The sequence below is a fragment of the Nostoc sp. DedQUE04 genome (assembly GCF_034530995.1).
Classification (GTDB): domain Bacteria; phylum Cyanobacteriota; class Cyanobacteriia; order Cyanobacteriales; family Nostocaceae; genus Nostoc.
In genome coordinates, this window is sequence record NZ_JAVRCA010000054.1 from 1 (window position 1) to 57,671 (window position 57,671).

The window sequence follows — 57,671 nt, forward strand, 5'->3', positions numbered from 1 at the left end:
TTATCAATTCAGCGCGGCTGGGTCGTTTTGTGTTGCTTAGTCTAAATTCCAGTAAAAATTGTTCAAGAAGTTTCTCTGATCAGTATTGGGAATTTTGAAGAATCAAACGATTGGTATATCATTCGAGCTGAAATTCGTGATGCTATCTCTTTAATCGTTCATCCTCCTGGTGCATCCAGTTTTACAATTAATCCAACAAAGCACGGCAATGGTGTCAAGCCAATCAAAGATGCTTGCATGATTGCATTGAGAGATAAATTTGGATGGAGTCTCGAAACTTCAATTAATTATGCAACTCGATCGCCAGGAAAGGTAGATGCAACAAAGATCATTGACAACTATCTTTTTGCGCTTGAGTGGGAAACGGGCAATATCTCTTCAAGCCATCGAGCAATGAATAAACTGAGTCTTGGATTACTACGGGGTGTTTTTTTAGGCGCTGTCTTGGTACTCCCCAGTAGAAAACTCTACCCTTATCTAACCGATCGGATTGGCAATTATGAAGAGCTAGAGCCGTACTTTGATGTTTGGCGGGCAATTCGCATTGAAGAAGGTTTTCTTGCAATCTTCGTGATTGAACACGATCTCTTAGATAACAATGTACCAAAGATTACCAAAGGAACAGATGGTCGTGCATTAGTCTAAATTTTCCTGCATGAATAGCTATGTAGAGTAAGGAATGGGCAGTTGTAATGCAGTTGTTTTGCCTTGTTTCAATTTCTTGCTTCCCCTTGCCGATTCCCATTGCTCTACAATTCCATTAGCTAAGTCAGTCAAGCGTTCTACTGCTGGCTCTGTATCTCCAATTTCTGAACCAATCCAATAACGGTGTAGTTTTTCTGCTGCATAAAATGTAGTACCAGAACCCCCAAAAGGATCAACCACAATCTGCCCTGGATCAGATGCCATTGCGATAATCCGCTCTAGCATAATGGGAGCCAGTTCATTAGGAACTCGTTTTTTGTGCCGACGATGGCGAACGGGTGGAATATCAGTCCACATCTCCTCAGTTAACGTCCATAAAATTTCAGTAGTGGAAGCTTCAGGGGCATCCTCCCAAACATCTTCTGGCATATCCCAGACATCCATTAAGTTGATGCCTTTTTCATTGAGGCTTTTTCTATGCCCACCATAATCACGAATCTCTTTGCCACAGTGCCGACAGAGTTGAATCGGTGTGTAGATTTTGTTGAAAACGGCTGGCTCGCCTTTTGTATAATAGATCAGTCCGTAGTGAGCCGGAGACATTTTTTTACCTCTAGGAAAAGCCTTTGGCATTCTGCAAGCAATCCAATGCCGAAACCACATTCCTTTACGATTGAGGTATGCGCCGTACTCCATACACCATTTGGGCAAGTTGAAAATAAATAAGCTGCTACCTGGTTTAAGTATGCGAATGCTTTCATCAAGCCACTGGTACGACCAGCTTAAATACTGATCTGCCTCCATCCGATCGCTTATACCTTCGCCATATTCTTTACCAAGATTAAAAGGTGGGTCGGCAAATACCAGATCCACTGACTCATTAGGCAAAGCTGATAGAAGTTTAAGGCAGTCTCCTTGGTAGAGTATGCCATGCTCACTGATGTAAACCTGTTGCAGCCCTTGTTGAGTTGCAACATCAGGTGCGATCGCTTGAAACGGGAGCATTGACTTAACCTTTAGTACATTAGTATAGCTTGAGTATAGAAACTCTATTGACTATTGACAATAGAGTTTTCTTGAGAGTTTGTACTGCGTGGCTGATAGGGTTTTCCAGGAGGTTGATTCTTATACCTCTGTACCTCAGCAACTTCTATGTAATAGTAACGCCCAAGTTTGCAAGCTATAATCTGACCATTCTTAATTAGGTCATGAATTCGCTGACGAGTTACATCAAGTAGCTTGGCAGTTTGAGCTACAGAAAGTAATTCCGGGCTATCATCATTTGATCCGGAGTCTGTCATAGGATGAAAATGCTTTAATCACCGGAGCCAATCTTTTTTAGATTGCATATTCAAGGATAACTAAAATTTTCTGAAAGAGATACCAGAAAGCGCCAGCCAGCAGTAAGTCGGAGGGCTTGAGCGCAAGCGTAACCTGCCGCAGACATCGCCCCTACCCTATTTCCCACCCCTTGGGTATTTTCGGCGGACACCAAAAGAGGTTTTTGCTAGACACACCAAGGGATTCTAGAATTCCTCGCATTACCTCTGTGCAGTACATCCAGTGTCCCAAATCGTCATACATGCGATCGGGATTAAACTCGACATTGTAATGCAGCACATTGGGAAGGTCTAAAAACTCATCATCGCTTTGGGGAGAAAGAAGCAAGAGATGAAATGGCTTCCCCTGACATTGTTTTTCCAGCTTGTTGACTAAATCTAACACACCACCGCGATCGCTAATTCCTGTGCGAACAAAAAGCACTTTGTCGCAGTGCCGCAGTGCGTACCAAAACCTTTCAGCGCGTGCCGTGTAACGAACCCGCATCCGTTCATAGACGGGAGACATATCTTGAACAGCGTTGTCTGTCTCCTCAACTTCATGGGCAAAGGATAAACCCGACCATTTACCGTGGTAAATCCTGCCTGCATCAGGGCTGTAGTGCAGAAAAGCAGGGTTCCACATCTCATCAAAACCAGTTTCAATCGCATCTGCAACATCTGCAATATTAGTGGTGCGCGTTAAATCAAACGGAAAGGCGGGGCCATCGTACTCCATTTTATACAACATCATACGGACGGCACAGCGATCGCCAAGGGGAAGAATTGCCACACGGTTGATATCTGATAAGTCACATTTGTATTGGAAAAATACCGCAGACTTAGGTGGTGCTTTTACCCGGCTTTCTAGCCCATCTTTACCAATCATCATTGTGCGAAAAGGGACATCAGGATAAAGCGGATCTTCATAAACACCCGATGGCATGGCTTTAAGGGCATTGCAAACTTCCGTCCACATCGGCTGAATGTTGTACTCGTTATCTGATTCGTTGATTATCCAGAGGTGGCGTTCATCCGTTTGCAAAATCTCCAGATGTCCGTCATAGAATAAAACGTTGTTCGGCGAAAAAAGATTGAAGGCGGGACTATATTCTAAATCGGTATTTGGGGGGATGTTTATTGTAGTTGCGATCGCCCCATTCTCTACAACGAAGAAGGGGAGCGTTCCTGGTTGGGTATCCTTGGCAATATAAATACCTGGTATCAATCCCGTCTGACTTTGCAGTGCAGTTTGTAGTTCTTGCCAATACGGAGCGATCGTGTAGCTGTATTGCGATGTATTAATAATCCGTAAACGCTTCTCTTCCATACAGACAGAGACATTAAAACCCACATTATCAAAGTAAATGGGAAATTCATTCGGTTCGCGGAAGCGTTGTTTTTCTGCTAATTCGTCTTTGTCGATATCGAATAATTGCTGGTCGATCTGCTGATACATGAGGCTATGACCAACTGTATTCGGGTGAGCCGGATCGAAGGATATCCCCGCTTTCCATCTTCCTTGTCCATCATCTACAGCAGCCAACCAATCCAATACAGGTACGCCCCAATTTAGCATCCGGTTGTGTGTATCTCGGATCAGCCAGTAATGTTCCTGGGAATAATCGCCATTGGGATAGACACCGCCCAGAATTGGAATTGCCCCGATGTCTCGTGTCATTTTCACAAGTTGCTGCAAGCCACTTTCAAACCGCCGTTGTATTGCTCGTCGTTCGTGAGGGGGACAGAAAGCTAACCCTTCGTTACCCAGAGACAAGGCAATGATGACGATATCCGGGTGTTCTGGGGTGACAAACCAAGGGAATCGAGCGATCGTTCTGCTGACATTCGCTCCCACCTCTGACACATTCACGAGTTTATGCCCATATTTTTGCTGTAAAGCTTGTGCCAACTGCCAAACCCAACCTTTCAAAAACCAGGCTTTATGACCTAATGCAACCGAACTACCAATGACTACGATTTTTAAACCTTCAGGCTCTCGATCCAGGGGGACTTTAACAGCAGGTTTCTCAATATATCCAAACGGATAAGGTTGTAAATAACCGAATGCGCCATCATCCACAATAATTGTGCTGGCACAATTTTTAGAATCGATTGGAATCCAGCGGTTTGTATCTAGTAAGCTCTCCCATTGGGCGTTGCCGTTGACATCGAATAGCACATACTTGTATTCAACTTTCTGTTGACCGCCTGACTCTTGAATGTCAATTTCATCTGTCCACCATAAAGGATAGCGATCGCCACTTGTACGCAGATGAACACATTTACTAATATCCCACAATCCCAACTCTGGAGTAGAACCCACCAGACCAATGGATTCGCCCGTTTGAGTGTATGCATTGATCTCGAATCGATACATAGAGTTTATCCTGATTTAATGAGGACAATACCAAACGGCCAGCTGAATCCTTAAACCTGCTTTGAGAATATCACATAGAACTCTTAAGATTCCGGTATTAATCTTTTTAAGTATACTGAAGCTCTGATTTACATCACTCAAAGCTATAGCAGGCAAGCTTTTCAAAAATAAAATCGGCTCTTTATAGAAGAATCTTATACTGATTAAATATAATTTATTGTATTAAAAGTCATAACACAATTAAGAACAAATCAAAAAAAGGATAAGATTAAGTTAAATTGGTTCTATCGCTCTCTTTTATATAGTTAGAGCCAGAAAAGCATTTTTACGTAAGTGTTACAAATAGTTTCAATTAAAATTAATACTTGCCGAATAATTTTTAGCAATAATAAGTTAAGCAAGTTGAGATTTAGCTCAGTATGGATAACTTACCTCAAAACGATTCTAGCTCCCCTGCTGGGGGTGGTTTACCTGTGATTCAGTATTGGGTAGAAAAAACTCTCTCATCACAAGGGTTAAAATTATGGCAAACTCTCAATCATAAAAGTGCATGTTTATCCTGCGCTTGGGGCACGGGTGGACAAAAAGGAGGGTTTGTTAATGAAGCGGGAGAATATTTACAACGCTGTGCTAAAAGTGTAGAGGCGATCGCTGCGGAATTGCAACCAGGAATTAAGCGAGATTTTTTCCGAGAAAAAAGCATTAGTGAATTACAAAAACTGACTTCTCAAGAATGCGATTCCTTGGGTAGATTAAGTTATCCTCTGATTCTCAGATCGGGTTCATCCCATTATCAACGTATAAGCTGGGAAGAAGTTTACCAGATCGCTACACAAGCCTTTAATTTCCCACCAGCCCGAATTGCTAGTTATAGTTCTGGACGCTCATCTAATGAAGCTGCCTATTTACTACAATTATTAATGCGATCGCTAGGTAGTAATAATCTAGCAGACTGTTCAGATTTGTGTCATGCACCCTCAACAGTAGGGTTAAAAAAAGTTTTCGGCTCAGGTACATCGATGGTGAGTTTAGAAAACCTAAAACATAGTGATTGTATCGTTTTAATTGGTTCTAACGCCCCTGCAAATCATCCACGACTGATGAACGAATTGATCGAATTGCGGGAAAGAGGCGGGAAAGTAATTATTATTAATCCCCAAATTGAAATCGGTTTAGTTAAATTTGCGTCTCCTGCATTTCCGATCAAATCTTTACTTACAGGAGGTTCAGATATATCTTCTTTATATTTACAACCAATTCCTGGTAGTGATGCTGCATTATTTGTCGGATTGCAAAAATCTCTGATTGAACAGAATTTGATTAAAATAGAATATCTAAAATCTTATACACAAAATTGGCAAGAAGTTGTAGATTACGCTAATAATATCTCGTGGGATAACATCACTAGCACCTGTGGCTTATCCCAAGAAGAAATCACAGCAACAGCTTATATAATTGGTAAATCAACGCGTGTAGTTTTTGCCTGGGCAATGGGTATAACTCAACACTCTAACGGCGTGGATAATATTTTTAGTATTGCTAATACAGCCTTAATTACAGGTAACGCTGGTAAAATTGGTGCTGGGACAATGCCCATTCGAGGACATTCCAATGTGCAAGGCTTTGGTTCAATGGGTGTTACTGTAAACTTGCGAGAAGAAATCAAACAAGCACTGTCTCAATTATTAGGAAAAACTCTAAATGAAACTCCTGGCTATCATACCCGTGACTTAATCGCAGCAGCAGAATTAGGAAAGATAGATACACTGTTTTGTTTAGGGGGTAATTTGTATGCAGCTAATCCAGACTTACAGCAAGTAAAACAGGCATTATCGCAAATAGAAACCATATTTTATGTAGCTACCAAACCAAACTTAGGACATTTCCACGGATTAGGGAAACAGCAAACTTTAATATTACCTGTATTCAATCGGTTTGAAAATCCTCATAAAACAACAACTGAATCTGGTAATAATTTTGTACGGTTAAATGATGAAGGTAAAAGTCATTTAAAAGCGCCTAATGCCGATCTAATTTCGGAAATAGAATTAATCACAGAAATTGCTCATCGTTTACATAGTGAAACACCGATAAATTGGCGTAAGCTGCAAGATACAGCTTATGTGAGAGAATTAATTGCTAAAACTATTCCTGGCTATAAGAAGATTGGCACAATTGACCAAACTAAGCAGGAGTTTATCATTGAAGGGCGGATTTTGGATGAACCGAAATTTCCCACACCTGATGGTAAAGCACAGATGTTTGTCACACCTTTACCGCAATTATCAGTACCAACTAAAGCAGCGTTTGGTGTAGCAGAAAATCAGCCAGGAATTGTAGTAATTTTAGGAACAGGGCGCAGCTATGGCCAACATAATACTGTAGTTTATCGCAGTGAAGATAAATATCGAGGTATGCCTCATCGTCACTGTATTTTAATGAATTCTCTAGATGTCAAAAAAGCGGGATTTCAGGAGCATCAGCGAGTAATAGTGAAAGGCGATCGAGAAGAATTAGACAATATTGAAATTATTTGTGGGGCGATTCTTGAAGGTGTAGCTTTTATGTTTTATCCTGAAGCTAATATTCTATTTAAAGCAAAAATTGATCCGCAAAGTGGCACACCTGCTTATAAAAGAGTTCCAGTTTGTATTATAGGTTCTCGACTTCTTTAAGAACAGGCGAATCCAGGCTTTGAGTTTTTGTTGTTTGTAGACATCAGTTAAATTATTGAGAGTAAATTGTAATAAATAAACTTATTACCCGTTGTTTCAGAAGACTTGAAATGCTTATTCCACAATCAGTTTTGTTACTACTCAGCTAGGATGTGCCTGAATACAAGCATCAGAAAAACATAAATAAATATTAATATCTTAATAGTTATATATAAGTTAAGAGTTAAATAATCTTAGGAGAAATAAAAATACCTGGGATTTGCATCGGCAGTTGTATTTGCTGCTAGATAGTAGTGATGCAGATCCTTTCTCAACCTAGAATAACAATTTTTTAGCTGGTACTGGTAGGCATCCTGAGTCGGTGACTGCCGATAAACCTTGCGTTTGAACATGAAGGGAGCAACAATGAGTAGTAATCTAGCCATCAAACTGCGCTCTGGAACTCAACAAGCCCACACATCAGCGGAAAATGTGGCATTCATGAAATGTTTTTTGCAAGGAGTTGTGGATAGAGACTGCTTCGCTAAATTCTTAAGCAACTTGTATTACGTCTACAGCGAACTAGAAGCGGCATTAGAGAGCCATAGAGAACATCCTGTGATTAGTGCGGTTTACTTTCCTGAACTTAATCGCCAATCCTCACTCGAAAAAGACATGGTGTTCTATTATGGGGATAACTGGAGAGAGCAAGTTACAGCCTCACCTGCTGCCCAGAGCTACATTGAGCGCATTCGGGAAATTTCTGTTAGTGAACCAGCCTTGTTGCTAGGTCATGCCTACACTCGCTACATGGGCGATCTTTCTGGGGGTCAAATGCTACAAAAAGTTGCTCAGTCAGCCCTAAAGCTTTCTGGGTATGAAGGCACATCCTTTTACAACTTTGAGCAAATTCCTGACAAAAAGGCATTTAAGGATAAGTATCGTCAGACATTAAATGCATTGCCCGTTGATGATATAACAGCAGAACGGATTGTTGCAGAAGCTAATAATGCCTTTGGGTTCAATTTAAAGATGGCTCAAGAGTTAGAGGGAAGTTTAATTAAAGCACTCGGTCAAGTTCTCTTTAATAGCCTCACTCGTTCTCAAAATTCAGGTAGCACTGAAATAGCTGCGGCTAATTAATTTTGTCGTTTGTCATTTGTCATTTGTCATTTGTCATTGGGCACAAGAGGCAAAGGGAAAAAACTTACTGTATACTGCTCCCCTGCCCCCTGCTCCCTGCTCCCCTGCCCCCTGCCCCCTGCCCCCTGCTCCCTGCCCCCTGCTCCCCATTAATCGCGTCTCTACCTACTCCCTTCATTTATTGGAAAGCAACTCAATGGTTTTTCTATTACCTGGTGTTAAGTTCGATCTGGATCTGATTCAAAAGTACGACACTCGCGCACCTAGATATACCAGTTACCCGCCCGCTACAGAGTTAAGCGAAACATTCACTGAAACTGATTTTAAGGCCGCGATCGCCGCCTCGAATCAACGCAAAACCCCTATGAGTTTGTATTTCCATATCCCTTTTTGCCAAAGTGCTTGCTACTTCTGCGGCTGTAATACAGTAATTTCCAACAACAAGAATATTGCTAAACCTTACGTGGAGTCTTTGGTTGAAGACATTAAAAACACCGCAGCTTTAATCGATTCTGATAGAAAAGTGCTGCAAATCCACTGGGGAGGTGGTACTCCTAATTATTTGGAGCGTCACCAAGTAGAATTTTTATGGAAAAATATCAATCGCTATTTCAACATCGATCCCCAAGCAGAAATCTCAATTGAGATTAATCCCCGCTATATCGATAAAAACTACATTTTCTTTCTGAGAAAGATTGGATTTAACCGCATTAGTTTTGGCATTCAGGATTTTAATCGCCAAGTTCAAGTAGCTGTTAATCGCGTACAGCCAGAAGAAATGCTCTTTGATGTCATGAGTTGGATTAAAGAAGCTAAGTTTGAAAGTGTGAATGTAGACCTAATTTATGGTTTACCTTATCAAACACGTGAGACATTTCAAGAGACGCTGAAAAAAACAATTGAATTAGATCCTGACCGAATTGTTGTGTTTAACTTTGCTTATGTGCCGTGGCTCAAACCGACACAAAAAAATATTCCTCAAGAGGCACTACCCCCAGCACAGGAAAAGTTAGAGATTCTGAAAATGACCATTGAAGAATTGACGAATAACCAATATCTATTTATTGGAATGGATCATTTTGCTAAAACTAATGATGAACTAGCGATCGCTCAACGCAATGGTACTCTTAAACGCAATTTTCAGGGCTATACTACCCATGCCGAGACAGAATTATTTGGTTTTGGTGCCACATCCATCAGTATGTTAGAAGATGCTTATGCTCAAAATCACAAGGAGTTAAAGGATTATTATCAAACACTGGCAGCAAGTAGTTTACCTATTAGTAAAGGTATCAAGCTCACTCAGAATGACATTATTCGACGGGATGTGATTATGAGTATTATGTCTCATTTTCAGCTTCATAAGCAAGATATTGAAAACAAATATCATATCAGTTTTGATGAATATTTTTCTGAGGAACTAGAGGCGTTAAAACCACTAGAAGCTGATGGTCTAGTCAGTTTATCAAAAAATCAGATTCAGATTACCGACATCGGTAGATTACTAGTAAGAAATATTGCCGTCATATTTGATACTCATACAAGAACGCGAGAGACAAAGTTTTCTCGTGCTATTTGATATCGCTTCTGCAAATCTTTACCACATATTATCCCCTCAATCTATCTGAAAAATAAAATTTGAGGGGATATTATTAAGACTATAGTAATCCAATTTTATGTTTGAACTTATTTGTGTGGTGCATGAAGCGCAGTGCAAGCGGATAGGCAGTCAAAAGGTAATTGGAATAAAGTTGTTAAATAAAAATCTACAAAAATCTTGGTTAATTAATTATTTATATAGATAATTAACGATCGGTTATAACGAAAATTATCAAAAGTTGAATGAATAAATACTTTTAATACATCCCCAAGAAGTTAGATACGAACTTTATACCTGAAGACAGAGATAAAAAATAATATATTGATTAGCTAATTAACATTTAGTTTTGCTGACAATAATTATGTCTATGATTAGATGTTTTTAATAACTTCTAGCTTAAAATATGCAAAAATTTTCGTTTAACGTTAAAAAGATGTAAAAAACGTAAATTCTCATCCAATTCTGAATATGAAAGTATTGTGTATAACTTTTGGATTTAACATTTACCCCATCTGGTAGAAAGAATTTGGAATTAGAGTTGATAACTTAGATATTAAGTGAGTGAGATTGTTGAGGCGGTTATGAGTATTATTGCTTGGATAGTTTTAGGACTTTTGGCAGGTGCAATCGCTAAAGCTATTTATCCTGGTTCTCAAGGCGGCGGAATTCTCTCCACAATGATTTTGGGTATCATTGGTGCTTTCGTCGGTGGAACTTTATTTACCTTGTTAAGAACAGGAACTCTGCAAATTACTGCGGCTGGCGCTGGTTTAACTCTTCCTGGTATTTTAGTGGCTGTGCTTGGTGCAATTGTTGCTATTTATCTGTGGGGATTAATCAGAAGAAGCAGCAATGCATAATCGCTGATTGGCAGTTATCAACCCTGAGATAACTACTGGACTTTTTCAATCTTTTAGTTCACCAGTTTAAAAAGCTAAAAAACATCAAATTAGCTCTATCTGGAAAAATACTAAAAGATAAATCAATTAATTCTGAAACATCATAACCTTGGGAAGTGTAGATCTATGTTTTTCCACAAAAAAGAGCCTATTCATGCAGTTAACGTAAGTGAACCAAACCCACGTTTTGCTCAATTGCTACTAGAGCAGTTTGGCGGAGCTACTGGAGAACTTAGTGCAGCGCTTCAATATTGGGTGCAATCATTCCATGTCGAAAATGCTGGCATTAAAGATATGCTCCAAGACATTGCAATTGAGGAATTCAGCCATTTAGAAATGGTTGGTAAACTCATTGAGGCTCATACTAAAAATGTAGATCAAACAGAGGCTTACAAGAGTACTCTTTTTGCAGTCCGAGGAATTGGGCCTCATTTTCTAGATAGCCAAGGTAATGCTTGGACTGCAAGTTACTTGAATGAGGGTGGAGATGTAGTACGTGATTTAAGAGCTAACGTTGCAGCTGAAGCTGGCGCTCGTCAGACTTACGAAGAGTTGATTAAGTTGGCAACCGATAAAGGAACCCAAGAGACTTTAGTTCATCTGTTAACACGAGAAATTTCTCATACTCAGATGTTTATGAAAGCTCTAGATTCGCTAGGTAAGTTGACAGATCCATTCTTTGGTAATATTAAGCCCGATGAAACTGTTGCTCTTTACTACAACCTGTCTACAAACGGAAATGGTCAAGATGAGCGTGGGCCCTGGAATTCTGAGCCAACATTCAAATACATTGCTAATCCGCTAGAAAGCCACTCTTAATTGCATAGCTTGATTTTGAGTAAAGAGATGATTGGGAGATTCTCAAAAAATTCCACTCAGAAAGTAAAGTCGGTTATTTGCTCACCTGATTTAGCAAATTTTAGGCTGTTTCACTACATCTAGCAGGCAAAAAAATTCCCGACTTTTCTAATAAGTCGGGAATTTTCGCTGAGTATTTGGCTATTACACCAATTAAAAATAGCTATAGCTATAAATATTCAGAAACACTGAAAAATTCCTAGCGATCGCTTCTTCAATTTCTACCTCGATATTTCTAATTTTAGAAATTAATTCAACTAAAAATCTGGAGATTAACTTGTGATTGTCAACGCTACATCAAATGGTTGGGAAGTCATTTATCATCGTGCCCATGCTTTATTAGCAGCTCAACTGGCTGGACAATGGCAACGTAAAAATGCTCCCGTAAGGTTATATGAAACAATAGCTGCAATTTCTCATCACGACGATCTAGAAAAAGAGTGGGAAGAAGATATTCTAACTGAAGCGGGTGCGCCAAAGGACTTCATGCTCTCCACAAATGCCGATTTAGATGCAGGTGTCGATAAATTGGCTAATTTGGCAAAGAATGCCCTTTACCGTGGACGATGGGTAGCTCTATTAATTTCCATGCACATCAGCCGTTTAAATGAGTCCAGCCGGGGTAAGTCCTCAAAATTAGACAAACTTTTAGACGAGCAACTTCAAAATCAGCAACGTTGGCGTAAAGAATTGGGCATCAAAAAGGAGGAAGTTGATGCAGCCTATGCATTTATGCAATGGTGCGATCGCCTTTCTCTCATTTTATGCCAGCAGGAACTACCTGACGATGAGCGGTTTTTAGAAATTAGCAAGGGCCCTGAAGGTGAGCGCTATGACATCATGCAGCGCAGTGATAACTTGGTTGTTGTCAAACCCTGGCCCTTCCAAAACGATAAATTCACGGTCAATGTCGAAGCCTGTGATCTCTCTGAGGTGAAATTTCAGAGTAGCACCGAATTAACTCAAGCACTACAAGAAGCCCCGATCAAGGTACTAGAGTGGAAATTTGTTAAGAGTTAGATGCATAAAGCTTACAGCTATTTTGCTGAAAATAGCTGTAAAAAAACTAGGTTATGCGATCGCACCCTTCTATCAAATCCCTACTTATTCTGACAATGACGATCTGAGTAACGACTGCTGATGAGATACCAGAAGTAGCGATCGCATTTAGTGCTAAGGGCGTGATAGCAGTTTTAATTGTTTTAATTTTTATCTAAAGATGTAGTTTTAAAATACATTGATTATTACTTATGATAGTTCCTCTACATCATTCCAATCAGTGAAAGTAAATATACTTAATAACTGAGGTTCAAAGCATGGACTCAACAGGTAAGGTTCAAACTGTGAACTCGTCCTGGTCTCTTCCACTGCCGTTGAAAGAGTATGCAATGAGCCGAGTAACTGTCTACTATTATAGCGACAGATGGGTTCCAATCAAATATTGTTCTTTGGAAAAGGCAATTTTGCTTCACCAAAAGGCAAGAAGAGAAGGCAAGGAAATTTTTTTATTTCCTGCTAATATAGACCCTAATCAATTCTCAAACTCTTTTAACTGAAATGCATTGAGGTAGACTATCTTTCCAACATCTTGGCAACAAATTATTCAGCTATAGAGGCGTACATATATATGTACGCCTCTAATTGTAAATGTGGTTAGAAATGTGTGCCAACTTGAAAGCCAAAGGTGTGGCGATCGCTATAATATACAACTGCATTAGGTGGCCTAAAGGCTGTATTTACATATATTTCATCAAAGATATTACTGCTTAGTACTACGATTGCTAAGTCCAAATATATACGTAATAAAAGTTGTTTGAGCTACTAAGATTCCGAGCGCTGTACCACCAAGTGCTACCCTAGCTTGAAAACTTCCAAGCTCATCAAGCTTTTGGGTTTCAATAAATGTTGTGCGTTCGAAATTGAATTGCCATCTTGCTGCTTCTGAGTTGCCAAGATAACTCAGAGGTAGACTTAGAATATAACCAAGAACCGTAAATGCTAAAGCTGTAGGAATAGTCAGCTTCAAATTTTGAAATATTAATGAGCGCATGGAAAAAAATTAGCTAAATTTAAAGTTTTTGCAACAATTTTAATAGTTAAAAATACTAGCCAAAGGTTGAACTTTAGTATTTTGAAAGTTGCAGATAAATTTATTCTAGTATCAAACCAAACCAGAACGCAGTGCGACAACTGCTGCTTGCACGCGATCGTCTACTGCTAATTTATTCATAATCCCTCGGACATGAGTTTTGATGGTATTGGGACTAAGATAGAGCTTTTCGGCAATTTCTGGGTTGCTCAATCCATCTACCATCAGCTTTAACACTTCTAACTCGCGCCCTGATAAGTTGGCGGTGTTGGTGGTGGGTGAAGGCGGTTTGAGATTGTCAATTACTCGCCGCGCAATTTGGGGATCGAGATAGGCTGCACCATCAACTGCGGCTGCGATCGCACTTAACAATCTTTCCACACTTGCACCTTTGATACAATATGCATCTGCACCGCTAGATAGTGCCGCAATAATTTCTGTCTCCGTTTGATGAGATGTCAGCATCACTACATGAGTTGCTGGTAGCGCCGCCTTAATTTGCTGTGTCGCGGCAATACCATCCAATCGCGGCAACCCAATATCCATAACCACCAAATCAGGCTTCAGTTGCAGTGCGGCTTGAACTCCTAAATAACCATCTTCAGCTTGTCCAACAATCTCTAACTGAGGATGAGCCATTAACGATTGCTCTAATCCCAATTGCATCATCGGATCGTCTTCGACAATTAACACGCGCAAGGGCGGAGCATTGACGGGTAAATTTAAGGGATAGCGAGTATCTAAAGACATTTTTATTAATTATTTGTCATTTGTCATTTGTCATTTGTCATTTGTCATTTGTCATTTGTCATTTGTCATTAGTTATTAGTCTTTTGGCTTTTGTTTTTTGCTTTTTTCACCTGCCAATAACCAATGACAATACAACTCTTAGAGAGGCTGCGTCAACGGCTTACCTCGACTTTGCTCGGTACAAGTCGCTCAGTACAAGTTACCAATGACCAATGACCAATGACCAATGACAAATGACCAATTATTATTCTTCCACGCGATAGCCTAACTCTGCTAAACTAATCCGCGACTGTCGCCATTTTGGCTGGACTTTCACAAATAATTCTAGATAAACTTTGCCAGCGATTAATTTTTGGATTTGTTCGCGGGCTTCACTACCAATAGCTTTAAGCATTGCTCCACCTTTGCCAATGAGTATGCCTTTTTGGGAATCACGCTCGACGTTGATGGTAGCAAGTACACGGGTAATGCTGGGAGTTTCTTCTACTAGGTCAATGGCGATCGCTACTGAATGGGGTACTTCTTCACGAGTCAATAATAAAATTTGTTCTCGGATCAATTCACCCATAATAAAGCGTTCTGGCTGGTCAGTTACCAAGTCTGGAGGATAATATAATGGCCCAATTTCTAAATGTTTAATTAATAATTCTTGAAGTTGCGGTAATCCGGTACTAGTCTTGGCAGAAAATTTCACGATTTCCCATTCATGAGACTGGGCCATCTGAGCGTAGCTATCATCTAGAAACTGCGAATCAGCCGGTTGTTGGTCGGTTTTGTTCATACTCAGAATTACTGGTGTTTTACTGCGACTGAGCAATTCAGCAATGTAGCGATCGCCCGATCCACAAGCTACAGATCCATCTACCACAAATAACACTACATCTACCGATTCAATGGCAATTTTGGCATTTTGCACCAATACTTCGCCCAATTGATGATGGGGCTTATGAATTCCTGGCGTATCTACAAATATTAACTGCGCCTCTGGCGTAGTTAGTACACCGCGCAAACGGTTACGTGTAGTTTGTGCTACTGGTGATGTAATGGCAATTTTTTGTCCTACTAACTGATTCATCAAAGTAGATTTACCGACATTTGGACGACCAACAATGCCGATAAAACCTGATTTGAATTCAGGAGGAGCCTGGGGAATTGTTACTTCTTCTGAAAAAGAGAAAGTGTAATTTTCAATACTAGTCACCTTTGGCTCCACCCTCATATTTTCTAGCTGGGATAACTTGGTTTTTTCTTAGACACAAAACAAGCATAAAATTACCCTGGCATTTTTAGGGTTTGCTTTTGCCGAGGTTTAATCTACTACTTGCTCTACACTTATATTTTACAGCTGAGATAACCTTAGTTGTAGTATTCAGGAGTCAGAATTCAGTAGTCAGAATATTAAAAAAATTAAACTCAAAGTTTACCTCATTTCATCGCCGATCGTACTAAACCCACATAAATTTTGACTTTTAGCTCAAGAGTTGCTGAATTTTTAGACTTTGTTTTGTTTTTAGATCCAAAAGAAACATAAAATTACTTTGGCATTAACAGAGAGGACTTTTGCTTGAGTTTAATCTACTGCTAACTTTGGCTTAAGTTTCATCGACTACTTAACGTATACATTTGGATCAAAATGTCAATAAAAAATGTGGGAGAACCCAAACGCATAGGAATTCTTACGAGTGGAGGTGATTGTTCTGGTTTAAATGCTGTGATTAGGGCTGTAGTAAATTGTGCTGTAAATACTTACGGCTGGGAGGTTTTAGGAATTCGTCAAGCGACTCTAGGATTAATGGCGCGTCCGCCGCAATTTACCAACCTGGAAGTTGACCGAGTTGACTCATTGTTAACTGCGGGTGGCACAATGTTGGGGACGACCAATAAAGGCGACCCTTTTGCTTTTCCGATGGCGGATGGAAGTTTATGCGATCGCTCCGAAGAAATTATTGCAGGTTATCATGAACTAGGTTTAGACGCTTTGATTGGTATCGGCGGCGATGGTAGCTTGGCAATTTTGCGTCGCCTAGCTCAACAAGGTGGTATTAATTTAGTAGGTATTCCCAAAACCATTGATAACGATATTGGCGTTACCGAACACGCCATCGGTTTTGATACAGCAGTCAATATTGCCACGGAAGCACTAGACAGGTTACATTTTACTGCTGCAAGTCATAGCCGAGTCATGATTTTGGAAGTAATGGGTCGTGATGCTGGACACATAGCAATAGCTGCGGGAATTGCGGGGGGAGCGAATGTAATTTTAATTCCCGAAATTCCTTACACAGTTGAGCATATTTGCCACAAAATCAAAGAACGCCAAGAGAAAGGCAAAAACTATTGTTTGATAATTGTTTCTGAAGCGGTTCGTACCCACGATGGGGAAAATGTGACGATTACAAACCGCTTAGGTCAATCTCGATATGGCGGAATTGGTGAATATTTGGCAGATAAAATTATTGAACACATCGGTGTAGAAACACGAGTTACAGTTTTAGGACACATTCAACGCGGTGGAACTGCTTCACCACTAGATAGATTAGTTGCAACAGCTTTTGGTGTTGCAGCCGTTAATCTAATTGCAGAGGGTAAATACGATCGCATGGTAACATGGCAAAATCGCCAAGTATTAAGTGTACCAATTATAGAAGCGATCGCTCAATATAGCGCTGTCGATCCCAATGGTACTTTAGTTAAAACCGCTCGTGGTATGGGTATTTATTTGGGAGACTGAATATACATGGTACAGGCACAGCATAGCTGTGCCTATCAAAGTACAAAGTTTAGTAGAAGATGTAAATGACGCGGGAATTTTACCACTGGGGAAATAAAATACAGATGCAATAACTTCTTCATCTGCGCGATCGCACAATAATTACTGAGACCATTTCAGATTAATATAATCATAATATTATGTCTGTTAATCTTGTGAGTTTTGATAATGTTTGTTAGCTGTGGTTGGAACAGCAACAAAGTAGTTGAAGTTAAATTGATTTTCAAAAAGCGATCGTACTTCTTTACAAAATAAAAATGCGTAGACGCAACGCGGCTGGACTTACTGACAGTCAAGCTGGTAAAGTAATTTCCGCACAGGAAGTTAGGGCAAAATTAAGAAATTACACCAGTATAAAATGAATAGCGATCGCCATGTCAAAACACCAAAACGCGATTGCATTTATAATTGAATTTATAACCTAAGTTTAGAGTAAGAAAGACAAATTATGAAAAGTGAACAGGAACGCGAACAATTAATTAAAGAGATTAACGTACTGTTAAATCAAGCTTATGATAGTACTTTAGATGAGATTTACGCACTACTTCAAACAATCGAAGAAGAAGAAGAAGAAGAAGATTTAAAAGCCTACGACAAAGCAAAAAAAGAAGCTAATCTTGATAATTCAGTGTCATGGGAAGAAGCTAAAAAAGAACTAAAGACAGGAATAAACAAGGAAGTGGCGTGAGTTATAAAGTTGAAATATCGAGGGGTGCATTGAAGCAACTTAAAAAAATCCCGTCAGAACTTCAAGAACGTATACAAATTAAAATTGATGATTTAGCTACAGAACCACGTCCGAATAAAGTTAAAAAGCTAAAAGGGAAAGAAAATGCTTATAGAATTAGAGTAGGTGACTATCGCGTTATCTATGATATTTTCGACGATATTCTAATGGTAAATGTTGTGGAAGTCGGACATCGTAAAAATATTTATAAAGATGAAAGTTGAGAAGCAAGAAAAACTTAGAGCGATCGCACTCCACAAACCCAAACGCGATCGCATTAACTTATTGCTCCTATCTTAATTACGAACTGCTATTCCCTAACTAACAATTCCCAAGACAAACTCACCTTCATTAACAGCTTGATTGGTTGCGACATCATAAACTAATCCATCATGTTGAGCGCAGACATCAATTACACTAGGTAGTTGACCTTCTTTATTAAAACTGAGAATTTGATACAGCTTGTCTCCAGCTTTGACTGTACTACCTAATGCTATTCTCGATTGAATCATCCCACCTGCGATCGCATAATATTTTTTTCGGTTGCTACTAGATGCAAAAGTCATCTCATGGGTTTTTGTGTCACCTGATAAATCAGACATTTGTAGGACACCTTTTTGTGCTAAATAATTTTTTACACCCCGTACACCTTTAGCAACTGAATCAGGATTCATTTGCATTCCTGAGCCTAATTCTAGTGTCCAAGCTTCCACATCAAACTTGATTTCTCTACCCAACTCTTTAAAACAAGCTTCCAGCGCTAACCAAGGTTTGATAAAAGCTTCATCAAAAGCATCACCATCGTATTTATTAAGCAAGATTCCAAAATCGAGTAGAAAGTGTTTTGCACTGTCTTCTCGATTTCGGAAGTAATAAAGGTAGTCTAACGCTTGATTTGTAGAACTATGTAAATCAATTAAGTAGTCTGCATCTAAACTCAGGTTTTGTAACTTGTAGCCAAAAAGCTCAGTGTATGGCACTGCACTAGGAGAATTAATTTTTTCTAAAATTTTTATAAATTGTTGCTTAATTATAGTTAGATAATTTTGTCGAATGACCTCTAGATCGATATGAAGTTGAGATTTAGTAAAAGCTACTAAATCATCAGCTTCTTTTTCGTAGTCCCAAAATATGCGATTCCAGTCTTTAGCTTCGTAAATGCAGTAACGTCCAGGCGAAAAATGATGAGCGCGTTCATTCGTCCCCATTGGATTACAAACGGGAACTAGCCAAATTTCTCCAGTTAAATCTGTATCATTTATTGTTAAGAAAAACTCAATTAGCTGGTGAATAACGGCATTACCAGCAATTTCTGCACCGTGCAGATTAGATTGAATGTAAACCTTTTTACCAGGTTGAGCGCCGATGAATTTGTATAGTTGTAAAGATAGGCGATCGCCCGAAGCCATTTGACGTAATACAATAGTCTCAATAACTGGCTGCATAAAATAATTCGCTGATAATTTGAGTACATTATCGCTGTATCTGTACTGAATTAAAACTCAATCTTCCTCTCTGTGCCTCTGCGTGAATTACCCAAATTAAGCTAGCATCAATTTACCCAGTAACCAGCACAGCAGCAATGGCAACAAATTGGTTGCGAATCACCCATCAAGGCGAAACAATCCAACTTTCTTGGCAACGCGGATATGAAAATCCTCGCCTGGCCCCAGCAGTCTCCTTTCAACAACCCTTCGATGAAGAAAACGCGGCTGAATTGCGCTGGTATTTAGAAGATTATTTACAGTTTCCTTACGGTATTTTTCCTGATAACGCTGTAAAAATCGAACAAAAGTTACAGCACTGGGGACAACAGCTATTTGAGCTAGTATTTCGCAGCACAGAAAAAGGAAGAGAGTTTTTTCAAGAAGCCACACGGCAAGGACTCGATAAATGCGAACTGGGCATCATTTCCGATAACGCCAACGTGCTGAATTTACCTTGGGAATTGCTGTATTCCCTCGACTATCAATTTCTTGCACCTTCACTGGCGGGGATGTATCGCAGTCTCAGCACTCAGGGCGTAAAAGCACCATTGCCACCAATGCCCGATGACCAACTGAATATTTTATTAGTTATTGCCCGCCCTTATGACGAGCAAGACGTAAATTTTAAAACCATTGCCCGTCCTTTGCTGGCGGCGTTGCAACCGATACGTCAGCGAGTCAACTTGAAAGTATTGCGTCCCCCTAGCTTGAAAGCGTTTGAAGCAGAACTCCAGGCAAATAAAGGTTTTTACCATATCGTCCATTTTGATGGACATGGGAATTTTGACAGCGATATTCAAGGAGTTTTAGTCTTTGAAGATGAGCAGGGAAACGAGCAACTTGTTAGTGCCAGAGACATTGCCCAATATTTAACAGATTGTCGCGTGCCGATTTTTGTGCTGAATGCTTGTAAGTCTGGGCAAGTAGGCGAAGAAGCCTTTTCCTCTGTGGCGGGACAGTTGGTGAAATTGGGAGCAAAGGGTGTAGTAGCGATGGCGTATTCAGTTTACGCCAAAGGTGCAGAACACTTTATTGGGCGGTTGTATGGGGAATTAGTCAAGGGAGAGTGTATCGCCACAGCCGTTGCATCTGGGCGCAAGTCCATGTCTATTGAAAAAATGCGCCCCAGTCCGAAAGGAAATTTACCTTTACAAGATTGGCTTGTGCCAGTGTTGTATCAGCAGGAACCCTATACGCCTTTTGTTCCTCAAAAGACAGCACCCAGTTTTGCTGATTTGATGGCGCAAGCAGACAATACGCCAGCAAGCAGCAAAGCTGTGGGTTTACCTGATGAAAGCGCTTATGGTTTTATTGGGCGAGATTATGAGATTTTGCGTTTAGAGAGAGCATTTCGGCAAAATCATCTGGTGCTGGTGCAAGGAATGGGCGGTGTTGGTAAAACTGAGTTAGTCGCAGGTTTCGCCCGGTGGTTGGATGATACTCAAGGACGCGAACATATTTTTTTCACTTCCTTTGAACAGGGTGCGGGGTTGAGTCAGGTAATTAACCAAATTGGTAGGGCGTTGGGCGGTGAGAGATTTTCCCAAATGATGCCAGAACAGCAAGAGGCTGTGGTGCAGCAATATTTGCAAACTCATCCTTGCTTGTTGATTTGGGATAACTTTGAACCTGTCAACGGTTTCCCTACGGGGAATGAACCATTATTGAGTGGGGAAGAGAGAAACAAGCTGAAGCGGTTTCTGAAGGAATTGCGGGGTGGGAAATCTTGGGTATTAATTACCAGTCGCCGCGAAGAACCTTGGCTAGATTGTGTATATAGTTTAATCAATTTGCGGGGATTATCTCAAGCCGATGCCCAAGAGTTAGCCGCGAAGATTTTGCAAACGGTGGGTGTAGAGAGAAAAAACCTGCCAGCAGAGTATTTGGAATTGTTGAAATTGTTGGGGGGACATCCGTTGTCTTTGCGGGTGGTGTTACCGCATTTAAAGATGCAGACACCAAGTCAGATAATTGAAGCCTTGTGGCGGGGGTTGGATACTTTTCAGGGAGTGGAGAAGGAAGGTAGGGATAAGTCGCTGACGGTGTCGTTGGATTATTCGTTTGCGAAGTTGTCAGAGAAGGCGCGGCGACATTTACCGTTTTTGGCTTTGTTTTCGGAACGGGTGAATGCAAATTTGCTGCATAATTTTTCAGCCAATCCAGATAATGAGTATGGACAAACTTATAAGGCTGTGTTTGGAGAAAACTTGCAAAAAGCTGATTGGTTGCAGCTGCTTAATGAAGCCGCCACCGCAGGTATTATAGAAGATTTGGATTATGAAACTATCTATAAAATTCACCCTGCATTACCTTGGTATTTGCGCCAACAGTTAAACTTAGTAGCTTTTCAGGAAGTGAGTAACGAACTCGAAAAAAAGTTGCTGATTTTTTACGCTTATTTGGCTGCTCACTACGATAAGGAACTCATCAGCAACGCTGAACTAGCAACATTAGTGCTGCAAGTCGAAGAACCAAATCTGTTGCAAAACCTGCGCCTAGCCGAACAGCAACAGGAATGGGCTAATGCACAATGGATTTTGCAAGCTTTGGGAAACGTGTATCAGCGTATCGGGCGCAAACCCGAATTTAAGCCACTGGAGCAACGGGCGTTAAAGCAAATAGGTATGCTCTTAGCAGATGTAAAAGCAAAAGGTAAAGATGCTTTTGATTTGTGGATGTATTTGCGGGTTAACGAAGCTAATGAGGCGGTGCATAGTACTGATTTAGTTGGTGCAAGGAAAATTTATCAAGAAATTCTCGATGAATTAATAGCTTTAAATGATTCCTCAGTGAATGACAAAATTGCTGTTGCTTATCACCAACTAGGCATAGTATCCCAAGAGCAAAGGCAGTTTGATGTCGCTGTTGATTACTACCACAAAGCACTGAAGATATATAATGATGCTGGGCATCTGTACTCTGCTGCCAGTGAATATCACCAACTGGGCATGATAGCCCAAGAGCAGAAGCAATTTGATGTCGCTGTTGATTACTACCACAAGGCGCTGAATATAAAAGAAGATGCCGGGGATTTGTACTCTGCTGCTAGTGACTATCACCAACTAGGCTTATTAGCCCAAAAGCAGAGGCAGTTTGATGTCGCTGTTGATTACTACCACAAGGCATTGAAGATATATGAAGATGCTGGGGATTTGTACTCTGCTGCTAGAGAATATCACCAACTAGGCAGAGTAGCACAAGATCATAGGCAGTTTAGTGTGGCTGTTGAATATTACCATAAGGCGCTGAAGATATTTGAAGATGCTGAGAATTTGTACCATGCTGCCACAGTTTATCATTCGCTGGGCAATGTCGCCCATTTTCAACAGCAATTTGATGTGGCTGTTGAATATTACCATAAGGCGCTGAAGATATTTGAAGATGCTGGGAATTTGTACCATGCTGCTATTGACAATCACCAACTGGGCATGGTGTACAAAGAGCAAAGGCGGTTTGATGTGGCAATTAACTATTATCAAAAAGCCTGGGAAGTTTATCAGCAATTCAGGGATTGGTATTGGGCTTCACAAATATTGAGTCAATGGGGAACGGTTTTAGAAGCTCAAGAAAATTACGCTGAGGCTTTGCCAATTTACATTCGTGCTTTAGCCATTGACCTAGAACATAATCAAGATTGGATTGGTTTAGATATCAATGCTTTAGCTCGTATACTCCAGCAGTTAGGGGAAAGCCAGTTTCAAGTTATTTGGCGCGAGGCGACGGGTGAAGAGTGCGCGGGTAAGGTGCGTGAGGCAATTTGGCAGGCGTGGGATGGGCTAGATTGATTTAGATCCCCGACTTCTTAAAGAAGTCGGGGATCTGGCAGCACCTCAAATAAGTTTTGCTTAAGTATTACGAGCGATCGCACAGAGCGCACTACCCTAAAGAGCGATCGCATAAGCTTTTGTCAAAAAGTTGTAACCTTAAGCCTTAATGTCGTAACCTTAAGCCTTAATCTTACAATGCTGGTGATTAATGTTGTAACGTTAAGCCTTAAGGTTATAGCGTTAAGCCTTAAGGTTATAAGGTTAAGCCTTAAGGTTATAGCATTAAGCCTTAATGTTATAACCTTAAGACTTAATGTTGTAATGTTGGTGACGACAAGACATTCACTTATAACTGCGATCGTTGATTCAGGTACTATTTTGCAGCCAGTTCCATCCTTTGAGTCACAGCCAGAGAAGCCGAAAAGACAAACAAAAATCAAAGCTTTGCAAGACTGGTTTGAAAAAACACAACCTACACCTTCTGATTTTGACCCAGACTAAGCCAGATGGGAAGCTTTAAAGGAGAAACATAATCTGTGAAATTGCCTGAAATATTATTTAATTATATATAGATGAGGAAAAGCAATATGCAAGCCTACAAGCTGAACGCCACAATTGACGAATCCGGTCATTTAATTATTGACGAACCTCTAAATATTGCTCCTGGAAAAGTGGAAGTGATTATTTTGCAGCCAGTTCCATCCTTGGAAACTTCTACTGAGTCACAGCCAGAAAAGCCGAGAAGAAAGTCTAAAGTCAAAGCATTTGAAGGGTTATTTGAAAATGCCCCACCCACACCACCAGACTTTGACCCAGACCAAGCCCGATGGGAAGCTTTAAAGGAGAAACATAATCTGTGAGAATCTTGTTAGACACCAACATCATTGTAGATGATGCCCTTGAGCGTGAACCTTTTCTAGAAGCAAGCGAACAAGTGTTGGTGCTAGTTGAACAAGGACAGGTAGAAGGTTATATTTCCGCCTCAACTTTTAGTGATTTGTATTACATCATCCGTAGGGCAAGAGGTCGAGAGTGGACACTTACTTATTTAAGGCAATTGGTCAACTTCTGCCAAGTCGCCATCGTAGACAGTACTACAATCAACATGGCACTAAACCTTAATTTTAGAGATTTTGAAGACGCTATTCAATACAGCAGTGCGGTACTCAATCACTTAGATGCTATTATCACTCGCAACCCTAGAGATTTTCCAGTTGCTACTCCCAGAATTATCACACCTGAAGAATTGATTCAGGAACTAACAAATACTCCATAAATAATTAAGTTAAATATATATGAATGCCCAATTAACCCCTGTCGAAATCCAAGAACTTCAGCAACTTCTGCCAAACGACACCCCAGCGCAACATGCACTTACTACCCTGCAACAACACAACGGCAATCTAGAAACCAGTTTTGATGCACTCTGGCAAGAGAAAGTCGGCAAAACAGATTATAGTCGGGGCAAAAAATCTCTCTTACAACTCACCCTCGACGAAATCCGCGCGGAAATCTGTGGTGATGATGGTTTACGGGGCAAAATCAAAGAATACACTAATAACCCTGGTAGTGCTTCTTTGTTTAACAGTGTTATTGGCTCACTGGTAGCTGTTGCAGCAGTACATGGCATCCCGATTGATGGAGCGATCGCCACAATTGTCGTATTATATATTTTAAAAATCGGAATAAATGTTTTGTGCAAATACACTGAGCCAGATAACAAATAACGAGCAAGGAAAAAATAATAACTCCTAACTCCTAACTCCTAACTCCTAACTTCTCTCACGTTCCCGGTAAATTTCGCAACCGCTCATCCAAATGAGTACGGTCTGCCAAAACCTTTAATAGCGGCCCATGCGAACTAAATTCTACAATACTGACCGAAGCAACAGGGCATCCCAAACGAAAACGAAAGCGTCCCACATCAACCCCTAGTAAACTACACAGAATAATTCTGATAGTTGCCTTATGTGAAACCACTAAAACATTGCCACTAGTGTAATTTTGCTTGATTTCTTCAATTACCTGCAAGGCACGATAAGCAATTGTAACTGCCATTTCTCCACCATTAGGCGCATTCCAAGCGGGATCTGCTGACCAGCGAATATAATCATCGTGATATTCACGACTAATTACTTCTGGCGTTTTTCCTTCCCACAAGCCATAATTGATTTCCTTCAAACCATCCCTAAGTTGTGGTTCTATCCCTATTGCTTCATACAAAGGTTTTGCTGTTAATACAGTTCGCTGCATTGGACTACAAAATATTGCTGTCCAATTCATGGAACTATATGTATCTGCAAAAGCCTTTGCCATCTCCAAGCCTTCTGGAGTAAGTTCTGAATTTATAGAACCGCAAAAGGAATTATTGCGGCTGCATTCTGTCTGTCCGTGACGCAGGAAATAAAGAGTTAGGTTCACCGTATATTCTCATCGATTGTGAATTTAAAAGCGCTAACTATCAGATGTAGCTGAAGATAGTTAATGCCTGTGGTATATTACTACAATTTTTGAGATTTAAATTGAAAAATAATTCAGAAGCCAGAATGGGCTAAACCTTAGCTATCCGCTAACAGGAGTCAGAATCAAGACGTTTGCGGACTCGAAGGAGCTGCGCTATCAGTCGGGAATTCAAGTTTTGAAACCCCCATTCCCTTGTAGGGAAGGGGGGCTAGGGGGTTAAGTTTCCGAGGCTTTGATGTTATGAAAAATACTTGTTCATTCATCCTCTTAGCTACGCTCGTCGTAGACATTGCCAGTATTGCTTTTTAATAATTATAAAAATAAATTAAGCATAGATATAGAGACGTAATTAATTACGTCTCTATAAAATTTCTGTCAATCAAGCTAGTCCTTTATCTTTCCAACCCTTGCTAAGAATAGAATAAAGGTGCATAGCATTGAATGTTTAGCATTTCGTAATTTTTTCTTGCAAAAATGGAATGCACCCCATTTATATCCCTAGAGTTTCTGCAAAAAAAATCATGAATTACTAGTCAATGTTTTTCTTTACATTATCTTTCACGTCTTCAATTCCGTGACGTACTTCACTTTCAGCTTGCTTTGCTTTACCTTCAGCTTTATCTTCTGGATCTCCAGTGACGTTTCCTAATGCTTCTTGGGCTTTACCTTCAACATTTTTAGCAGCAGCCTTTGCGCGATCTTCTATGCTCATTTTGATACTCCTGATTTAATTAAAAACTAATTTCAAAGCTATAAACTAACTTTGAAACTCTTTGTTATTACCTTTACACAGTAACTTAAAGTTTTTGCTAAAGCCTTCTACCACAAGGCAGATTCAATAATTCGTAATTCGTAATTCGTAATTCGTAATTAAAAAAGTGAGTTTTAGTAAGCGTTCTGGCTGTTAGTTGAATATAAAATAAAGTAAAATAAAGTGAGAATAGTTTAGTTACCTATGCTAAAAGACATAGAACAAATGCCACAGATGGTAATTTTTACTTTTTAAATAAAAAAACCCAGTTTCCTATAGAAAATGGGTTAATAAAGTTATGGGGATGTTTTTTTGTTTAATCTAGAAAACCCATCAGGTTTTCAGAATTGTCAATCTCATTTGATGCTATCGGACGATTACCGAATGTCGAATAGCTTTCATCAATTACCAATGAACTTGAGGCAATTGGACGAATTCCAGAGAGATTCATACTTTCAACAATTTGGAATTTATTAGCACCAATTGGGCGAATACCCATTGCGTTATAGGTTTCAACTACTTCCAAACTACTGGTGCTAACAGGACGCACCCCAGAAATTGAAAGGTGTTCAGCAACTTCTAAGTCGCTAGCGCCTATGGGGCGAATTCCAGAAATGGCGAGTGTTCCAGAAGCTCCTACTGGCAGTTCATTAACTTCCTCGGCTTTATCTGCATTCAAGCTCTGGTCTTGTTGATTTTCAACTTCCTGTGTAGACTTGGCATACTTCTGCCGAGAACTGGTTGCTTTGCCAGTGTTGCTAATAGTCATAAACGAACACCTCTAGTTTGTTAACTGAATTTTACAATAATTAAGGAAAGATGAAATTTTTTCCCATATACCTTAGAGTTTAACCTTAAAAAACCTCATATAGATATAAGAATCTTTAAAACTAATACATAAGTAAATTTAAAGCAATAATTTTTGTAAATAATTATTACTATTTATTTGCTCTAATAAGCCAGCTACAATAGATACAGAGCGGAATTGTCACCATGAAATAGGGTATTTACAGCAAAACTGTATGACAGAATTTTGTCTTCAAGCTCCCTTTAGTCCCACAGGCGATCAACCACAAGCGATCGCTAAACTTTCTGCTAGTATCCAATCAGGCAATCGTTACCAAACTTTACTAGGAGCCACTGGAACTGGCAAAACATTTTCCGTAGCAGCAGTTATTGAGAAAATTGGCAAGCCGACTTTAGTACTGGCGCATAATAAAACCCTGGCTGCACAGCTTTGTAACGAGTTGCGGGATTTCTTCCCCAATAACGCAGTCGAGTATTTTGTCAGCTACTACGATTATTATCAGCCAGAAGCGTATATTCCCGTCACCGATACTTATATTGAAAAAACGGCGGCAATTAATGATGAAATAGATATGTTGCGGCATTCGGCAACGCGATCGCTTTTTGAACGTCGTGATGTCATTGTCGTTGCTTCCATCAGTTGCATCTACGGTTTAGGAATGCCGTCAGAATATCTGAAAGCTGCCATCCCTCTTCAGATAGGTATGGAAGTAAATCAGCGTCAAATCTTACGAGATTTGGCAAACGTTCAATATAGCCGTAACGACATCGAAATGGGTCGGGGAAAATTTCGCGTCCGGGGTGATGTTTTAGAAATTGGCCCAGCTTATGAAGACCGAATTATTCGCGTCGAATTCTTTGGTGATGAAATTGACGCAATTCGTTATATCGATCCGGTGACAGGTGAAATTCTCAAAAGTTTGGAAGCCGTAAATGTTTACCCTGCACGTCACTTTGTCACCCCAGAAGAACGCTTAGAAGTAGCTTGTAATGACATTGCAGCCGAGTTAAAACAGCAAAAACTAGACTTAGAACAAGCAGGGAAACTATTAGAAGCGCAACGCATAGATCAACGTACACGCTATGACTTGGAAATGCTGCGCGAAGTCGGTTACTGTAACGGTGTCGAGAACTATTCCCGTCACTTAGCAGGAAGACAAGCTGGAGAACCACCAGAATGTTTAATTGATTATTTTCCCAAAGATTGGCTATTAGTTATTGATGAATCTCACGTTACCGTGCCACAAATTCGCGGCATGTATAATGGCGACCAAGCGAGAAAAAAAGTTTTAATTGAACATGGATTTCGGCTTCCTAGTGCTGCTGATAACCGTCCTTTAAAAGCCGAGGAATTCTGGCAAAAAGTAAATCAGTGTATTTTTGTATCAGCAACTCCCGGAAATTGGGAATTAGAAGTTTCTGAAGACCATATAGTTGAACAAGTAATTCGACCAACTGGGGTGATCGATCCAGAAATTTCTGTGCGTCCCACAGAAGGACAAATTGATGATTTGTTAGGCGAAATTAAAGATAGAGCCGACCGCCATGAACGAGTCTTGATTACTACATTAACTAAGCGGATGGCGGAAGATTTAACCGAATATTTGCAAGACCACGGTATCAGGGTACGATATTTACATTCCGAAATTACTTCTATTGAGCGCATCGAAATTTTGCAGAATTTGCGCGAGGGAAATTTTGATGTATTAGTTGGTGTGAATTTGCTGCGGGAAGGTTTGGATTTACCTGAAGTTTCTTTAGTGGCAATTATGGATGCAGATAAAGAAGGTTTCTTACGAACCGAGCGTTCCTTAATTCAAACTATTGGTAGAGCCGCGCGTCACATTCAGGGACAAGCAATTTTGTATGCCGATAATCTGACAGGTAGCATGATTAAAGCTATTGATGAAACAGACAGGCGGCGTGGTATTCAAACAGCACATAATCGACTGCATGGAATTACACCACAACCGATTGTGAAAAAATCAAGTAATGCGATTTTGGCTTTTTTAGATGTATCTCGGCGGTTAAATGCAACTGATTTAAAAGTTGTAGATGAACATCTAGATGAACTGCCATTAGAACAGATTCCCCAATTGATTACTCTGTTAGAAGCGCAGATGAAAGAAGCGGCGAAGAAACTAGAATTTGAAGAGGCGGCAAAATTGCGCGATCGCATTAAGCATCTGCGAGATAAAATGCTAGGACGTTAACGTGAATCTTCTGCTCATGAATCAGCAATTGCCCGCGCAGATAGGTTATCGCTTGGGTGGCAAAGCGCTCAACTTGCCACCAAAAAGCGATAATGGATCAGATCCCATTTACGTTTTAAGAGTGTGGTAGCTATGACTGAGTTACTTGAACGTGCGTAGGCGTAGCCCGTCGTAGACATCGCTCAATTGAAAACTCTACCTGTTGACGAACAGGATGCGATCGCTGCTCGTCTCCTTGCTGAGATAGAGGATGAGCAAAGATGGAAGACTCAGTTTGAATCTACAACAGATGCTCAGTGGGATGGTCTAGCTGATATGGTAAGGCAGGAAATTGCTACGAGCTAGCTGTAACGCTTGATATATTACGATCAACAAAAAGAGTATATGAAAAGTTTCCATAGATCAATAGTTAGACCTAGCTCTGTTTTGGGATAACTATTAAAAACCTCATTATGGAAAAATTCGCTTATGTCTGGACGACCTATCCGCATTTTTCTTGTAGATGGAACAGCTACAGGAATAATGACAACTGAGATCATGAACTGGACGGGGAAGGTGATTGTAGCTCCTAGAGCGCAGCTTGTCAGCCTAGCACAACGTAGCGAAACAAAGCGAACAGGTATTTATGCGCTGGTTGGCGAAGACCCAAGTAGTCCACTCAAAGATAAGGTTTACATAGGAGAAAGTGATAACGTTCTAAAACGTTTAACCCAGCACAATAGCGATGCTGCAAAAGACTTTTGGAGTCGTACAGTTATTGTCATTAGCAAGGATGAAAATCTGACAAAAGCTCATGTGCGGTACTTAGAGAGCCGACTAATTCAAATCGCGGCCCGAACTGGTCGAGCAACATTAGAAAACGGAACATCTCCTGATACGCCATGTTTACCAGAACCCGATGTCGTAGACATGGAGTCTTTTCTTGAGCAATTATTAACTCTCCTGCCAGTATTAAACTTTCCCTTTGCAGCTCCTGCGCCGACAATTTCAACAGTTTTAGCAGTTCAGACAGATCAACCAGCTTCAACAGAGCGAAACAGTGCTTCACCAATTTTTGCAGCAAATAGTTCTGAATATAATGCTCAGGCTCAGGAAATAAACGGAGAATTTGTAATTTTGAAAGGTTCCAAGATTAAAAAGGAAATAAAGAGTTCTCTTGGTGCAACATATAGAGCTATGCGAGATCAATTCATTAAAGATGGAACATTGGTAGAGACACCGGATGGAGTAAGTTTACAACTTACAGTAGATGTTTCAATTTCTAGTCCAAGTGGTGCTGCCAGTATAACTAGAGGAATATCTGCTAACGGAAGAGAGTTTTGGAAAGTCCAGGAAACTGGTCAGACTTACAATCAGTGGGATCAAGAACGTATTTCAAAAGTTGCGACACTGACAGTTGATGAGTAATTTTGCTAAGTTTTAAGGCTGGGTAGGTGTAATTGCGCCACAATATCTTACACGTCATGGCAGAGGACGGTTGCAAATCGCTGGTGCTTAGTTCGAGGTTGCTGTCCGTTACTGATTTTAGCCCTTAATGACTTGCTCAAGCGATCGCATTAAGCATCTGCGGGATAAAATGTTAGGACGTTAACGTGAATTTTATGCTCACCAATATTCGCCTAATTAGTGTTCAAGAATATCACCAAATGGCGGAAATGGGTATTTTTCATCCTGAAGAACGCTTAGAATTAATCGCGGGACAAATTATCAGAATGTCAGCAAAAGGTACTGCTCACGAATCAGCAATTACCCGCACAGAAAGGTTATTACGTCAACGATTAGGGGACAAAGTTTTATTAAGAATCCAGTCACCAGTCCAACTTGATGATTATTCGGAACCAGAACCAGATATTTCAGTGGTGAAGCTGAATCCATTAGATTATGACGATCGCCATCCCAATGCTTCCGAAGTGTTTTTACTGATTGAAATAGCTGATTCCAGTCTCAAATACGATCGAGAAGTAAAAGCGATGGCTTATGCAAAGTCAGGTATTATTGAGTACTGGATTTTAGATGTTAATGGACGCAAGTTGTATATGTATCGTCTCCCTAGTCCAGACGGCTATCACAGTGAGAGCATACTTGCAGAGGATGTGACAATTTCACCTTTAGCCTTCCCCGATTGTGCGATTGCAATTCGGGAATTGTTGCGAAAAATCTAGGAAGCGATCGCATTAAGCATCTGCGAGATAAAATGCTAGGACGTTGATGATATTCAATCTATGACCTCAAAGTTCAAATTAGCGTAGGCGCAGCCTAAGGGCTGCGCTCAGGAACCACCCGTCGCAGACATCGCTTCACTATCTACCGTTAACGCTCGCACTCTTGGTATAATTTCCGCCGCAAAACGCTCTATTTCTGGAGCAAAAGGCTGGAATTGCAGCATGAAAGTATCAATTCCTACTCTGGTAAATTCAGCAATCCGATGGGCTACAGTTTCATAGCTACCAACCAATCCTGCTGCTGTACCGCCATTGCTCCCTACACCAGGGTACTTAGCCATATTTTTGAACATAACTACTTCCGAATCTACTCCTTTGAGTAATTCTGAGCGATCGTCTTGTGCTACTACCATTGCTCTAAGGCTCTGATATTCCGCTTCCGCCTCTTCGTCTGTTGGTCGAGCAATAACAAAAGCTGACATAGCAAAGCCCAGAGGTTGAGAGCGAAACTTAGTTTTTTGAGCAACAGCCGCAATGGTTTCGCGGATGACTTCAATCGGACGACCATTCAGGAAAAATGTATGCGCTTCTTTTGCGGCTAGTTCTTGGGCTGGTTCTGACTCTCCCCCTACATACACACGCGGATGTGGTTTGGCTATAGGTGGAGGATTGAGCTTCAAATCATCGATTTGAAAATATTCACCGTAGAAGTTGACTTTCTCTCCACTCCATAAAGCTTTTACGACCCTAATCCATTCATCTGAATAACGATAACGCTCATCGTGGGTAAGGAAATTTATCCCCGACTTTTCTATTTCTGGCTTGAACCAGGCACTTACTAAGTTAATAGCAAAGCGTCCACCACTGATTGCATCAATACCTAAGGCCATCTTTGCTAAGACGGCAGGATGAAATAGTAATGGCTTAACAGCTGCAATAATCTCGATAGAGTTTGTTGCTTCTGCCAAAGCTGCTGCTGTTGTCCAACTTTCTAGCTGGTCAAGTTCTTGATTCCTGGGATTGATGATATGTTGCGCGATTAAAGTTGTGGTAAATCCGCACTTTTGGGCCAATTGGATTAAATTCTTAGCTCGTGAGTAACTAGCATCACGAGGTTCAAGAGGATGGTTCATCACACCGCAGTTGCCGTAAACGGGAATCCAAATCCCATAGTCTGGTTCAGACATAGCTTTCTAGAACCTTTGTAGTCGGCACTAAAACTTTATTTTTGCACCTTAAAAATAATACTGTAAATTGGTAGATTTATAGTAGTATAATATGAGATTTGCATAGGTGAGGATAAAAAACAAGGTATATCTCCCCAGTCCCCATTTAATTTGGAGGCAAGAATGTCACAACCACGCTATAGTATTTGGGCCCCTGTGGGCGGTAACTTTGGCCCTCTGAATACGCCAGATGAACCGATTGATGCTAGTTATGAACGCACGCGATCGCTAGTATTAGAAGCAGAACGTTTAGGATATGTGACAACCTTAGTCGCACAGCATCTTGCTAATCCCCGTAGTCTAGATTTAGAACAGTTGGAAACTTGGACAGCTTGTGCGGCCTTGGCTGAAGCTACGGAAAGCATAGAAATTATCGCCGCGATTAAACTTTTATTATTTCATCCAGCCGTTCTAGCCAAAATGGCCTTGGGTATTGATGCAATCAGTGGTGGACGTTTTGCCATCAACCTAATTAGTGCTTGGTTTCGCCCAGAAATGGAGCATACTAATATCCCTTTTCCTCCCCATGATGAACGTTATCGCTATTCTGGTGAATGGTTGCAGGTATTTCAAGTACACCAGTTCCAACCGAAGAAAAAATTAACTTGCAATACTTAATGTTTGATAAGCTAACAATTAGAGTATCATTTTAACTGTAATTTGCCTTACACTCTTTGTATATATTATGCAAACTCTATCTACTGCATAATTTAGTCAGACAAACCAGCGAAACCTTTGGTATAGCTACCGATAACGCAATTTTATAGACAAAAAAGCAGATGAGCAAAACACACCAGTATATAGCTCATTGTCGAAGATGATACTGATGACAAATTAAGTGGTGCTTAAAATGCAGGCGGGTGGATTTTTGCCTGTAAAGTCCGCTCAGAGTGGCAAAGAAATATGTTGACTGCCAAATAAGGAGGAAAAGAATTGCTAACCGAAAATGAACTACAACTATCTGCTGATGTGCTGGTAATTGGTGGTGGCCCTGCCGCCGCATGGGCAGCATGGGCAGCCGCATCCCAAGGAGTCAAAGTCATCATTGTTGATAAAGGTTTTCTGGGTACAAGCGGTGCAGCTGCTGCTAGTGGTAACGGCATTATGGCTCCTTCTCCAGAGAATTGGGACAAAGTTTTATCGGAGCGTTATCGCATAGGAAAAAACCTCGCTAACTCACGTTGGATCGAGCGTGTTATCGAAAAAACTTGGCTGAGTTTGCCCTTAGTGGAAAGTTGGGGCTATCGTTTCCCCAAAGAAGATGGGGAATCTGTGCGCCAGAGCTATTATGGGCCTGAATATATGCGGGTACTTCGCAAAAACCTTTTGCGTGTTGGTGTACAAATTTTCGACCAAAGTCCGGCTCTAGAACTTTTATTGGCTAACGATGGCTCAGTAGCCGGGGCAAGAGGCGTGCAGAGGCAACATCATCGTAGCTATACCGTTCGTGCTGGTGCAGTAGTCTTGGCGAATGGCGGTTGTGCATTCTTGAGTAAAGCATTAGGGTGCAATACTAATACCGGTGATGGGCTGCTGATGGCAGTAGAAGCTGGTGGCGAACTCTCTAGCATGGAAGCTTCCAATCACTATGCAATTTCGACCGCTTTTAATGCCACAGTGACGCGGGGTGTTCCCTTTGGCTGGGCTAGTTACACTGATGAAGCAGGTAACGATCTTGGTGGCTATATTGATGGTCGTCGCGATCCATCGTTCCTTCCCAATGCCCTCTTGAAAGGCTCCGTTTATGCTCGTTTGGATAAAGCCACACCTGAAGTCAAAGCAGTAATTGAAAAGTCTCATTTCATCGCTTTTCTACCGTATAAAAAAGCTGACATTGACCCCTATACAGAACGAGTGCCTGTAACACTAATTTTAGAAGGTACAGTCCGTGGTACAGGTGGAATTCGTTTGACCGATGATAGTTGTGGTACAAAGGTTCCTGGCCTCTACGCCGCCGGTGATGCAGCATCGCGGGAGTTTTTAGCCGGATTAGCTTCTGGAGGTGGTGGCCCCAATGCTGCTTGGGCAATCTCTACAGGGCAATGGGCTGGAGTTGGGGCAGCTAGCTTTGCGAAAAGTTTGGGCGCTCAAGCAAATGAACGGGTTGCGCGTCCTACTGGTCAAGTGGGATTGCGATCGCCTACGGTGGGCAAAACGCCATCGCCTTCACCATCTTCTGAAACATTTGATAGTGAAGCGATCGTGCGTGGCGTACAAGACCAGATGTTCCCGTTGGAGAAGAACTACTTGCGTTCTGAGCAGGGACTTCTGGATTCCCTGGCCAAATTAGAAACCCTGTGGCAGCAAGTACAAGGGAACCCGAAACAAGATACAGTGCGCGATGTGGAATTTTCTCGTCGAGCGGCTGCTCTGACGGCTGTAGCGCGATGGGCATATTTTAGTGCTTTACATCGCACGGAAACGCGCAGCGAACATATTCGCATGGACTATCCCGAAACCGATCCAAATCAGCGTTATTACCAAGCAACCGGCGGCTTAGATAAGCTTTGGGTGAGGCGCGATTGGATTAAGGATGCCATCGCTACACCACCAGCACTAACCATTCAAACCACACCCTCTGTATCAAAGTTGTAGTAGGAGCAGAATCATGATCGAGCTTGTCAGCCATAAACTCTGTATCAATTGCAATCTGTGCGTCCAAGTATGTCCTACTAATGTTTTTGACTCAGTACCGAACCAACCACCTGCGATCGCCCGACAAGAAGATTGTCAAACTTGTTTCATGTGTGAAGCATATTGTCCTGCGGATGCGCTCTATGTTGCGCCTGAATCTCACACCAATGTTGCAGTCAATGAGGATGAATTAATTGAAAGTGGCATCATGGGTGAATATCGTCGCATCTTGGGTTGGGGATATGGCAGAAAAAACAATAGTGAATTAGATACTGCTCATAAACTACGCCAACTACCGCGCCCTTATCAAAGTTAATTTCAGTAGGCTTGATTCTTAGGAGAGAGATAAAACTAAGAATCAAGCTTTTGCTGCAAGTTTTTGGTTAGATATCGGCTCAATAGCACCCTGAAAAGTAATTTTTGTGACGTTATCAGAGTTTTCATTAGCTGGAAAAGTTGCTTTAGTAACTGGAGCAGGACAAGGTTTGGGACTAGAAATTGCCAAATCACTTGCCAAAGCTGGTGCGCGTGCGATCGTCAATGGGCGAAATTTTGAACGCCTTAATCAAGCAGTTGCAGTTATTGAATCAATTGGCGGATTAGGTTTTACGTTACCGTTTGATGTGACAGACGAAGTTGCGGTTCAAAGTGCGTTTATTGAGATCCGAGAAAAGCACGGCTGTTTAGATATTTTGGTTAATAATGTGGGAATGCGCGATCGCCGTGGATTGTTCGAGTTTGAAATGGATGCAGTGCGTCGGTTAATCAATGCTGATTTAATTGCACCATTCAATTTGTCACGAGAAGCGGCAAAACTGATGATGCACAGAGGTGAAGGTCGAATCATTAATATTACGTCAATTGCAGGACAACTAGCAGGTGCGGGTGACGCAGTTTATACGACAGCTAAAGGAGGACTTGAAGCCCTAACCCGTACACTTGCGGCAGAACTTGGGGCTTTTGGAATTACAGTCAATGCAGTCGCTCCAGGCTTTTTTGCAACTGAGAGTAATGCTGATGTAGTTGCCGATCCAGAAGTCACGGAATGGTTGAAACATCGAACTTCTCTCGCGCGTTGGGGATCTCCACAAGAAATTACAGGCGCTGTTGTGTTCTTCGCTTCTCCAGCCGCATCTTACATCACCGGACAGGTTTTAGCTGTTGATGGTGGCTACCTTTCCCATTTCTGATTAATTGTTTTACCCGTAGACATACTTTTTCGGTTCTTGCATTTGCAGCTTATCTGTGTGAATATTCTATGAGTAAAATACGGCAAATTGCTCGAATTATCGTAGTATTGATATTGCTTATAGTTTAATGTACGTATGTTCAGTAAGTATTTAGCAAATCGACTGATGAAGATTGTCAGCAGCCTTCTTCAAAATTATGAAATATTCAGAATTGGCATATTTGCCTTATTCTTTACCTGTGGGTTAACTTTGACTCTTGTGATATCTGCGTGTTCTGCCAACAATACAGGTAACTCTGTAGCAACACAGACAGCAAATCAAGGTGTGGTAGTTCGTATCGGCTATCAAAAAGCGGCGACTATTCTCAGCGCTCTCAAAAACCGAGGCAATTTAGCGCAAACTTTAAAGACTGGTGGTGCTTCGGTGACATGGGCAGAATTTCCCGCAGGCCCACCCATGCTAGAAGCAATGAACGCAGGTAGTATTGACTTTGGCTATACAGGTGAATCACCACCAATATTTGCCCAAGCCGGAGGTACTCCCTTGCTTTATGTTGCTTACGATCCTTGGAGTCCCAAAGCTGAAGCAATTATTGTACCGAAAGATTCACCAATTAAAACGGTTGCTGACCTGAAAGGGAAAAAAGTAGCCTTTGCTAAAGGCTCGAACAGTAACTATCTTGTTGTCAAAGCTGTAGAAGCTGCCGGATTAAAGTATAGTGACATTCAACCAGCACATCTAACACCAGCAGATGCCCGTGCAGCATTTACTGGTGGTAACGTTGATGCTTGGGCAATTTGGGACCCTTACCTAGCAGCAGTTGAACACGACACAAAGGTTAGAAAATTAACAGATGCAACAAATTTAGCACCGAATCGGGGTTACTATCTTGCGCGTCAAGAGTTTGTTAAATCTCATCCAGATTTGTTGAAAACCCTGTTAGATGAAGTAAGCATTGTAAATAAATGGGCAACAAATAATCCAGAAGAAGTTGCCAAATTTTTAGAACCAGAGTTAGGTATTCCAGCAGCAGCATTAGAAATTGCCGAAAAACGACGAAAGTATGGTGTTTTACCGCTAACAGATGAAGTAATCACTCAGCAACAAAACATTGCCGATACTTTTCACAAAATCAAGCTAGTTCCCAAACAAATCCAAGTCAAAGATATTGTTTGGAACGGTAATAAATCTTAGAAGTTCCTCCCTACTCGCAAAAGCTTATGGACATCAACACTCAACAAATAAAAACGGATGTACTTGTCATTGGTGGCGGTACAGCCGGGACAATGGCTGGAATTAAAGCTAAACAAGCAAATCCCAATGCAGAGGTGCTGATCTTAGAAAAGGCTAACATCCGACGGAGTGGTGCGATCGCAATGGGTATGGATGGCGTGAATACCGCAGTCATTCCCGGACATTCCACACCAGAACAATACGTGCGCGAAATTACCCTTGCTAACGATGGGATTGTCAACCAAAAAGCCGTTTATCAAACAGGCAAATTAGGTTACGAAGTCATCCAAGAATTAGAAAGTTGGGGTGTGAAATTTCAAAAAGATGCCCAAGGCAACTATGACTTAAAACAAGTGCATCGTGTGGGTAAATATGTCTTACCCATGCCAGAAGGTAAAGACCTCAAAACCATTCTTACCCGACAAGTTAAACGCCACAAAGTCAAAGTCACAAATCGCGTTATGGCAACCCGCGTCTTAGTCAAAGCCGGACGTGCTATTGGTGCGGTAGGATTTGATGTCAGAAACGGTGATTATATTGTCATTCAAGCTAAAGCAGTCATTCTGTGTACAGGTGCTTGTGGCAGATTGGGATTACCTGCTTCCGGCTATCTCTACGGCACTTATGAAAATCCTACCAATGCCGGAGATGGCTATTCAATGGCTTATCATGCAGGTGCAGAACTTAGTAATATTGAATGCTTTCAAGTTAATCCTTTAATCAAAGATTACAACGGCCCCGCCTGTGCTTATGTCGCCGGGCCTTTTGGCGCACATACAGCCAACGCTGAAGGAAATCGCTTCATTAGCTGTGACTATTGGAGTGGTCAAATGATGTTGGAAATTTGGAAAGAATTAAATTCTGGAAAAGGGCCAGTCCAACTTAAAATGACCCATCTTGATGAAGATACAATCGCTGAAATTGAATCTATACTGTGGGCGAATGAACGACCGAGTAGAGAACGTTTTCATCAAGGTAGAAATGAAGATTATCGCACCCACGGCGTAGAGATGCACATTTCCGAAATAGGCTTATGTAGCGGTCATAGTGCTTCTGGTGTCTGGGTAAATGAAAACGCTCAAACAACCATTCCAGGTTTATATGCAGCTGGAGATATGGCCAGCGTTCCCCATAATTACATGATTGGGGCATTTGTTTTTGGTCGAATAGCCGGAACTCATGCCATTGAATATATCCAAGATTTAGATTTTATTGAACCAGATACAGACTTTTTAGAAGCTGAAAAAGCCAGAATTTACGCACCTTTAACTCGTCCGAATGGTGTACCTCACACTCAAGTAGAATACAAATTAAGACGCTTGGTAAATGATTATCTGCAACCACCAAAAACAGGTAACAAAATTGATATTGGCTTGAAACATTTTGTTCAATATCAAGAAACATTAGATTTAATGGGCGCTCGCGATCCTCATGAATTGATGCGTAGTCTAGAAGTTCACTTTATTCGCGATTGTGCAGAAATGGCAGCCAGAGCATCATTATATCGTCAAGAAACTCGTTGGGGGCTTTATCATTACCGCTTAGATTATCCAGACAAAAATGATGAAGAGTGGTTTTGTCATGTAAATTTAAAGAAAAATGAGTTAGGGGAAATGGTATTGTTTAAGCGTCCTGTAGATCCTTACATTGTGGATATCAATTTACATAATGAAATTTATGATATAGCAGTGAAATAAATATGAAATATTTATTTTGGGATTTTGATAATACACTAGGTTATCGTCAAGGAATGTGGAGTGAAACATTACATTCAATTTTAATATTGAATGGAATTTTTAATATAAATTCAGAAGATATTCGACCATTCTTGAAGAATGTCTTTCCTTGGCACTCGCCTGAAACTTCCCATAATTTATTGTTTAATGGTAAAACTTGGTGGGGGTATATGAATGAATATTTTGCAGAAATATATGAAAAAGTAGGAATAAATAAAACTCAAGCGATAAAATATTCTTCCCAAGTCCAGAATGAATATAAAAATTTGGAAAAATGGCATTTATATGATGATGCAATTCCTACTTTGCAAGATGCAATTAAAAATAATTATAAAAATATAATTCTCTCAAATCATATACCTGAACTACACGAAATCATAGATAAATTAAATATTACAGAATACTTTGAAGAAATATATACGTCTGGAACAATTGGATATGAAAAACCCAATCTCAAATTTTATGCTTACGTCATCAATGATTTAAAGATTGAAAAAAGAGAATGTGTAATGATAGGTGATAGCTACAATGCTGATATTGCTGGAGCATTACGGGCAGGTATACAAGCAATTTTAGTTAGGAAACCTAATGATAAAAATTATAAACTTTATAGTCAAGATTTCAGAGGAATACTAAAAATAATTAGAAAAGTCTCAACTATTGCATAGAGCATTTTCGTAAATAAAAGAATTGAATGAGTTATAAAGCCATAATTTTCGATCTCGATAATACCCTGTTAAATTTTGAAATATGTGAACGTCAAGCTATTCTTGGCGCCTTGGAAGCTTGTACAATATCTTTGAATTTACATAAAATAAGTGAAAATATTTTTCTGGAAGCATTTGAAAATTATAATTCCAAGTATTGGAAACAGCGAGAAATATTTTCTCCTACTGAGTTAATCGAGATGTCTTATCAAAGTACACTTGCTCAATTAGATATACAAACAGATAAAATAAGCAATCTTAGCCAAAGTTTTTGGCATATTTTTAATCATTCGGGCGTAATGGAACCTGATGTAAATGAAGTACTAACTGTTCTCGCAGGTAATTATCGTTTGGCTGTCATCACCAATGGCTTTGTATCAGCACAACTACCGAGAATGCAAGCTGCGGGAATTGAGCATTTTTTTGAAGCAGTTATAGTTTCTGAAGCAATTGGTTTTGCTAAACCATCTCCTGAAATATTCCATCATGCTTTATCTAGATTAAATTTAACACCAGCAGAAGTTATTTACGTTGGAGATTCTCTAAAGCACGACTATGCAGGAGCAACACAAGTCAAAATGGATTTTTGCTATTACAACAGAAAAAATCAAAATTTACCACAAGAAGCAAAACCAAAATTCATGATAAGTGAACTCTTAAATTTGCTGAAATTGTTTAACTAACAGATTTTTCATTGATTCATATAAAGTTATATTTTAGCTAGTTTATTGTAAATTGTTTTGAGTAATTTTTTAATATGTCTATATATAATTCAATTGGTCAACAATACTCCAAAACTCGCGTTCCTGATATCCGTATTGTCAATAAATTAATTGATTTCCTCAATTTACCCAAAGGTAGCATTATTGCTGATATCGGCGCTGGTACTGGTGGTTACAGTCTAGCACTAGCTAATAAAGGATTTCTTGTTAATGCTGTTGAACCTTCTGTAGTTATGCAAAAACAAGCAGTAGAACATCAGCAAATTAAGTGGTTTACTGGCAATGCAGAAAATCTACCTCTACCAGATCAGTCTGTTGATGGTGTTGTAAGTATCCTAGCGACCCATCACTTTTCTCATCTCGAAAAAGCTTTTCAGGAAATGAACAGAATAATTAGAGATGGAGCAATAATTTTGTTAACTTTTGATATTAGATTAGCTCAGAAAATATGGCTTTATGATTATTTTCCGTTTTTGTGGGAAGATGCGTTACGATTTTTACCACTTAACGAACAGGTTAATTTAATTCAGAGTAATACTAAAAGGCGTGTTGAAGCTATACCCCTTTTTTTACCATACGATTTATCTGATTTATTCGCAGCAGCCGGCTGGAGACGGCCAGAGTTATATCTTCAAGCAGAAGTACGTGCGGGAATATCATCTTTTGCATTAGCTAATCAAGATTTAGTAGAGCAAGGAGTGAAGTTACTTGCAGCAGATTTAAGTAGTGGAGAATGGAGCAAAAAATATGGTGATATTCACAATTTGACAGATATTGATATAGGCTATCGTTTTATCCGTGCAACGCTGGATAACTAAATAATTGTAATTTAAAATTAAATTATGACAAATAAAGTTAGTGTAGGTGACAAAGTTAAAATTAGACAAGCTGGGATTAAAGATGTAGCGAGGATTGCTAGTCTTTGCGAACAACTTGAATATTCTGTGACTAATCAAGAAATAGAGCAGCGCCTTACTAAAATTAAAAATAACGATACTCATATTGTATATGTTACCACTGTAGAAAATGAATATGTAATTGGTTGGGCGCACGCTCATATTTGTGAATCAATAGTTATTCCGACTCCAGCGATTATTTTGGGATTAGTTGTAGATAAAGATTATCGTCATAGTGGAATTGGACGTTTTTTGATGCAACAAATTGAACAGTGGGCTTCTCTGGCTGGATGTGATAGTGTTTTGTTACGTTCTAATATTAAACGCAAAGAAGCTCACTTTTTTTATGAGAAAATTGGTTATACCAATATAAAACAATCACTGACTTTTCAGAAACAACTTACAATCGTGAGATAATTCATCTAAGCTTACCCCATTTATTTTAGCGATTAGCAGTTTCATTACAAAATTATAGAGTTAGTTTTATGGCTTTAATCAATCAAAGAATAGATGTTCCTGTGATCGTTGATGAATCAAAATGTTTAGAAAAATGCACAGCCTGTATTGAAGTTTGTCCCTTGGATGTATTGGCGAAAAATCCAGAAACAGGCAAAGCTTACATGAAATATGATGAGTGTTGGTTTTGTCTACCTTGTGAAAAAGAATGTCCAACCAATGCAATTACTGTGCAAATTCCCTTTTTATTACGTTAACTATCTGTGGTAAAAATTAATGAACGATGAACTCAATCATTGGCTAGAAATGTTGCGATCGCCTGACGTAAACGAGCGGATAGTAGCAGTCAAAACCTTGCAACATCTAGGCGATGACGAAACAATCGATGCTTTAATTATCGCTTTGAAAGACGAACATATTACTGTTCAGAAAATAGCAATATCTGCCCTTTGGGAAATTGCTAATCCTGTTGCCATCCCAGCTTTAATTGAATGCTTAACTTCAGCCGATTCAGATATTCGCTCTGAAGCGGCATCAGCATTAAACGAGTTAGTTACACAAAATGAATTGTTACTTTTACTAGAGAAGCTCCAAAATAATGATGTAAATATTCAATTAAATATTTTGGTGCTTTTGCGGAAGATACATGATATTCAATCTTTACCCGACATTTTACCATTTTTAGAATCAAAAAATCCTGAGTTAAGAGAAGCAGCCGTTACGACACTGCGATATATCAATCAACTAGAAAAATGTCCGCAAGCTTTAAATTTAATCTTTGATGAGGAAGCAAGTGTACGTCGTGCTACTGCTTTAACTTTAGAACATTTACAAGATGCAGAAGCGATCGCAATACTTTGTCAAGCACTTACAAATGATAGTGACTGGCAAGTTCGCCGAAATGCAGCTAAATCTCTGGCTATTCATGCAAATAATCGAGCAATTTCAGAATTAGAAATAGCTTTAAATGATGAACATTGGCAAGTGCGGAAATCAGCAGCACAAGCTTTGCAAAAAATTCCAGATATTCAAGTTATACCGAGATTAATTCAAGCATTAACAGATGAATATGCAGATGTCCGCAAAGAAGCTGCGATCGCACTTGGAAATTTAGCTCATCCCGATGTTATTAACCCCCTGCAACAAGCCTTAGATGACCCTGACAAAGAAGTGTCCATCCAAGCGCAACGTGCAATTCAGAAGATTCAAACAGATAGAATAGTCTCAAGGGAGCAGTAAATAATTAAGAGAAATACCAAGCCGATCGAAGCTTTGCTAATTTCGCAATACAAATTCTTTACTCCAAATTATTGACCTCTGCTTATCATCAATATTTATCAGATGGACTTTATCGACAAAACAACGATAAGTTAAATCTAAATGTTGTGCTTCTTCTAACACTTGCAACAATTTATCTGTATCTTTTGTAAATTTTCCTAGCGTTAAATGCGGTACGAATGGTAAATTTTCTCTGAAATATTCAGCTAATATACCTGTATATAATTCGTTGTGTAGTTTTACCATATCTACTTTTCCTTCTTCAACCATTAAAAACATATACTCATCCCATGATTTTTGTAATCCTTTGAGATAAATAGGAAATGTTGTCCATTTACTCAAGATACTATCAACATGAAGAATGAGATTGTTTTCATTAATAGACTCGATTATAGGAAATACAAGTGTAATATGTGGTTCCATTAAATCAAATTGTGGGTCATATTTCTGCCTTATTTGATTGATCTCGTCTGTGTTAATATTGGGGTAATGTACGAGTGCGTAAGACATACTCATAAATTATTAAATATTATATAGCAGATTTCAAATTCTCTAGGAGAACTTACACCAACATGAAGTACACCAAATATCCTTTATAACATCCAGAAGATATGACTACAGTCCATCAGCAAGAAGTCGTCCAACTACTCAAACAAATCATCGAACCTATTTTAAAAAATGATATCGTTAGTTTGGGAATGGTGCGAAATCTCCGCATAGTTGATGATTATATTTACTTACGTTTATATATTGGTTCTCATCAGCACCAGTTACAGCCAGAAATTCAATTTTTATTATCATCTTTATCTTGGTGTAAAAAAACTTATATTCAAATTTGTACAATTCCCGGTGTTAAAACAACTCTTGCAGTTTCTAGCGGTAAAGGTGGTGTGGGCAAATCTACAACAGCCGTTAATATCGCCGCAGCTTTAAAATTACAAGGTGCAAAAGTAGGACTATTAGATGCTGATGTTTATGGCCCCAATGTTCCCCAAATGTTGGGTTTAGGACAAGCTGATATTCAAGTGATTAATACTCCCACAGGTGAGAAGTTTTTACCTCTAGAAGCTCAAGGAATAAAAATAATGTCAGTGGGTTTACTTGCAGAAGCAAATCGTCCTTTGGCATGGCGGGGGCCTGTATTGCATAAAATTATCACGCAATTTTTGCAAGATGTGGAATGGGGAGAATTAGATTATTTATTGATCGATTTACCTCCCGGTACAGGTGATGCTCAAATTACAATTATCCAAGAAAGCCCAATTTGTGGAGTCATTTTAGTGACAACTCCTCAACAAGTGGCTGTTGCAGATGTACGACGTAATATATATATGTTTCGCCAAGTGGGTGTTCCTGTTCTTGGCATTATTGAAAATATGAGTTATTTAATTTGTGGTGATTGTGGTTCACGCACACCGATTTTTGGTAGTGGTGGCGGCGAACAATTAGCCGCAGAATTACAAGCGCCTCTGTTGGGACAAATTCCCATCGATCCCCGCATTTGTAGCGGTAGTGATACGGGAAATCCGATTGCGATAAACGAATACGCTTCACCAGCAAAGGAGGTTTTTACACAAATAGCTACTTCATTAAATACTACTTTTACGTTACACGATAAAACTACGCAACTTGACCAAGCTTAGTAGCTTCAGGAACTTCAATCAATTGTCCTGTTTTGACATCGTAGATATAGCCATATATAGGAATTTCATTCGGAACTAAGGGATGCAAACGAATTCGTTGGACATCTGTAGAGATGCTTTTAGCTTGGTCATCAATAGTCAACCAATTGATAAACTTGCCTTCGCCCGATCCCGACCCAGATCCAATATCTGACCAACCTATTTCATCTAGCTTGGCTGTTTTGAGGCTACTAGAAAGTAAATTGCTGATGATTTCATTGGTGAAGGTTTCCATCCCGCAATTAGTGTGATGAATTACAAACCATTCACGCGTACCAAGTAATTTATAAGAAATCACTAAAGAGCGAATCGCATCATCGCTAGCACGTCCACCTGCATTACGAATTACATGGGCATCTCCTTCAGCTAATCCAGCAAATTTAGCTGGGTCAAGTCGAGCATCCATGCACGTGAGAATTGCAAACCGACGAGATGGGGGTATGGTGAGATTACCTTTATCACCGAATTTATCAGTGTAACTAAGATTAGCTGCTAGAACTTCTTCTACAATTTGGCTCATTTTGAGTTGATATGGGCGATCGCTAGTAGGGGCGTAAGGCCTTACGCCCCTACTAACGGTGTGGTTCAAATAAACGAAAACTGATGTAATTTGTTTGACGCAGAGGCGCAAAGAGTAGGAGTTTGAGACAAGTTTTTGCGATCTATGCGGGGTAAAAGACCAATGTTCGGAGTTCGATACTTTCTCGTGGGGGAGCGTTGGCTGGGCTGGTGGGGTCTTCAAAGGCTGTATGGGCGGCAAAACGGGCGTATCCGTCTTCTGCGGAGTCGAAGCATTTGATAAATACTGCTTCGTTTCTGTGCATTTGTGGGAAATAGAACCATTTATGTTGGGAGTTATACGTGACACCGTATGTCTCACCAACCCGATCGCGGTAGACAAGATCGCCAGCTACAAGGTCTGTGGGGGCGATACTTTGCGCGTCACACAGTGCTAAAGGTGACTCTTGGATTGGTTGTGCGATCGCTCGCCAAACATTGATGATGGCAAATCGTTGTTTTAGTAACGTCTCAATATCATCATTATCTATGACTTGCGCTGCTAGTTCCAAACGAGCGCGAGTATAGCCAGATTTGGCGGTGAAGTCGTTGTGTACGCGCTTGGCGGGTTCTTTAATATTATTCTCACCTGGCTTGGAGTTACCAGCGTTACGAAGAGTGTGATCGAATATCACTACCTTCGTTGCACCTGTCACTTCTTTTAACAATTGCTCGGCTTCTGGATAGTAAACGCGGCGTACTTCGTCTTCATCGTAAAAGTTGCGGACATTAGTATTATGTCCAGTAAAGGCGAATCCTTCTCGATCTAACGAGATGTTCTCTGAGATAGAGCGAGCATTGTAAATTGGCAGTTTGTGCGTCTGATAAGTTGCATTTGTGCGAGGAATCCCGGTTGGCGGTTCGTAAGTATAGTTAACAGGTTTTTCTGCCATTGGAACCAGGTAACTGAGGTTAGCCTCTACGGATGGCAGTTCTTGGGAAATCGGTCTATCTAGAACTTGGTTATTTAAGCTCATAGGTCATCCCATTTTGGATTTTGGTTAATTTTTGGTCAATACTCAACAGTTAACGGTTCACTCCCCATTACCATACCTTTGTGTCCTATTTTTGAGATGCACCAACGGGAACAGGTTCACCGAGAACCTTGGCGAATCTTTGCAAATAGAAGTCCACAGGGTTTGCTACTGCTTGGATTGAGGAGCGATCGCTTAACCTGTTCCACCATGTCTGCAAACGAGGTGTTTCTGCTGGTAGTGTGAATTTGCGGAAGTGTTCTAAGAGTGGTAAACGTTCAAACCAGGGATAAAAGCTGATATCAACTAAGCTAAACTGGTCTCCTAAGAAGTAATCACCTTTGCCTAATCCTTCTTGTTCAATATATAAAAGTGCTTCTGTGAACTCTTTTCGTCCTTGTTCTTGTTCGGTGCTATCTTTACCACGTAAAAATTTGTTAAAAGCCGGGACAAGGCGAGTATTGGCGTAGTCTATCCAAATCCGAGCGATCGCTTTAGCTGCGGGATCGCGGGGTAACAAAGGTGGCTCTGGAAAAACTTCATCTAGATATTCATTGATAATGGCGGACTCGTAAATTTCAACATCCCCATGTTTGATAGCCGGAACTTTACCATAGTGCGAAATCTGCGTGTACCCATCTGGTTTATTTTGTAAGTCAATTTCTATCGGGGTGAAGTCAATGCCTTTTTCCAGTAAGACTACACGAGTACGTTGAGAAAAGGTAGAGGCTTTGGCGAAGTACAGTTGGATGTTGCTCATGAAATCTTTTCCTTGTAATAATCGTGACATGCAGACTATTTGAGATTGCACAACTCAAACTAAACCAATAAAACAGAAGCTGTTCATGAGCGATCGCCCACTATGGATGAAAGAAACCATTCTGTTTTCTGATTAGTGCAATTAAATAATTGACTGGCAGGTATCTACATGAACTAGATGGTATACTACACTTTATCGGTCGATTTAATGTATTTTAAATAGTATACAGTCTTTATGAAAATATGCATACCTAATTATTTGTGCAACCAAATAAATAGCTAGACATAATCAGGCGTTTGTACTCTGGGATGCTTTTTGTTGGCTGTGGCGTTCGTTTATCGCTCATTCGCAATCCTTACTGGCCACATCTGGCAGCTAAACAACTTGGACACGATAAACTCTGGCCTGTTCAATGCGATCGCGCTTGGCTGCGATCTCAACTGGGTTTAATTGAGCATCAACCACCTCAAACCCTTGCTGTTTACCGGTAGGGGTTGTAGCTATTCGACCAAACATGGTATTATATGCATTCTAGTTATCATAGTGCTATTTTTTACTTCAATACTAAGCATACAAAATTTCTGTTTTGCTAACATTAAGCTTTGCTAATACTATTTCAAGGCTGGTGATATGCAAGGCTGCTAAAACTTCATCAAAAAAATTAGTAGAGACATTGGATTTCAACGTTTTTACCAATGTCCTCATCCGTGCAAATTATTTTAATCCAAAGGTAATAGGTTAAAGGAAAAAACACTATGAATAGAGTGAACGCAAAGCGCACGAAAGGCAACACAACCTAACAACTAGAAACGTCTATCCCCCCTTAATCCTGGTTTGCTACTCTCAAAAAACAAGAATCGAATCCAGATTCTGAGATTTAGGTTGAATCAAACTTTGAAGCTTTATTTTTTAACATAAACTAAAAATTGTAGACAAAAAGTAGAAACCAAAACCCGATAAAGTTTTGGGTTATTGCATTCTCAAAAATTGACAAAAAAGGATAAAAAAGGGGCGAACGGATCTCTTGTGCGTAAGTTTTAACAACGAACAAAGGATGAAAATCTTAAACAGGGTTGGAATAATTTTCAAAGAAGGAAAAACTGATGATACCAAGTAATAGAGTAAAAGTCCAAAAACACAAGCCAAAGTTTTTTTTTGAAATTCCACCTGCGCTTAAATCTGTAAACTTTTCTTGTTTCGTTATTGGACAAAGTTTATCTTTTTTTGGGTCTTGGATGACTCAAATTGCTTTGGTATGGCTAGTTTATCAGCTAACTAATTCGGCTGTATTAGTGGGTGTAGCTGGATTTACAAATCAAGCTATGGGCTTAATTATTACACCATTGGTAGGAGTATTGCTAGATCGCTGGAACTTACGATATGTTCTATTAACTACTCAGCTAGTATCTATTCTGCTATCTTCTACCTTAACCTTTTTAACTCTTAGCGATAACATCAATGTTGCATGGATTATTGTCATTGGCACGCTTCAGGGAACGGTAAAAGCTTTCGATTTACCAGCACGTCAGGTAATTATTCCCAGACTTCTGGATAAGAAATCAGATACTTATAGTGCAATGGCTTTCCATTCATTCTTGATTAATACAGCGAAGTTTGTTAGCCCGATGATTGGGGGTTTACTGATTGCTAGGTCTGGTGCAGCTTCCTGCTTTTTAGTAGATAGTATCAGCTATCTACCATTTGTATCTGCAATCTTAACTATCAAAGTTAACCCAGTTATCAATAATTCCTTGGCTCAAAAAGCAAAAATATGGAAAAATCTTAAAGAAGGGTTTGTTTACGCATACGAATTTCTGCCGATTAAATATTTATTAATATTACAATTTGTTATTTGTTTTATGGGAATGACTCATGTAAATCTAGTGCCGATTTTTGCTCAAGAAGTACTAAAGGGAAACGCTGAAACTATGGGCTTCCTGATGACAGCTTCGGCTTTTGGCTCCATAGTTTCAGGTATTTATCTCATTTCTAGAAAAAATGTTATGGGACTGGGAAAAATTATAGCAATATCTGCTGCACTTTTAGGTTTAGGTTTAACAGTTTTTTCTCGCTCAAACAATTTGGAGATTTGTCTACTATTCATGTTTATCATCGGTATGAATAATACTCTCACCTTGGCTTCAATCAGTAACTTTGTACAATCAATTCTTCCTGATGAAGACAAAAGAGGTAGAGTAACTAGTATATTTACAACTGGTTTTTTAGGAATACTACCTTTTGGTAATTTATTTTTTGGAGCATTAACAGGTTACTTTGGTGTTAATAATTCTTTATTATTTGGCGGTGTTTGTTGCATTTTAGGAGCATATTTTTTTAGTAGACAACTGCCCCAAATAAGAAAAATAGTGCATCCAATTTATGCAGAGTTGGGCTTAATTGCCCAGTCCAATAAAAGCTAAATCCGCTTTGATGGGATGTTGTCTGGAAGCGATGTCTATGACGGGCTACGCCTACTCGTAGTTCTCTCAACTCAACCTTTCAACAACAACCGCCTTTGTTGATACTCGATCAAAACCCACCGCGTTGCGTTTTATCCACAGTCTCAAGCAGAGAATACAACACTGTGTGCTGTTACTCTAGGGTTTCCCGCTCTTGCTAAGTTTATTGTAAAAACCTCTTGATTTTTATCACCGATTGTGAGAAAGTCTGATTTAACATCTATAAAGTACGGTAAATCGATAAATTTACAGTACTATATAGCTTGACTGGAAGCAAGCCGTGGTTTTAGCTGTGCTTTAATCCGGCAACATGCGATCGGACTGATTACAACTACAAAAGTATAACAGCCATGCAATGAAGGCATAATATCGGCATTCAGTGCTGGTATGACTGTCAGGAGAATCATATCAAGTTTGGATGATTACTTCTAATAAAATCTATCAATTTAGGTTGGGTTTAACGGCAGTCAAACCCAACCTAAACAAGGATCAAATGTTGGGTTTGACTGCGAGAAGCCCTTTCTCTAGGAGATGTTATTCGCATTAGATTCTAGGTTCTTCAATCAACCGTAACCTACAGATATTATTAAGTGTTTAACCGAACTTGATATCACTCTTATGCAAGTTACCTTCCATTACCAGTAAAGTAACCCCAGATATCATCCCAAATCAGATTCAATTTCCCTGTTTCTCTGGGAGTGGGCATTTTGTGTGTGGCTAGTTGTTCTAGTTTTCAGATGCTCATGTATTCACTTATGACTAAATTTTGGGATTATTTTTTCTAGTGGAGAACATCTCATGCAAGTAGATCCAAATTCTCATCAAGGTTCCGAACAAGATACTCAGGCTAATAGCGAAATAGATAAACTCAAACAACCCCGTGTAGCTAGCAAACGTTTCTTTGGTAGTCACGCCAGCAGACGCTCATTTCTCGGTCGCGCCGGTTTGTTTAGTACAGCTAGTGTTGTGGCAGGGGTTTTCAGCTCATCTCTTTCCTTGAAGAAAGGAGGAAATGTTGTCCAGGCCCAAAGACCTCCTGCAACGTTTACTCCTGCAACGTTTAACTATAGCAACTTTCGTAATAGAGCTTTTCAAGTACGTACAAGAGCAGCCAAGGTTAATTCGGAAGTTCCTATCCCTCCTCATCCCACCAATGGAGATGAGGCGAAGTATGCTAACAAAATTGCGACGGATACACGAGGATTACCCCATAACAAGCTGGGCGAAGTGGATCTGAAGGCTTATCAATCTTTTATTAATGCGTTGACCTCCGATGATCCCAATGAGTATGAAAAGATCATCCTGGGTGGCAAACGGAAGCTGGTACAACCGCTCGGTCCATTAGCGGTTAGCTTGAGTGGGCTGAATCCGACCCAATTGACAATTCCAGTGCCACCTACCCTCGATAGTGCAGAGCAGGCGGCTGAATTCCTCGAAGTTGCTTGGCAACAACTGTTGCAGGATATACCCTTTAGTGAGTTCCGCAATAATACAACTAACCCGCTGATTCTGGCAGCAGTTCAGGATCTGAATCGGTTGTCAGCATTCAAAGGGCCTAAACAGAACGGACGAGTTACACCCGAACTCCTATTTCGAGGCACCGCGATTTACGTTAATGGCTCTGGTGGAACGACTTACTACACGTTACCAGGGGTAGATGTGGGGCCATACGTCTCCCAGTTTTTACTGCGTCCTGTGCCCGCAGGAACACAGAGTTATGTTCAGCTTAACCGTGTTCCCCTAGCTATTCCCGAAAACAGTTTTCAAACCAACTATAACGAGTGGTTGCTGGTGCAAAATGGTGGCGATCCTGGTCGAACGATTAAATTTGACCCAACCCCTCGCTACTTTATCAACGGGCGCGACCAGTCAGAGATTGCCCACACACCACCACCCGTCTATGCAAATGCTGCTCTAATTCTACTCGCCAAGCCAGTCATTAATGACTTCCTAGCTGGTGGCGTTGGCTCACCTTACAATCCCGGTAATCCTTATAACAACTCGAAGACCCAAGCGGGTGGTACTGCGACATTTGGTCCAGGGTATTCACAATCTCTCATCGCTTGGGTTGCTCCACATGCAATCAGAGCGGCTTATTGGCAGAAGTACTATGTTCACCGTCGTCTGCGAGCAGAGGCTTATGGTGGGTTGGTTCACAACAACAAGGTGAATAAAACAAACTATCCGATTCACCCCGATGTTTTTAACTCAGAAGTACTAGACCGCTTCTTTAGTAAAAACAAATCTTATTTGCTACCGCAAGCTTTTCCTGAAGGGGCACCATTCCACTCTTCTTATCCAGGGGGCGCTTCGGTGTCCGCAGGTGCCAGTGTCACCATTTTGAAAGCACTATTTGATGAAAGTTATGTGATTCCGAATCCGGTGGTACCCGATCCCAAAGATCCCACCAAGTTGATTCCCTATCAAGGGCCACTGCTGACCGTGGGCGGCGAATTAAACAAACTGGCGGCAAATATTGGCTTGGGTCGTGATAGTGCTGGGATTCACTGGCGCACAGATGCAGCAGCGTCGTTGGCCCTTGGCGAAGCGATCGCAATTAGCATTCTCAGAGATGAGAAGCTAACGTTCCGCGAAAAATTTGCAGGTTTCACCTTCACCAAGTTTGATGGTACAAGAATCACAATTTAAGGCTTTAACTGTTTAGAAAATATAGAGACGCGAAATATCGTGTCTCTACATTTACTTAAATCCTATTTAGTTTCAGAGTTTTACAATGTCTGATCTTCGGAGATTTTACTCTCGGTCGCGATCTATGTTATTGAGCATAGCGGTAGCGATCGCGCTCTTGATATCTACAACACAAGCACTCAATCCCAAAAATATAGTATCAGCAAAAGAAGCATCACCGGACATAGAACTAGCTAAGAAAATCGGTAAAGAAATTATTGCTGCTTGTCCTGTTGTCTCTGATGCTAAAAATTTAGCTGCCTTCAACTCATGCGCTGACAAACTCGCTAAACTAACAACCCTCCGCGAAACCATGAATGCACCCTTCTTGTGGGGCGCTCAAAGCAAAGTCGGTAATTATAATCTCAAAGATAATCAAACAACTGAATTTAATCCATTAGTTTGGCGTCGCATTTACCTAGCTACTTTTATGTTCAAAGGTGAACCAAAGGTTGAACAGGTAAACAATTTAATTGTGATTCACCTTCCCATTCAGTTCCGCAATCAGCTTGATATTGGTGCTTATCCTTATCCTTTTTGGCACTCATCGAAAAAGTGGAATTCTTACCAGCAAAGTACTGAATTACTTCTGTTTCTAGAACAGAAAAAGCTTAAAGGGGCGCTGCGTTCAGCTGTGGTTGACCCACAACGACCAGTAGTAAATCATGTATGGGATGGTAATTGGGTTTGGAATGATGCTCATGGTGAGAAACAACCTTATGTGACACTGTATACTCGTTTGTTTTCTCCATCGAACCCATACGTTGCTAAAGTTGATGCTGCTTATCGTGCATTTGAGGTTAATTTACGTCAACACGCTTGTATTGTTTGTCATAGTCCAGACAACGCGGCTAAACAAAATCCTTTAGTAATGCTGAGTTATCCAAATCAAGCGCTCTCATTACGACACGAAACGGTACGCCAAATCAAAGAAAAACTGATGCCACCTCCGACTGGTATTATTAACGATCAAGAGCGACAAAAGCTAGTTGAACTCGCCCAAGCATTTGCCCAAGCAGGCGACCAAGCCCTAGCTTACGAAGGAGAAAAATAACTTCTTTCAAGTTCATTCAAACAACTGGTAATTGAGTCTGATGTGGTGCTGTCTGTGCTAGTTCCTCAGCTAAAACAATCGACTGAAAATATTACATGATTTCACGATCGCCATCGTTTCCTCAGCCACAAAACCACAAAACCAACAATAATTCCAACTATGAAACTGGAACTGAAAGGGTAGTCGCAAAAGAAGCGAACTTGCTTAAAAAAAATATCTTTATTACAATCTTTTGCAGGCTCTCTTACCAGAGATATAGTTGCTATACTAGCACCTGCAACAGCTACAAGCTCTTGGAAGTTATGCTCTCGTTCAGATTTTTCCGCTTCTATGCGACTGCGAGTAGCGTTAATTGTATCTTCTAAAAGTTGCAAGCCAAGCTGCATATTTTCGATATCTTTAGTAATTTGTGGTAAATATTTTTTGTTGGCTAGGGCGCTAAATTTTTCTAAAAAATCTAGCTGATTATTTTGACCTGCTTTTTCTTGAATCAAAGCCAAGCGGATTTGATAATTAGATAAATTAATTTCAATTATTTGTTTTTGGAAAGAAAGGTTTAGTAAGTCGATTGTATATTGCTGAAGAATATTATCAATATTATTTAAAATCTTGCGAGAAGTTGTAATATTCTGCTTTTCTTGCCGAGAATTACTCTGATTGGTAATTTTTCTATTTTCTTCAATCTGTTTATAATGATTGAGCAGAGATTCTTTGACTAAACGACTTTGCCAATAAGCCCACGAAATCTTACTTCGATAACAAAATAAACCCATCCAATCTTTATAAAATTCCGCAGATTTTTCTGCGCTCTCTCGATTATTGTAAATAGTAATAATCACATCATATTCATTACTATTTAGAGAAATTGTTGCGTTTTTTAAGCTCTGATTTATATATTTCGATCGCCCTACTTCAAAAACTTTTCCATCTAAAAAAGTACCTTTTTCTGGTTGCCAAGAAGTATCTTTAAATAAAGTATAATAGCAATCTTTGGCAATATCTTCATGGGTCTGAGATGAGTTTTCTGGTAGCCAACCAGAAAGCAACCAGGTTTTTCCAATTAGTTTCAGTTCTTTATTTAGTTTTTGTTCGATTTCAGTCTTTAAAATTGCAAAAGACTTAGCTGGTTGACTTTCAGTTTGATTATTAATAGAACAATCTATTTGTAAGCCATAAGTATCATTTAATCTAACAGCATAATAGTATCCTTCTAAACTTTTATTGTCGGGAATAAAGTTAATTTGAGGAGGGTGGGTAATCTCTAAATACTCGGTTTCAATGTCAGGATCGTAGAGTTGAGTATCAGAGGGGAATTGTTCTAAAAAAGCTGCTTTGTTTTTTTGTATTTCTGCGTCAGTTGTGTTTAAAGAACTTTTTAAAGCATATAAAAACAAATCAAGTGTAGGATAGATTAAATCGCTCATCACAAGGGCAAAACTAATTTGATTGATTGGATTGAGATAAAAGTTGTTTCCATTTTTCTAAAAATTTGACTTGTTTTACTGTTTCTTCTGGTTGAGAAGAACTCCCAACAATGACTACAACATTATTGAGTTGGCTTTCGTAACCTGTAGCTTCATATTTGGGTTTAAAGCCTCTAGTTATTGGATACTTGTCAAAAGTATTGAGGCTACTAATTTCTGCTTCAGTTGGAAGTAAATCATGAGGAATTTCTTCTAGATTATCTAATTGAGATTTATAAAATTGATAAGACTGATTTAAGTCAGGATTAGGGGTAATTATTTCTAACAAACGTCCTTTAATATAGTCTTCCCAAGCTTTGGGTTGGGTGTCTAATTGCTTTGCAACTTCTTTTAAATTCTGTTTTTCTTGTTCTTTGAGGGCGGTTTTTAAGTCTTGAAACGCCAATAGAAAAGCAATGATAGTATTGTCAGCCTTGGTCTTCATAGGTTTTTATACCAAACTCACTACGACTAATATAAATATAATTTAGAATGAGATGATTACAGCAGATACCTTGATGTTCAGTTTTGATTCTTTATGTCTAAAAAGAATAATTTACACAATAAAACGTTATTTATTATACCTGTTATTGCGGAAATTAATATAGTTTATTGCACGCAGGACTTATATCATGTCCGCCAAATTACCCATAATAAAAGAACCCCACCCCCAACCCCTCCCGAAAAGCGGGGCTACGGTGTACACACAAGTCAAATTACCCCCCTTAATCCCCCCTTGTAAAGGGGGGAAATAAGAAATCTAGTTCCCTCCCCAATACATACGGGGAGGGTTAGGGTGGGGTAAAACCTTGGGTTAATCAGCTATTTCAGACTTGTGTGTACACTGTAGGCCTGCGGGGAGGGGAGACAAAGCACAGCTTTGGCGGGGTGGGGTTCTTCGGGTTTAATAAGCAATCAAGCGGACATGATATTACGCAACAATAACGTAATTTCGTCATTGCGACCGTTCGCTGTTAGCGTTTCCGCAGGGTAGGGAAGCGATCGCAAAGCCTTATTTTTTCTCGGAGGTGCGTAAGTCCTAGCACGGTTTCCTAGTTATTTCCGTAGAAACTAAAGAATGCTGTGGATTAGGTATTAAAGCTGTGGACAGATTGTGTCTACAGTTCAAAAAAAAGTTCTAATGGTTAGTCAGGTAATAAAAATGGCATCGGAATGGGCGGCTCAAGTTATTGGAATTAATTATTACCCAGAGTACACCACCCTAAAGCCGCTAACAGCAGCAGCAGAAGATGCTGAGAAAATTGCCCAGCAATTAGAACAATACGGTTATAGACCTTTCCGCGCTCAATGTTTACCTAAAACTTTAAACCAGAAGGGAGAAAGTAAAATCGATCGCCTTGGGGCGGTAAAGGTGCAAGAATTACAAGAAGCCATAGCTAATCTTTTCAATCCTCCTCCTCCTAACCCCAGCCCAGAAACAGCGTTATTCTTCTTTTCAGGACATGGGTGGTGCAAAAGTGTCGCGGGTAAAGATGAAGTATTTCTAGCTACCAGTGATGTTTTACCTGATGCAGAAATCTATGGTATACCTTTAAGTTGGTTGGGTGAGCAGCTGCAAATAAGTCAGGCTAAACGAGTCGTTGTTTGGCTAGATTGCTGCTATAGCGGTGAATTGTTAAAATTTATTCCCACAGATAAAGATTACTGTTTCATTACTGCAACTCGTTCTTACGAAACTGGTGTCGAAATTCCCCACGCGCAGGGGTTGATGACGGAGGCGTTACTTGCAGGATTGAACCCGGAAAATGACGCAGATGGGATCGTCAATAGCCACAAATTGGCAGATTTCATTATCAGCCGAATGCCGAATACAGTCCAGCGCCCGTTAATTGCCAATTCGCCACGCGCAATTTTGCTGACAACTAAGTTTTCGCAAAAAAGCTTTCAGAATAAGTGTCCTTATCGTTCCCTGTCGTATTTTAGCGAGACGAAAGAAGATGCTGAGGTTTTTTATGGGCGGAGTGCGCTGACTGGGCAGTTGATTCAACAGGTAAGAGATAAGCATCGCTTAATTGCTGTATTAGGTGCTTCCGGTAGTGGAAAATCATCTATGTTACGGGCTGGGTTACTCTACCAGCTAAAGCTAGGACAAGAAATTCCAGGGAGCGATCGCTGGACTTATATTACACCGTTTACGCCGAAAGAATCTCCTGTTAATAGTTTACAGGAGGCTTTTGCACTTTCCTTGCCTAATCTTTCGCTTACCCCGCTTAATCCCACATTGCAAAGTTCCGGTGTACAGACAAGTGAAATTACCCCCCTTAATCCCCCCTTGGAAAGGGGGGAAACCAGAAAATCTAACTCCCTTAATCCCTCCTTAAAAAGGGGGGAAACTGGAAAATCTAACTCCCTCCCCTTTACAAGGGGAGGGTTGGGGAGGGGTAATTTTACCCATATTATCGGCGAGGAGTTAAAAGCATTAAACACACCAGTCATTTTGATTATCGACC

Annotated in this window: 55 protein-coding genes (1 of these 55 running past the window's edge); 37 read left to right on the forward strand and 18 right to left on the reverse strand. The window is 40.2% G+C overall.

Annotated features, from left to right (window positions below; all coding sequences use genetic code 11):
• Window positions 1–57 precede the first annotated feature (57 nt).
• Window positions 58–645, forward strand: coding sequence for a restriction endonuclease (locus RM049_RS28545; protein ID WP_322706613.1), 588 nt, complete (start codon window positions 58–60; stop codon window positions 643–645).
• Between the two features lie 18 nt (window positions 646–663).
• Here the strand turns inward: RM049_RS28545 and RM049_RS28550 are convergent, their stop codons facing one another.
• The 3 genes from RM049_RS28550 to RM049_RS28560 all read right to left on the reverse strand — a co-directional run bounded on the left by RM049_RS28550 (window position 664) and on the right by RM049_RS28560 (window position 4,344).
• Window positions 664–1,650 (reverse strand): site-specific DNA-methyltransferase, encoded by a 987-nt coding sequence (locus RM049_RS28550; RefSeq protein ID WP_322706578.1) that lies wholly within the window; start codon window positions 1,648–1,650, stop codon window positions 664–666.
• Window positions 1,651–1,694: 44 nt separating this feature from the next.
• Window positions 1,695–1,946 carry a helix-turn-helix domain-containing protein gene (locus RM049_RS28555; RefSeq protein ID WP_322706579.1) on the reverse strand — a complete coding sequence of 84 codons (252 nt, stop codon included), beginning with the start codon at window positions 1,944–1,946 and terminating at the stop codon, window positions 1,695–1,697.
• 151 nt (window positions 1,947–2,097) lie between these two features.
• Complete coding sequence (locus RM049_RS28560; protein ID WP_322706580.1) at window positions 2,098–4,344, reverse strand: DUF1796 family putative cysteine peptidase; 2,247 nt, start codon at window positions 4,342–4,344, stop codon at window positions 2,098–2,100.
• Window positions 4,345–4,763: 419 nt separating this feature from the next.
• Here RM049_RS28560 and RM049_RS28565 point away from each other — a divergent pair, with 419 nt between their 5' ends.
• The 6 genes from RM049_RS28565 (at window position 4,764) to RM049_RS28590 (ending at window position 12,518) form a co-directional block, all read left to right on the forward strand.
• Window positions 4,764–7,019 carry an FdhF/YdeP family oxidoreductase gene (locus tag RM049_RS28565; protein ID WP_322706581.1) on the forward strand — a complete coding sequence of 752 codons (2,256 nt, stop codon included), beginning with the start codon at window positions 4,764–4,766 and terminating at the stop codon, window positions 7,017–7,019.
• A gap of 405 nt (window positions 7,020–7,424) precedes the next feature.
• Complete coding sequence (locus RM049_RS28570) at window positions 7,425–8,141, forward strand: heme oxygenase (biliverdin-producing) (RefSeq protein WP_322706582.1); 717 nt, start codon at window positions 7,425–7,427, stop codon at window positions 8,139–8,141.
• Window positions 8,142–8,337: 196 nt separating this feature from the next.
• On the forward strand, window positions 8,338–9,720 hold the full coding sequence (gene hemN, locus RM049_RS28575) for an oxygen-independent coproporphyrinogen III oxidase (RefSeq protein WP_322692119.1): 1,383 nt from the start codon (window positions 8,338–8,340) through the stop codon (window positions 9,718–9,720).
• 602 nt (window positions 9,721–10,322) lie between these two features.
• Complete coding sequence (locus tag RM049_RS28580; RefSeq protein ID WP_322683864.1) at window positions 10,323–10,601, forward strand: GlsB/YeaQ/YmgE family stress response membrane protein; 279 nt, start codon at window positions 10,323–10,325, stop codon at window positions 10,599–10,601.
• Window positions 10,602–10,766: 165 nt separating this feature from the next.
• Window positions 10,767–11,459: a manganese catalase family protein gene (locus RM049_RS28585; protein WP_012410902.1), complete on the forward strand. Its 693-nt coding sequence runs from the start codon at window positions 10,767–10,769 to the stop codon at window positions 11,457–11,459.
• Between the two features lie 318 nt (window positions 11,460–11,777).
• Window positions 11,778–12,518: a DUF3891 family protein gene (locus RM049_RS28590; protein ID WP_322706583.1), complete on the forward strand. Its 741-nt coding sequence runs from the start codon at window positions 11,778–11,780 to the stop codon at window positions 12,516–12,518.
• 739 nt (window positions 12,519–13,257) lie between these two features.
• Here RM049_RS28590 and RM049_RS28595 read toward each other — a convergent pair.
• From RM049_RS28595 to era, 3 genes are all read right to left on the reverse strand, one after another.
• Entirely contained in the window at window positions 13,258–13,548 is a 291-nt protein-coding gene (locus tag RM049_RS28595; RefSeq protein ID WP_322706584.1) for a hypothetical protein, read from the reverse strand.
• Window positions 13,549–13,659: 111 nt separating this feature from the next.
• The gene (locus tag RM049_RS28600; protein ID WP_104908984.1) at window positions 13,660–14,337 is read right to left on the reverse strand and encodes a response regulator; all 678 of its coding nucleotides are present in this window, start codon (window positions 14,335–14,337) and stop codon (window positions 13,660–13,662) included.
• A gap of 244 nt (window positions 14,338–14,581) precedes the next feature.
• A complete protein-coding gene (gene era, locus RM049_RS28605) occupies window positions 14,582–15,556 on the reverse strand; it encodes a GTPase Era (RefSeq protein ID WP_322706585.1) in 975 nt (324 codons plus the stop codon).
• Between the two features lie 429 nt (window positions 15,557–15,985).
• On the opposite strand from era, the gene RM049_RS28610 reads away from it, so the two are divergent.
• From RM049_RS28610 to RM049_RS28620, 3 genes are all read left to right on the forward strand, one after another.
• A complete protein-coding gene (locus RM049_RS28610; protein WP_322683863.1) occupies window positions 15,986–17,068 on the forward strand; it encodes an ATP-dependent 6-phosphofructokinase in 1,083 nt (360 codons plus the stop codon).
• 487 nt (window positions 17,069–17,555) lie between these two features.
• The gene (locus RM049_RS28615; RefSeq protein ID WP_322673447.1) at window positions 17,556–17,795 is read left to right on the forward strand and encodes a hypothetical protein; all 240 of its coding nucleotides are present in this window, start codon (window positions 17,556–17,558) and stop codon (window positions 17,793–17,795) included.
• A complete protein-coding gene (locus RM049_RS28620; RefSeq protein WP_322673446.1) occupies window positions 17,792–18,058 on the forward strand; it encodes a type II toxin-antitoxin system RelE/ParE family toxin in 267 nt (88 codons plus the stop codon). Before RM049_RS28615 ends, RM049_RS28620 begins: the two co-directional genes overlap by 4 nt.
• Before the next feature lie 93 nt (window positions 18,059–18,151).
• Here RM049_RS28620 and RM049_RS28625 read toward each other — a convergent pair whose 3' ends face one another.
• Window positions 18,152–19,279 (reverse strand): succinylglutamate desuccinylase/aspartoacylase family protein, encoded by a 1,128-nt coding sequence (locus RM049_RS28625; protein ID WP_322706586.1) that lies wholly within the window; start codon window positions 19,277–19,279, stop codon window positions 18,152–18,154.
• Window positions 19,280–19,416: 137 nt separating this feature from the next.
• On the opposite strand from RM049_RS28625, the gene RM049_RS28630 reads away from it, so the two are divergent.
• From RM049_RS28630 to RM049_RS28650, 5 genes are all read left to right on the forward strand, one after another.
• Complete coding sequence (locus RM049_RS28630; protein ID WP_322706587.1) at window positions 19,417–23,106, forward strand: tetratricopeptide repeat protein; 3,690 nt, start codon at window positions 19,417–19,419, stop codon at window positions 23,104–23,106.
• Window positions 23,107–23,415: 309 nt separating this feature from the next.
• Window positions 23,416–23,589, forward strand: a complete 174-nt coding sequence (locus tag RM049_RS28635; RefSeq protein ID WP_322706588.1) for a hypothetical protein — start codon at window positions 23,416–23,418, stop codon at window positions 23,587–23,589.
• Between the two features lie 86 nt (window positions 23,590–23,675).
• Window positions 23,676–23,948, forward strand: coding sequence for a hypothetical protein (locus tag RM049_RS28640; protein ID WP_251959623.1), 273 nt, complete (start codon window positions 23,676–23,678; stop codon window positions 23,946–23,948).
• A complete protein-coding gene (locus tag RM049_RS28645; RefSeq protein ID WP_322706589.1) occupies window positions 23,945–24,364 on the forward strand; it encodes a PIN domain-containing protein in 420 nt (139 codons plus the stop codon). Before RM049_RS28640 ends, RM049_RS28645 begins: the two co-directional genes overlap by 4 nt.
• 19 nt (window positions 24,365–24,383) lie before the next feature.
• Complete coding sequence (locus RM049_RS28650) at window positions 24,384–24,815, forward strand: hypothetical protein (protein ID WP_322706590.1); 432 nt, start codon at window positions 24,384–24,386, stop codon at window positions 24,813–24,815.
• A 55-nt stretch (window positions 24,816–24,870) separates the two neighbouring features.
• On the opposite strand, the gene RM049_RS28655 is transcribed toward RM049_RS28650, so the two are convergent.
• The 3 genes from RM049_RS28655 to RM049_RS28665 form a co-directional block, all read right to left on the reverse strand.
• Window positions 24,871–25,509, reverse strand: a complete 639-nt coding sequence (locus RM049_RS28655) for a histidine phosphatase family protein (RefSeq protein ID WP_322706591.1) — start codon at window positions 25,507–25,509, stop codon at window positions 24,871–24,873.
• Between the two features lie 571 nt (window positions 25,510–26,080).
• Window positions 26,081–26,263: a CsbD family protein gene (locus RM049_RS28660; RefSeq protein ID WP_100900626.1), complete on the reverse strand. Its 183-nt coding sequence runs from the start codon at window positions 26,261–26,263 to the stop codon at window positions 26,081–26,083.
• 355 nt (window positions 26,264–26,618) lie between these two features.
• Complete coding sequence (locus RM049_RS28665; protein WP_322688898.1) at window positions 26,619–27,071, reverse strand: hypothetical protein; 453 nt, start codon at window positions 27,069–27,071, stop codon at window positions 26,619–26,621.
• 253 nt (window positions 27,072–27,324) lie between these two features.
• On the opposite strand from RM049_RS28665, the gene uvrB reads away from it, so the two are divergent.
• The 4 genes from uvrB to RM049_RS28685 all read left to right on the forward strand — a co-directional run bounded on the left by uvrB (window position 27,325) and on the right by RM049_RS28685 (window position 31,484).
• A complete protein-coding gene (gene uvrB / locus RM049_RS28670; protein WP_322702024.1) occupies window positions 27,325–29,322 on the forward strand; it encodes an excinuclease ABC subunit UvrB in 1,998 nt (665 codons plus the stop codon).
• 186 nt (window positions 29,323–29,508) lie between these two features.
• The gene (locus tag RM049_RS28675) at window positions 29,509–29,667 is read left to right on the forward strand and encodes a hypothetical protein (RefSeq protein ID WP_322706592.1); all 159 of its coding nucleotides are present in this window, start codon (window positions 29,509–29,511) and stop codon (window positions 29,665–29,667) included.
• 123 nt (window positions 29,668–29,790) lie between these two features.
• The gene (locus RM049_RS28680; RefSeq protein WP_322706593.1) at window positions 29,791–30,729 is read left to right on the forward strand and encodes a GIY-YIG nuclease family protein; all 939 of its coding nucleotides are present in this window, start codon (window positions 29,791–29,793) and stop codon (window positions 30,727–30,729) included.
• 194 nt (window positions 30,730–30,923) lie between these two features.
• The gene (locus RM049_RS28685; protein ID WP_322706614.1) at window positions 30,924–31,484 is read left to right on the forward strand and encodes a Uma2 family endonuclease; all 561 of its coding nucleotides are present in this window, start codon (window positions 30,924–30,926) and stop codon (window positions 31,482–31,484) included.
• Between the two features lie 107 nt (window positions 31,485–31,591).
• Here the strand turns inward: RM049_RS28685 and RM049_RS28690 are convergent, their stop codons facing one another.
• Window positions 31,592–32,671: an LLM class flavin-dependent oxidoreductase gene (locus RM049_RS28690; protein ID WP_322706594.1), complete on the reverse strand. Its 1,080-nt coding sequence runs from the start codon at window positions 32,669–32,671 to the stop codon at window positions 31,592–31,594.
• 162 nt (window positions 32,672–32,833) lie between these two features.
• Here RM049_RS28690 and RM049_RS28695 point away from each other — a divergent pair, with 162 nt between their 5' ends.
• The 12 genes from RM049_RS28695 (at window position 32,834) to RM049_RS28750 (ending at window position 43,523) form a co-directional block, all read left to right on the forward strand.
• Window positions 32,834–33,328 (forward strand): LLM class flavin-dependent oxidoreductase, encoded by a 495-nt coding sequence (locus RM049_RS28695; protein WP_322706595.1) that lies wholly within the window; start codon window positions 32,834–32,836, stop codon window positions 33,326–33,328.
• A 315-nt stretch (window positions 33,329–33,643) separates the two neighbouring features.
• Window positions 33,644–35,305, forward strand: coding sequence for an FAD-binding protein (locus RM049_RS28700; protein WP_322706596.1), 1,662 nt, complete (start codon window positions 33,644–33,646; stop codon window positions 35,303–35,305).
• 13 nt (window positions 35,306–35,318) lie between these two features.
• Complete coding sequence (locus tag RM049_RS28705) at window positions 35,319–35,660, forward strand: 4Fe-4S binding protein (RefSeq protein WP_322667420.1); 342 nt, start codon at window positions 35,319–35,321, stop codon at window positions 35,658–35,660.
• A gap of 106 nt (window positions 35,661–35,766) precedes the next feature.
• Window positions 35,767–36,534 (forward strand): SDR family oxidoreductase, encoded by a 768-nt coding sequence (locus tag RM049_RS28710; RefSeq protein ID WP_322683780.1) that lies wholly within the window; start codon window positions 35,767–35,769, stop codon window positions 36,532–36,534.
• 135 nt (window positions 36,535–36,669) lie between these two features.
• A complete protein-coding gene (locus RM049_RS28715; protein WP_322706597.1) occupies window positions 36,670–37,728 on the forward strand; it encodes a sulfonate ABC transporter substrate-binding protein in 1,059 nt (352 codons plus the stop codon).
• 26 nt (window positions 37,729–37,754) lie between these two features.
• A complete protein-coding gene (locus tag RM049_RS28720) occupies window positions 37,755–39,464 on the forward strand; it encodes a fumarate reductase/succinate dehydrogenase flavoprotein subunit (RefSeq protein WP_322706598.1) in 1,710 nt (569 codons plus the stop codon).
• A 2-nt stretch (window positions 39,465–39,466) separates the two neighbouring features.
• A complete protein-coding gene (locus tag RM049_RS28725) occupies window positions 39,467–40,171 on the forward strand; it encodes an HAD family hydrolase (RefSeq protein ID WP_322702017.1) in 705 nt (234 codons plus the stop codon).
• Window positions 40,172–40,197: 26 nt separating this feature from the next.
• Entirely contained in the window at window positions 40,198–40,893 is a 696-nt protein-coding gene (locus RM049_RS28730) for an HAD family hydrolase (RefSeq protein ID WP_322706599.1), read from the forward strand.
• A gap of 74 nt (window positions 40,894–40,967) precedes the next feature.
• Window positions 40,968–41,750, forward strand: coding sequence for a class I SAM-dependent methyltransferase (locus RM049_RS28735; protein WP_322706600.1), 783 nt, complete (start codon window positions 40,968–40,970; stop codon window positions 41,748–41,750).
• A gap of 24 nt (window positions 41,751–41,774) precedes the next feature.
• Window positions 41,775–42,245 carry a GNAT family N-acetyltransferase gene (locus RM049_RS28740; RefSeq protein WP_322706601.1) on the forward strand — a complete coding sequence of 157 codons (471 nt, stop codon included), beginning with the start codon at window positions 41,775–41,777 and terminating at the stop codon, window positions 42,243–42,245.
• A gap of 68 nt (window positions 42,246–42,313) precedes the next feature.
• The gene (locus RM049_RS28745) at window positions 42,314–42,541 is read left to right on the forward strand and encodes a 4Fe-4S dicluster domain-containing protein (RefSeq protein WP_012408944.1); all 228 of its coding nucleotides are present in this window, start codon (window positions 42,314–42,316) and stop codon (window positions 42,539–42,541) included.
• A gap of 19 nt (window positions 42,542–42,560) precedes the next feature.
• Window positions 42,561–43,523, forward strand: coding sequence for a HEAT repeat domain-containing protein (locus tag RM049_RS28750; RefSeq protein WP_322706602.1), 963 nt, complete (start codon window positions 42,561–42,563; stop codon window positions 43,521–43,523).
• Window positions 43,524–43,559: 36 nt separating this feature from the next.
• Here the strand turns inward: RM049_RS28750 and RM049_RS28755 are convergent, their stop codons facing one another.
• Entirely contained in the window at window positions 43,560–44,072 is a 513-nt protein-coding gene (locus RM049_RS28755) for a 2'-5' RNA ligase family protein (RefSeq protein WP_322706603.1), read from the reverse strand.
• A 101-nt stretch (window positions 44,073–44,173) separates the two neighbouring features.
• Between RM049_RS28755 and RM049_RS28760 the strand changes: the two genes are divergently transcribed.
• Window positions 44,174–45,205 carry an Mrp/NBP35 family ATP-binding protein gene (locus RM049_RS28760; protein ID WP_322706604.1) on the forward strand — a complete coding sequence of 344 codons (1,032 nt, stop codon included), beginning with the start codon at window positions 44,174–44,176 and terminating at the stop codon, window positions 45,203–45,205.
• Here the strand turns inward: RM049_RS28760 and RM049_RS28765 are convergent.
• The 3 genes from RM049_RS28765 to RM049_RS28775 all read right to left on the reverse strand — a co-directional run bounded on the left by RM049_RS28765 (window position 45,183) and on the right by RM049_RS28775 (window position 47,536).
• On the reverse strand, window positions 45,183–45,764 hold the full coding sequence (locus tag RM049_RS28765) for a carbonic anhydrase (RefSeq protein ID WP_322683770.1): 582 nt from the start codon (window positions 45,762–45,764) through the stop codon (window positions 45,183–45,185). The two genes, RM049_RS28760 and RM049_RS28765, sit on opposite strands and share 23 nt — an antisense overlap.
• 142 nt (window positions 45,765–45,906) lie before the next feature.
• Window positions 45,907–46,779, reverse strand: a complete 873-nt coding sequence (locus RM049_RS28770; RefSeq protein ID WP_322706605.1) for a CmcJ/NvfI family oxidoreductase — start codon at window positions 46,777–46,779, stop codon at window positions 45,907–45,909.
• An 85-nt stretch (window positions 46,780–46,864) separates the two neighbouring features.
• Window positions 46,865–47,536 (reverse strand): glutathione S-transferase family protein, encoded by a 672-nt coding sequence (locus tag RM049_RS28775; protein WP_322702007.1) that lies wholly within the window; start codon window positions 47,534–47,536, stop codon window positions 46,865–46,867.
• A 308-nt stretch (window positions 47,537–47,844) separates the two neighbouring features.
• Here RM049_RS28775 and RM049_RS28780 point away from each other — a divergent pair, with 308 nt between their 5' ends.
• A complete protein-coding gene (locus RM049_RS28780; protein WP_322706606.1) occupies window positions 47,845–48,027 on the forward strand; it encodes a hypothetical protein in 183 nt (60 codons plus the stop codon).
• Window positions 48,028–48,639: 612 nt separating this feature from the next.
• Window positions 48,640–49,956, forward strand: a complete 1,317-nt coding sequence (locus RM049_RS28785) for an MFS transporter (RefSeq protein ID WP_322706607.1) — start codon at window positions 48,640–48,642, stop codon at window positions 49,954–49,956.
• A 293-nt stretch (window positions 49,957–50,249) separates the two neighbouring features.
• Here the strand turns inward: RM049_RS28785 and RM049_RS28790 are convergent, their stop codons facing one another.
• Window positions 50,250–50,402, reverse strand: a complete 153-nt coding sequence (locus tag RM049_RS28790; protein ID WP_322706608.1) for a hypothetical protein — start codon at window positions 50,400–50,402, stop codon at window positions 50,250–50,252.
• A gap of 391 nt (window positions 50,403–50,793) precedes the next feature.
• Here RM049_RS28790 and RM049_RS28795 point away from each other — a divergent pair, with 391 nt between their 5' ends.
• Both RM049_RS28795 and RM049_RS28800 read left to right on the forward strand, forming a co-directional pair.
• A complete protein-coding gene (locus RM049_RS28795) occupies window positions 50,794–52,644 on the forward strand; it encodes a vanadium-dependent haloperoxidase (protein ID WP_322706609.1) in 1,851 nt (616 codons plus the stop codon).
• Window positions 52,645–52,729: 85 nt separating this feature from the next.
• Complete coding sequence (locus RM049_RS28800) at window positions 52,730–53,737, forward strand: cytochrome c (RefSeq protein ID WP_322706610.1); 1,008 nt, start codon at window positions 52,730–52,732, stop codon at window positions 53,735–53,737.
• A 101-nt stretch (window positions 53,738–53,838) separates the two neighbouring features.
• Here RM049_RS28800 and RM049_RS28805 read toward each other — a convergent pair whose 3' ends face one another.
• Together RM049_RS28805 and RM049_RS28810 are read right to left on the reverse strand one after the other, a co-directional pair.
• The gene (locus RM049_RS28805; protein ID WP_322706611.1) at window positions 53,839–55,161 is read right to left on the reverse strand and encodes a hypothetical protein; all 1,323 of its coding nucleotides are present in this window, start codon (window positions 55,159–55,161) and stop codon (window positions 53,839–53,841) included.
• Window positions 55,162–55,174: 13 nt separating this feature from the next.
• Window positions 55,175–55,645: a hypothetical protein gene (locus RM049_RS28810; protein WP_322673414.1), complete on the reverse strand. Its 471-nt coding sequence runs from the start codon at window positions 55,643–55,645 to the stop codon at window positions 55,175–55,177.
• A gap of 717 nt (window positions 55,646–56,362) precedes the next feature.
• Between RM049_RS28810 and RM049_RS28815 the strand changes: the two genes are divergently transcribed.
• Window positions 56,363–57,671 carry part of the coding region annotated (locus RM049_RS28815; RefSeq protein WP_322706612.1) for a caspase family protein on the forward strand (this coding region is incomplete at its 3' end). 1,370 nt of the annotated region lie beyond the right edge of the window, so 1,309 of the 2,679 annotated nt are shown.

What these genes read in the sequence shown, in the direction of transcription:
- RM049_RS28550 (WP_322706578.1), bottom strand. Translation starts at nt 1,650, where the DNA reads ATGCTCCCGTTTCAAGCGATCGCACCTGATGTTGCAACTCAACAAGGG.
- RM049_RS28555 (WP_322706579.1), bottom strand. Translation starts at nt 1,946, where the DNA reads ATGACAGACTCCGGATCAAATGATGATAGCCCGGAATTACTTTCTGTA.
- RM049_RS28560 (WP_322706580.1), bottom strand. Translation starts at nt 4,344, where the DNA reads ATGTATCGATTCGAGATCAATGCATACACTCAAACGGGCGAATCCATT.
- RM049_RS28565 (WP_322706581.1), top strand. Translation starts at nt 4,764, where the DNA reads ATGGATAACTTACCTCAAAACGATTCTAGCTCCCCTGCTGGGGGTGGT.
- RM049_RS28570 (WP_322706582.1), top strand. Translation starts at nt 7,425, where the DNA reads ATGAGTAGTAATCTAGCCATCAAACTGCGCTCTGGAACTCAACAAGCC.
- hemN (WP_322692119.1), top strand. Translation starts at nt 8,338, where the DNA reads ATGGTTTTTCTATTACCTGGTGTTAAGTTCGATCTGGATCTGATTCAA.
- RM049_RS28580 (WP_322683864.1), top strand. Translation starts at nt 10,323, where the DNA reads ATGAGTATTATTGCTTGGATAGTTTTAGGACTTTTGGCAGGTGCAATC.
- RM049_RS28585 (WP_012410902.1), top strand. Translation starts at nt 10,767, where the DNA reads ATGTTTTTCCACAAAAAAGAGCCTATTCATGCAGTTAACGTAAGTGAA.
- RM049_RS28595 (WP_322706584.1), bottom strand. Translation starts at nt 13,548, where the DNA reads ATGCGCTCATTAATATTTCAAAATTTGAAGCTGACTATTCCTACAGCT.
- RM049_RS28600 (WP_104908984.1), bottom strand. Translation starts at nt 14,337, where the DNA reads ATGTCTTTAGATACTCGCTATCCCTTAAATTTACCCGTCAATGCTCCG.
- era (WP_322706585.1), bottom strand. Translation starts at nt 15,556, where the DNA reads ATGAGGGTGGAGCCAAAGGTGACTAGTATTGAAAATTACACTTTCTCT.
- RM049_RS28615 (WP_322673447.1), top strand. Translation starts at nt 17,556, where the DNA reads ATGAAAAGTGAACAGGAACGCGAACAATTAATTAAAGAGATTAACGTA.
- RM049_RS28625 (WP_322706586.1), bottom strand. Translation starts at nt 19,279, where the DNA reads ATGCAGCCAGTTATTGAGACTATTGTATTACGTCAAATGGCTTCGGGC.
- RM049_RS28630 (WP_322706587.1), top strand. Translation starts at nt 19,417, where the DNA reads ATGGCAACAAATTGGTTGCGAATCACCCATCAAGGCGAAACAATCCAA.
- RM049_RS28640 (WP_251959623.1), top strand. Translation starts at nt 23,676, where the DNA reads ATGCAAGCCTACAAGCTGAACGCCACAATTGACGAATCCGGTCATTTA.
- RM049_RS28650 (WP_322706590.1), top strand. Translation starts at nt 24,384, where the DNA reads ATGAATGCCCAATTAACCCCTGTCGAAATCCAAGAACTTCAGCAACTT.
- RM049_RS28660 (WP_100900626.1), bottom strand. Translation starts at nt 26,263, where the DNA reads ATGAGCATAGAAGATCGCGCAAAGGCTGCTGCTAAAAATGTTGAAGGT.
- RM049_RS28665 (WP_322688898.1), bottom strand. Translation starts at nt 27,071, where the DNA reads ATGACTATTAGCAACACTGGCAAAGCAACCAGTTCTCGGCAGAAGTAT.
- uvrB (WP_322702024.1), top strand. Translation starts at nt 27,325, where the DNA reads ATGACAGAATTTTGTCTTCAAGCTCCCTTTAGTCCCACAGGCGATCAA.
- RM049_RS28680 (WP_322706593.1), top strand. Translation starts at nt 29,791, where the DNA reads ATGTCTGGACGACCTATCCGCATTTTTCTTGTAGATGGAACAGCTACA.
- RM049_RS28685 (WP_322706614.1), top strand. Translation starts at nt 30,924, where the DNA reads ATGCTCACCAATATTCGCCTAATTAGTGTTCAAGAATATCACCAAATG.
- RM049_RS28690 (WP_322706594.1), bottom strand. Translation starts at nt 32,671, where the DNA reads ATGTCTGAACCAGACTATGGGATTTGGATTCCCGTTTACGGCAACTGC.
- RM049_RS28695 (WP_322706595.1), top strand. Translation starts at nt 32,834, where the DNA reads ATGTCACAACCACGCTATAGTATTTGGGCCCCTGTGGGCGGTAACTTT.
- RM049_RS28705 (WP_322667420.1), top strand. Translation starts at nt 35,319, where the DNA reads ATGATCGAGCTTGTCAGCCATAAACTCTGTATCAATTGCAATCTGTGC.
- RM049_RS28715 (WP_322706597.1), top strand. Translation starts at nt 36,670, where the DNA reads ATGTTCAGTAAGTATTTAGCAAATCGACTGATGAAGATTGTCAGCAGC.
- RM049_RS28720 (WP_322706598.1), top strand. Translation starts at nt 37,755, where the DNA reads ATGGACATCAACACTCAACAAATAAAAACGGATGTACTTGTCATTGGT.
- RM049_RS28725 (WP_322702017.1), top strand. Translation starts at nt 39,467, where the DNA reads ATGAAATATTTATTTTGGGATTTTGATAATACACTAGGTTATCGTCAA.
- RM049_RS28730 (WP_322706599.1), top strand. Translation starts at nt 40,198, where the DNA reads ATGAGTTATAAAGCCATAATTTTCGATCTCGATAATACCCTGTTAAAT.
- RM049_RS28735 (WP_322706600.1), top strand. Translation starts at nt 40,968, where the DNA reads ATGTCTATATATAATTCAATTGGTCAACAATACTCCAAAACTCGCGTT.
- RM049_RS28740 (WP_322706601.1), top strand. Translation starts at nt 41,775, where the DNA reads ATGACAAATAAAGTTAGTGTAGGTGACAAAGTTAAAATTAGACAAGCT.
- RM049_RS28745 (WP_012408944.1), top strand. Translation starts at nt 42,314, where the DNA reads ATGGCTTTAATCAATCAAAGAATAGATGTTCCTGTGATCGTTGATGAA.
- RM049_RS28750 (WP_322706602.1), top strand. Translation starts at nt 42,561, where the DNA reads ATGAACGATGAACTCAATCATTGGCTAGAAATGTTGCGATCGCCTGAC.
- RM049_RS28755 (WP_322706603.1), bottom strand. Translation starts at nt 44,072, where the DNA reads ATGTCTTACGCACTCGTACATTACCCCAATATTAACACAGACGAGATC.
- RM049_RS28760 (WP_322706604.1), top strand. Translation starts at nt 44,174, where the DNA reads ATGACTACAGTCCATCAGCAAGAAGTCGTCCAACTACTCAAACAAATC.
- RM049_RS28765 (WP_322683770.1), bottom strand. Translation starts at nt 45,764, where the DNA reads ATGAGCCAAATTGTAGAAGAAGTTCTAGCAGCTAATCTTAGTTACACT.
- RM049_RS28770 (WP_322706605.1), bottom strand. Translation starts at nt 46,779, where the DNA reads ATGAGCTTAAATAACCAAGTTCTAGATAGACCGATTTCCCAAGAACTG.
- RM049_RS28775 (WP_322702007.1), bottom strand. Translation starts at nt 47,536, where the DNA reads ATGAGCAACATCCAACTGTACTTCGCCAAAGCCTCTACCTTTTCTCAA.
- RM049_RS28780 (WP_322706606.1), top strand. Translation starts at nt 47,845, where the DNA reads ATGCTTTTTGTTGGCTGTGGCGTTCGTTTATCGCTCATTCGCAATCCT.
- RM049_RS28785 (WP_322706607.1), top strand. Translation starts at nt 48,640, where the DNA reads ATGATACCAAGTAATAGAGTAAAAGTCCAAAAACACAAGCCAAAGTTT.
- RM049_RS28790 (WP_322706608.1), bottom strand. Translation starts at nt 50,402, where the DNA reads ATGATTCTCCTGACAGTCATACCAGCACTGAATGCCGATATTATGCCT.
- RM049_RS28795 (WP_322706609.1), top strand. Translation starts at nt 50,794, where the DNA reads ATGCAAGTAGATCCAAATTCTCATCAAGGTTCCGAACAAGATACTCAG.
- RM049_RS28800 (WP_322706610.1), top strand. Translation starts at nt 52,730, where the DNA reads ATGTCTGATCTTCGGAGATTTTACTCTCGGTCGCGATCTATGTTATTG.
- RM049_RS28805 (WP_322706611.1), bottom strand. Translation starts at nt 55,161, where the DNA reads ATGAGCGATTTAATCTATCCTACACTTGATTTGTTTTTATATGCTTTA.
- RM049_RS28810 (WP_322673414.1), bottom strand. Translation starts at nt 55,645, where the DNA reads ATGAAGACCAAGGCTGACAATACTATCATTGCTTTTCTATTGGCGTTT.